This window comes from Micromonospora xinjiangensis, assembly GCF_056150165.1.
In genome coordinates, this window is sequence record NZ_JAXCFO010000005.1 from 148,594 (window position 1) to 205,046 (window position 56,453).

Consider the following 56,453-nt stretch of genomic DNA (forward strand, 5'->3'; position numbering starts at 1 on the left):
GCACTCCTCGCGCTCACCGAGCCCACCCTCCGTTCGCGACCGCGGGGCTCCGCTGCGCCGCACTCCTCGCGCTCACCGAGCCCACCCTCCGTTCGCGACCGCGGGGCTCCGCTGCGCCGCACTCCTCGCGCTCACCGAGCCCACCCTCCGTTCGCGACTGCGGGGCTCCGCTGCGCTGCACTCCTCGCGCTCACCGAGCCGCCCTCAGCGTCTCGGCGGCGGCGATCGCGGCGAGCACCGCCGCGGCCTTGTTCCGGGTCTCCTGGTCCTCCGCGGCCGGGTCGGAGTCGGCCACCACACCGGCACCGGCCTGCACGTACGCCCGACCGGCCCGGATCAGCGCGGTCCGGATCGCGATGGCCATGTCCAGGTCGCCGCCGAAGCCGAAGTAACCGACCGTGCCGCCGTAGACGCCCCGGCGGACCGGCTCCAGCTCCTCGATGATCTCCATGGCGCGCACCTTCGGCGCGCCGGAGAGCGTGCCGGCCGGGAAGGTCGCGGCCAGCGCGTCGAACGCCGTCCGGTCCTCCCGCAGCGTGCCGACCACGGTGGAGACGATGTGCATGACGTGGCTGTAGCGCTCGATGGTGGCGAACTCCGGCACCTCGACGGTGCCCGGCTCGCAGACCCGGCCCAGGTCGTTGCGGCCCAGGTCGACGAGCATGACGTGCTCCGCGCGCTCCTTCGGGTCGGCGAGCAGCTCCGCGGCGAGGCGGGCGTCGGCGGCGGGGCTTTCCCCGCGCGGGCGGGTGCCGGCGATGGGGTGCAGCAGCGCCCGTCGGCGGCCGCCGGCCTCGGTGCTCACCTTGAGGTGCGCCTCCGGCGACGAGCCGACGATGTCGAAGTCGTCGAAGCGCAGCAGGTACATGTACGGGCTCGGGTTGGTGGTGCGCAGCACCCGGTAGACGTCGAGCGGGTCGGCGTGCGTGGGGCGCTCGAAGCGCTGGGAGAGCACGATCTGGAAGCACTCCCCGGCCCGGATCGCCTCCTTGGCCACCTCCACCGCCTTCGGGTAGCCGCCGGCCGGCGTCCGGCTGACCACCTCACCGGCCGGCGGCCGGTCGACCGTCGAGATCATCGGCGGGATCGGCCGGGACAGCGCGGTGGTCATGGCGTCGAGCCGCCCGACCGCCTGGTGGTACGCCGCCGCGACGGACGCCTCCCGGTCGGGCTCCTCCAACGGGGGCAGGACGGCGTTGGCGACGAGGATCGCCGAGCCGTCGTAGTGGTCGAGCACCACGAGGTCGGTGGCGAGCATCATGCCCAGCTCGGGCACGCCGAGGTCGTCCTCGGTCAGCTCGGGCAGCCGCTCGAAGCGGCGGACGAGGTCGTAGCCGAGGTAGCCGACCATGCCCCCGGTCAGCGGCGGCATGCCGCTGGCCGGATCCCAGGCCGGCCCGGCGAGGGCCGCGACGGTCTCCCGCAGCACCCGCACCGGGTCGCCGCCGGTGGGCAGCCCGGCGGGAGGCCGCCCCAGCCAGGCGGCCACGCCGTCCCGCTCGACCAGCGTGGCGCCGCTGCGTACGCCGATGAACGAGTAGCGCGACCAGGCCATGCCGGCCGAACCGACGCCCTGCTCGGCGGACTCCAGCAGGAACGTGCCGGGGCCGCCGGCCAGCTTGCGGTAGACGCCGACCGGGGTCTCCGCGTCGGCGAGCAGCCGCCGGGTCACGGGCACCACCCGCCAGCGGCCGGCCAGCTCCGTGAAGGTCGCCTGGTCGGGGCTCACCACACCGTCGGTCATGCTCGCCCCCGCCCGTCGCCGCACGCCGCGCCGCCCGCGCTCACGGCGCGTCCACGCCGGTGACCGGCAGCTCCTCGAAGAAGCAGGTGCGGTGGCCGGTGTGGCAGGCGGCGCCCACCTGGTCGACGCTCACCAGCAGCGCGTCGCCGTCGCAGTCCAGGGCGACGGAGCGGACGTACTGGTGGTGCCCGGAGGTGGCGCCCTTGACCCAGTACTCCTGCCGGCTGCGCGACCAGTAGGTCGCCCGGCCGGTGGTGAGGGTGCGGTGCAGCGCCTCGTCGTCCATCCAGGCCACCATCAGCACCTCACCGGTGTCGTGTTGGCGGACCACGGCGGCCACCAGGCCGTCGGCGGTGCGTCGCAGCCGGGCCGCGATGGCCGGGTCGAGGCGGGACGGGCGGGCCGGACCGGGCACCGACGGCTCGCTCGCTCGGGTGGAGGCGCCGGTCACCGGCGCGTCAGGTACGGGCACAGTCACCCATTCTCCCGCACCCGGCGCGGAGACCGGCGACGGCTCCCGAGGCGGGTGGCACGAACCGTCCGGGCGCGGGGGCGGGCGGGCCACGTAGCGGCCGTCGCGCACCGCCTCGACGCACTCCCCCGGGCGGCCCGGCCGGATGCGCTACCGGCCGACGAACCGCATCGCCGCCTGGGGATACCTCTCGCCGGCCGCCGCGCCCGGCGGCAGCGCGGTGCCCAGCCGGGCCACCTGCGCCGCGTCGAGGTGGACGTCGAGCGACGCGACGTTCTCCTCCAGCCAGCGCACCCGTTTGGTGCCCGGGATCGGCAGCACGTCGTCGCCCTGGGCGAGCAGCCAGGCCAGCGCCGTCTGGGCCGGGGTGGCGCCGACCTCCTCGGCGACCGCCCGCACCTCGTCCACGAGCTTCAGGTTGGCCTCCAGGTTGCCCTCGGCGAACCGGGGCACGCCGGCCCGCCAGTCGCCGGCCGGGAGCTGGTCCCGGCTCGTGATCGCCCCGGTCAGCAGCCCCCGGCCCACCGGCGAGTACGCCACCAGCGCCACCCCCAGCTCCCGGCAGGTGGCCAGCATCTCGCCCTCCACCTCGCGGCTGAACAGCGAGTACTCCATCTGGACTGCGGCGATGGGGTGCACCGCGTGCGCGGCGCGCAGCGTCGCCGGGCTGACCTCGGAGAGCCCGAGAAGGCGCACCTTCCCGGCCGTCACGAGGTCGGCCATCGCGCCGACGGTCTCCTCGACGGGCGTCTCCGGGTTGCGGCGGTGCAGGTAGTAGAGGTCGATGGTGTCGACACCCAGCCGCTCCAGCGAGGCGTCGCACGCCTGACGGGCCCAGGCCGCGCTGCTGTCCACGTACGCCCCGGGGGTGCCGGTGCCGCCGAAGCCCTCGCCGCGGTTGCGGTTGCCGAACTTGGTGGCGAGGAAGACCTCGTCGCGGCGGGCCCGCACGACCGGGCCGAGGAGGCGTTCGTTGGCGCCGGCACCATAGACGTCGGCGGTGTCCAGGTGGTTGACGCCCAGGTCCAGGGCGCGGTGCAGGGTACGGGTCGACTCGGCGTCGTCGCGGCCGCCGTAGGCGAAGCTCATGCCCATGCAGCCGAGGCCGATCGCGGAGACCTCGGGCCCGTCCGTGCCGACTCGACGGCGGATCATCGGGTCTCCTCCTCCGCGCGGCGGTACGCGTCGATCTTGTGGTCGAGCACCTTCAGGTCCTCCTCGAGTTCCGCCATCCGGGCCAGCACCCGTGCGCGGTGCGCCTCGAAGAGCGCCCGCCGGGCGCCCAGGCTCCGGTCGCCCTGGCGGGCGAGTTCGGCGTAGCGGCGCATGTCCCGCACCGGCATCCCGGTGCGGCGCAGGCGGGTGAGCAGGAAGAGCCAGTTGACATCCCCGGCGGTGTACCGCCGTCGCCCGGCCGAGTCGCGACCGACGGGCGAGACGAGCCCTTCCTGCTCGTACCAGCGCAGCGTGTAGGTGGTGAGGCCGACCCGCTCGGCCGCCTCACCGACGGTCAGGGTGTGCTCTCGCGTGCTGATGTCCACGGGATCCAGGCTTCCAGTTCGAGCACACACGAAGTCAACCGTTGCGCGCGGACGGATAACTCACCTACCGTTGAGTTCATCGGGTGTTGAGTTTTGGGAGGGGCGAATGGACGAGGCGATCGTGCTCCGCGACCTGGTCGTCGACCGGGGGCGGCGGCGCGTGCTGCACGGCATCAGCTGCGTGGTGCCGCGCGGCGTGGTCGCCGGGCTGTTGGGCCCGAGCGGCAGTGGCAAGACCACCCTCATGCGGGCGGTGGTCGGGGTGCAGGTGGTCAGCGGTGGCACGGTCACCGTGTTGGGCCGCCTGGCGGGCGCGGCGGAGCTGCGCCGGCGGGTCGGCTACCTGACCCAGGCGCCGAGCGTCTACGCCGACCTCACCGTGCGGGAGAACGCCCGCTACTTCGCCGCCCTGCACGGGCGCAGCCGGGCCGACGCCGACCGGGCGGTGGCCGACGTCGGGCTGCGCGAGGCGGCGGGGCAACTGGTCGCCACCCTCTCCGGCGGGCAGCGCAGCCGGGCCTCGCTCGCCTGCGCGCTGGTCGGCGAGCCGGAGCTGATCGTCCTCGACGAGCCGACCGTCGGGCAGGACCCGGTGCTGCGGGCCGACCTCTGGGCCCGCTTCCACGAGCTGGCGGCGACGGGCGTGACCCTGCTCGTGTCGAGTCACGTGATGGACGAGGCGGCCCGCTGCGACCGGCTGCTGCTCATCCGCGAGGGGCGGTTGATCGCCGACGACACGCCCGACGCGGTCCGGGACGCGGCCGGGGTCGCCGATCTCGACGAGGCGTTCCTGCGGCTGATCCGGGCGAGCGAGGCCCGCGCCACGGCGGCGACCGGCGCGGCGGGCACCACCGGAGGGGAGGCGTCGTGAACCCGCGGATCCTGGCGGTCACCACCGGCCGCATCCTGCGCCAGCTGCGCCACGACCGGCGCACGGTGGCACTGCTGCTCGTGGTGCCGACCCTCCTGCTCACCCTCGTCTACTACATGTACGCCGACCGGTCCGGTCCCGGCGGCGGGTCCGCCACCTTCGACCGCGTGGCGCTCGTGATGCTCGGCTTCTTCCCGTTCATCGTCATGTTCCTCGTGACCAGCATCGCGATGCTGCGCGAGCGCACCACGGGCACGCTGGAGCGCCTGCTCACCACGCCGCTGGGCAAGGCCGACCTGCTCTTCGGTTACGGCATCGCGTTCGGGCTCGCCGGGGCGGTGCAGGCGGCCGTCGCCTCCGCCGTCGCGTACTGGGTCTTCGACCTGGACACCGCCGGCAGCTCCGGGCTCGTGATCATGATCGCCGCGCTGAACGCGGTGCTCGCGGTCGCGCTCGGGCTGTTCTGCAGCGCCTTCGCCCGCACCGAGTTCCAGGCCGTACAGTTCATGCCGGTCGTGGTCGCCCCCCAGCTGCTGCTCTGCGGGCTCTTCGTGCCCCGCGACGAGATGGCCGGCTGGCTCCAGGCGATCAGCGACGCGCTGCCGCTGTCGTACGCCGTCGAGGCGTTGCAGGAGGTCGGCGCGCACGCCGAGCCGACCGCGACGATGTGGCGGGACGTGACGGTGGTGGCCGGCGCGGCGGTGCTCGCGCTGGTGCTCGCGGCGGCGACGCTGCGGCGGCGCAGCGGCTGACGCGGCGACAGCCGGCGGCTGACACGGGCGTCACGCGGCCGCCGGCACGGCGGCGGAGCGGCGCGGGCCGCCGGCACGGCGGCGGAGCGGCGCGGGCCGCCGGCACGGCGGCGGAGCGGCGCGGGACGGCGGCACGACGGACACGGAGCGAAGGGCGGCGATGGCACGACGGACCGGCCGGCGACCCGGCAACCCGGGCACGCGGGAGGCGATCCTCGAGGCGGCACGGGCGGCGTTCGCCGAACGAGGGTTCGACGCGGCCTCCATCCGGACCATCGCCGCCGGCGCCGGGGTCGACCCCGCGCTGGTGCACCACTACTTCGGGAGCAAGGACCAGCTCTTCCTGGCCGCGATGCAGGCGCCGGTGGACCCCCGGGAGCTGCTGCCGGGGGTGGTCGCCGGCGACCGGGACGGCATCGGTGAGCGGCTGGTCCGCACCTTCCTCGGGGTCTGGGACTCCCCCGCCAGCACGGCGGGCGTGGCGCTGCTGCGCTCGGCGGTGAGCAACGAGTGGACCGCCCGACTGCTCCGGGAGTTCGTGGTGACCCAGGTGCTGCGCCGGGTGCTGGAGCACCTCGACGTCGACCCGGCCGAGCTGCCGCTGCGCGGGTCGCTGGTGGCCACCCAGTTGGTCGGGCTCGCGATGATGCGGTACGTGATCCGCCTGGAGCCGGTGGCCTCCGCCGCCCCGGAGACCCTGGTCGCCATGGTCGGTCCCACGATCCAGCGCTACCTCACCGGCGACCTGCCGGCCGCGCCGGAGGGTGCCGCCTCCCGCTGACCCGGTGTGGCCGGCCGGATCGACGTCGATGGCCGGGGCGGGGTGCGCCGGTCGTCGCCGGGGCGGCGCCGACGCACCCCCGGGCGCGCTAGTCGCCCAGCGAGTTGTACGCCCGCGCCGTCACCCGCACCCGGCCCCGCACGTCCCGGCGCGCCGGCCACGAGATCTCCACCCGCCGCGACTCCCCCGGCAGGAGCCAGAAGTAGTTGTCGTCGTACCGGGCCGGCAGGACCCGCTCGCCGTCGGCGTCGCGGACGCCCAGCCGAACCAGGGCGGCTACCGTGTCGCCTCCGTTGCGGACCGTCGTGGTGACCGTGGCACGCCCGTCGGCCGTACGGACGGCGCCGGTCGTCGTCGACAGTCGCGTGCGCGCCAGGTCGTTGAGCGCCCGCATCTCCTGCGCCTGCCCGTACCGCCAGTAGGTGTTCCGGGAGAGCAGCCGGCCTCGGCGGTCGCGCAGTTCCAGGCGGACGAGGTGCAGCCCCGCGCCGTCGGCCGCGGCCACCGTGAACGCCGGCGTGGTGGACGACGGCGCGACGTCCAGCCGCTGGCTCTGGGGCGTGCCGAGCAGCCGCCCGCGCAGGTCGTAACGCCGGGCGGTGACGGCGACGCCGGTGAGCGCCGTCGTGGTGTGGTTGACGGCCCGGACGCGCCACGTGCCGGGGTCGGCCTGGACGTGCAGCGGCTCGCAGCCCTTGCGGGCACCGAAGTAGGCGCCGTTCACGTCGAGGTCGTAGTCGTACGTCTGCCAGACCGTGCTGTGCCACGCCGGGTGCGACATCCACAGCAGCAGCCCCGTGGCGTCCTGCCACAGGTTGGCGTTCCACGCCTCGAACATCGCGCGGTGACTCTCGTAGTTGACGAACTGCGCCCGGGTCGCGAACTCGTCGAGGGACGCGGACTCGCCGAGCCGCGCGTCGATCGCCTCCTGGTACGTGCCGACCCGCTGGTTGCCGACGGTCGACCAGTCGTGGTGGTTCCAGACCACCCCCGGCGGCCACTCCGGCGCGTCGCCGACGAGGTTGCGCATGCTCTCGACGACCGACACCACCGGCATGCCGATCTCGGTGTGGAAGCCGAAGGAGTCGGCCTCGTAGATGGTCTTGTCGACGTACGTCGCGGGGTCGACCCAGTGGTAGGGCCCGCGTCCGCTCACGATCCCGCTCGCGGAGTTGGGGATGTAGAGGATCTCCGGGTGCTCGGTGGCCACGGCGTGCTTGAGGCCGGCGTCGACGAGCGGCGGCGGGTCCCCCTCGTTGGCGCCGCACCACACCACGATGCTCGGGTGGTGGCGGTAGCGCCGGATCGTGTCGGCGGCGATGTCGACGTAGCCGGGCGGGTCGGGCAGGAACTGACCGGCCTGCCAGAAGTCGTTCCACACGAGGATGCCCTGCTCGTCGCAGGCGCGGTAGAGCTCGTCGCGGTTGCTGCTGCCGAGCCAGTTGCGGATCATCGTGAAGTTCATGTCGCGGTGCATCTCGACCGTGTCGGCGATCCGGTCGGGCAGCACCCGGCGCAGCAACTCGTCCCAGCCCCAGTTGCCGCCGCGGGCGAAGACCGGCACGCCGTTCACACTGATCTTCAGCTCGGTGATCTTGTTGCTGACCGACTTCACGTCGGTCCACCGCTGGCCGTCGTCGGAGACCTGGATGACGAAGTCCCGGGCGTACGCCTGCTCCCAGACGATGGTGACCTGGTCGAAGGCGACGGCCCTGCCGAGGTCGACCTGGATCCACTGGCCGTCGGCGTACTTCGAGGCCCAGCGGGTGCGGGGGTTGCCGTCGACGGCCCGCTCGGGGCCGTTCGAGTCGCCGTCGGAGGACGACGCGGTCGCGGTGGCGTGCAGAGCGAGGTCGACGTCCGGCTCGGCCTGGCGCCCCACGGCGAGCGTCCACATCGACACGCCCCACGAGGTGGCCCGGGCGCCGGCCTGGATCCGCACGTGCCGGGCGGTGCGCTCGGGGAACGTCTCGACCTGGGTGGCCCGGCTGCCCAGCGGCGTCTCGTTGCTGACCGACCTGACGTCCGTCCAGGCGTCGCCGTCGTCGGAGACCTGGACGCGGTAGTCCAGCGCGTACGCCTGCTCCCACACGATGGTCACCCGGTCGAAGTCGACCGCCGCGCCCAGGTCGACCTGGATCCACTGCCCGTCGGCGTACTCCGAGGCCCATCGGGTCGCCGGGTCGCCGTCGACGGCCTTGGCGGGGACGTTGGTGTCGTTCTCCGAGCCGGAGGCGGTGGCGGTGCGCCCCCGGGCGAGGTTCGGGCCGTCGCCGTCGGAGACCGACAGGGACCACATCGAGACACCCCAGCCGGTCGCGCGCTGGCCGGCCTGGATGCGGACGTGCCGGGCGCGCCGTCGGTCGAAGGTGACGGTCTGGGTCGCGGCGCCGTCGACGAAGTCGAGCGGGGGCGTGCCGGGCGGGGAGATCTGGACGGGCTGGTGCCAGTCGTACCCGAACTCGCGGATGCCGAAGCGGACGGCGCGCCGGTCGCTGACCTGGCGGCCGGCGGTGGCGGTGAGGGTCAGGTCGTACAGGTGGGGGTCACCGTAGCCGTTGGGCCACCAGAGGCGGGGGTTGCGTACCCGCAGCGCGGGGAAGCGCTCGGGCGTGAACTCGACGGTCGTCTCCCCGCCCGCCGGAACGGTCACCGTCGAGGCGACCTCGACCTTGTCGAACGCCGCGCGCACGGTCACGGTGGTGGGGATGGCGGCCACGTTGCGCACCGGCACGGCGATGGTGACCTCGGCGGTGCCGACGTCCGGCAGGTCCGGCAGGGTGGTGCGGACGTACGGGTCACCGAGGACGGCCGCGCCGGTGCTGCGCAGCCGGACGTGGTCCCAGATCCCGGTGACCCGGTCGCGCACGGCGGGCATCCAGTCCCAGCCGGACACGGCGAGGTAGGTGGGCGCGTCCAGGTAGTGGTGGGCGGACTGGAGGAAGGTGCGCCCGTCCGGGCCCTTGTCGCCCGGGGTACCGGGGTGCGGCATCGGGGTGACCTGGACGGCGACGACATGTTCGTCGTGGCCCGCGAGGGCGCGGGTGATGTCGAGGGCCGCCCGGGCGAACGGGTGCTTGACGCCGCCGACCCGTGACCCGTTGACCCAGACGGCGGCCTCGTGGTTGATGCCGTCGAACTCGAGCCAGATGTGCCGGCCCGGCGAGGTGTCCAGGCCGCGCGGCAGGCGCAGCGCCCGCCGGTACCACCAGGAGTGCCGGGAGAGCGCCTCGGGGATCCGCATGTTGTTGAAGCCGGAGACCGGGTCCGGCAGGTGGCCCCGCTCGACGAGCGTGCCCAGCACCGTGCCGGGGACGGTGGCGGGCAGCCAGTCCCGTACGTCCACCCCGGCGCGCGACAGGGCCGCGCCGTCGCCGGTGCCCGCGAAGTCGTCCATGGTCAGCGACCAGCCGGACTCCAGCGGCACCGTGCCGTCGGCGGCCACGGCGAGTGCGGGGGCGGGCCGCGTGTTGCCCCCCTCCCAACTGGTCCAGCCGTGCGCGCGCGGCCTCTGGCCGAGCGCCGTGCCGTAGACCTGGAAGCCGTTGAGGCCCAGGGGGTTGCTGTTCGACCGCTCGGTGGCCGTCATCCGGATCCAGCGGGCGGTCACCGGCTCCGGTAGCCGGATCGCCTGGACGCCACCCCGGCCGTCGCTGGTCTCGTGGACCGTCCGCCAGGCCTGCCCGTCGGAGGAGACCTCGAGCCGGTACGCGAGCGCGGCGCTGGAGAGGATCTCGTCGCCGTCGGTGTCGGTGTAGTTGCCGTCGAACGGCCCGTCGGCGAGCGTGGCCTCGAAGACCAGGGTCACCGCCTCGATCCGGCACGGGCCCTGGAGGTCGACGGAGATCCACTGTGGGTCCCCGGCGGCCGCCCGCCAGCCGCTGCCGCGCACCCCGACCTGGGGCAGCCCGTCCACGGCGAACGATCCGGGCGTCGGCGCGTAGTCCGTGGAGGAGACGGTCACCGGCCGGTACCGGGCCAGGTCGGTGCCGTCCGGCGCGGGCGGGGGCGCGGCGGCCGCGGCGTGCGCGGTGCCCGGCAGGGCCGCGGTCACGCCGAACGAGGCGAGCAGGGTCGCGCTCGTGGACAGGAAGGTTCGCCGCGACATGGACGAGGACTGGGACATCGTGCCTCCCGGGCTGACAACGTTGTCAGATCCTCGCGATCTCCGATCATCCGTGTCAAGGCTCCGTTTCCGGCGTGATCTTCCGGTCACCGGCGAGCGGTAGGATTCCGCAGGTGAGCATCGTTCCCGGCCGCACGAGGCGACCCACCATGGTGGACGTCGCCGCCCTGGCCGGGGTGAGCGTCAAGACGGTCTCGCGGGTCGTCAACAACGCCCCGTACGTGCAGCCGGAGGTGGCGCGGCGAGTCCTCGCCGCCGTCGCCGAGCTGGGCTTCCGCCGTAACCACCTGGCCAGCTCGTTGCGTTCCGGCCAGGCCACGGCCACCATCGGTCTGCTCATCGAGGAGATAGCCAACCCGTTCTACGCGACCATCGCCGGCGCCGTGGCGGAGGTCGCCTCGGAGCACGACACGATGCTGCTCATCGCCAGCTCCGAGGAGAACCCGGCCCGCGAGCAGCAGCTGCTGCGCGACCTGTGCGCCCGGCGGGTGGACGGGCTGCTCGTCGTCCCGGCCGGCGACGACCACTCGTTCCTGCGCGGCGAGGTGGAGCTCGGCACCCCGGCGGTGTTCCTGGACCGGCCGGCCGGTGGCCTGCCGGCCGACACCGTCCTGCTGGACAACCGCGGGGGCGCCCGCGCCGGCGTCCGTCGGCTCGTCGAGTCCGGGCACGAGCGGGTCGCGATCCTCCTCGACGCGACCACCGTCTACACCATGCGCGAGCGACTGGCCGGCGCACGGGACGCGCTCACCGCGGCCGGGGTGGCCGACGACCGCCTGATCCGCTACGGCATCCGGGATCCCGCCTCCGCCGCCCGGGTCGTCGGTGAGTTGCTGGACCAGCCCGACCCGCCGACCGCCTTCTTCAGCCTCAACAACCGGATCTCGCTGGGGGCGGTGGAGGAGCTGCACCGCCGCGGCAGCGACGCCGCGCTGCTCGGATTCGACGACTTCGATCTGGCCCGGCTGCTGCCGTACCCGTTCACCGTGGTCGCGTACGACACCCGCGCGCTCGCCCGTACCGCCGCCGAGCTGCTGTTCCGCCGGATCGAGGGCGACACCTCCGCGCCGCGCAGCCTGCTGGTCCCCACGGAGCTGGTCGAGCGCGGCCTCCCCCGCCGCTGACGCGTCGCCGCCCGGGGCGGCTATCCGGCGGCGGCGCGGGGGCAGATCATCGGGTGCAGCAGGCGGACCAACTCGGCGTGGTCGGCCACCGGCGCCGGGAAGGACAGCCGGACCTGCCGCCCCGCGCCCGGTCGCCCGAGCGCGACGACCAGGCCGTACCGGTCGATCCGGACCACCCGGGGCGCGTCGCCGTCCTCGCCGAGGCCGAGTCGCCGGCGCAGGTACCGCGCCACCTCGGGGCCGTGATGGTCGGCCAGGTCGGCCAGCAGCTCCGCCTCGACGTGGTGCAGCGGATCGGGCTCGGCCTCGGCGTACACCTCCGGGTCGATCCGGCGGGTCGACGTGCCGCGCTCCCAGCGGGCCTCGGCCACCTCGAAACGGAAGAGCCGGAACCGGCGGCCCAGGTCGAGCAGGTCGCCGGTCGGGTCCACGGCCGCGAAGTCCAGCGCCGCCCGTCGGGCCTCGTCGCCGCGCAGCTCCGCCGCCCACCCGGACACCCAGGCCCGACCGAGCGTGGGCGCGCCGGCCCGGGGCGGCAAATCGAGCACGTCCAGGACGATCGCCACGTCCTCCTCGTCCTGCGCGGGCAGCAGCGCCGCGGCCAGGTCGCTGACCACCGGCACGAGCAGCAGCACCCGCCCGTCCGGGTCGGTGACGTGGCGGACGTGGTGCGGGCCGGGTCGGTGCGCCAGGTGGACGAGGCCGGGAAGCCGGCCCGCGACGAGGGTACGGACGGTCTCCGCGGGGCTGGGCCGCATGGCACGACCTCCTTAGTAGGTTAGGCTTACCTAAGTAGCACCCTAGAGCACCCGATCGGAGACGTCCACGTGAACCACCCGCGGCCCAAGGCCCGACTCTCCCGCGCCCTCGGCGTTCCCCTCACCGCCAAGTGCGTCCGGTACGTCGAACGCCGTCCCTTCCCGCCCGGCGTGCACGGGCGGCAGCGCCGCAAGACCTCGGACTACCAGGTGCGCCTGCTGGAGAAGCAGCGCCTGCGCCACCAGTACAACGTCAGCGAGACCCAGCTGCGCCGCACGTTCGACGAGGCGGCCCGGGGCACCGGCAAGACCGGCGAGCGCCTCGTCACGCTCCTGGAGCGCCGCCTCGACGCCGTGGTGCACCGCGCCGGCCTGGCACGCAGCATCTACCAGGCCCGGCAGCTGGTCGGCCACGGCCACATCACCGTCGACGGCCGGAAGGTCGACCGCCCGTCCTACCGGCTGCGCCCGGGCCAGGTGGTCGGGGTCCGCGAGCGTAGCCGGGAGCGGCTGCCGTTCCAGCTCGCCGCCGCCGGCGCGAACCGGGGCGAGGGCCCGGGCCGGCCGTACCTGTCGGTGGACCTCACCGGGCTGCGGGCGACCCTGCTGCGCGAGCCGGCCCGGCACGAGGTGCCGGTGATCTGCGACGAGCAGCTCGTCGTGGAGTACTACTCCCGCTGACCCCTCAGGGAGCGGTCAGCGGGTCTGCTCCAGCCAGGAGGCGTAGAGCAGGCCGTACGTGGACTCGGGGTCGCGCACCAGCTCGTCGTGCGGGCCGCGCTGCACGATCCGCCCCCGGTCCACCACGATCACCTCGTCGGCGGCCTGGGCGGTGGAGAGCCGGTGCGCGATGGCGAGCGTGGTCCGGCCCCCGGTGACCGCGTCCAGGGTGCGTTGCAGGCGCACCTCGGTGGCCGGGTCGACGGCGCTGGTCGCCTCGTCGAGCACCAGCAGGTCCGGGTCGGCCACGTACGCGCGGGCCAGCGCCACCAGCTGCCGCTCCCCGACGCTCAGCGCCTCGCCGCGCTCCCCCACCGGGGTGTCCAGCCCGGCGGGCAGCCCCTCCAGCCAGTCGGCGAGCCCCAGCTCCGTGAACGCCGCGAGCAGCTGCTCGTCGGTCAGCTCCGGGCGGCCGAACCGGACGTTCTCCCCCACGGTGGCGTCGAAGAGGAAGCCGTCCTGCGGCACCATGACCACCCGCGAGCGCAGCGAGGCGAACCGGACCTCGTCCAGCGGCACACCGGAGAGCAGCACCGCGCCGGAGGTCGGGTCCATCAGGCGGGTGAGCAGCTTCGCGAAGGTCGTCTTGCCGCTGCCGGTCTCACCGACCACCGCCACCCGGCTCTTCGCCGGGATCTCCACCTCGATGTCGTGCAGCACCGGCGGGCCGCCCGGGTAGGCGAAGCCCACCCCGGCGAAACGGATGTCGAGCGGGCCGGGCGGCAGCTCCCGCCCCTGCTCGCCGGGGTCGGCCACGTCCGGCGCCACGTCCAGCACGTCCAACACCCGCCGCCACCCGGCGATGGCGTTCTGCGCCTCGTTCAGCACCTCGGTGGCGATCTGCACCGGCTGGATGAAGAGGGTGACCAGGAAGAGGAACGCGGTCAGCTGCCCGATCGACAGGGTGCCGTCGACACCGAGGGTCACGCCCAGCACCACCACGCCGGCCAGCGCCAGCCCGGCCGCCAACTCGCCGACCGAGCTGCCCATGATGCTGATCCGGATCGCCCGCTGCTGCGCCTGACGCTGCCCGTCGATCGCCTCGTCCAGCCGGCGGGCCGTACGGCCCGCGATGCCGTAGGCCCGGATCACCGGGGCGCCGACCACGCTCTCCGCCACCGCGCCGAGCAGCGCGCCGGTGCGCTGGCGCACCCTGCCGTACGCCGCGCCGAGGCGGCGCTGGAGCAACCGGATCACGAAGACCGCGGGCAGGAAGGCCACGAACACCATGAGGGTCAGCTGCCAGGAGTACGCCAGCATCACGATCGTGGTGACCACGAGCTGACCCAGGTTGACCAGCAGGATCACGCCGCCCCACTGGAGGAACTGGGTGATCTGGTCCACGTCGCTGGTCACCCGGGAGACCAGCGAGCCACGGCGCTCGGACTGCTGGTGCAGCATCGACAGGTCGTGCACGTGGCGGAAGGCCCGGGTCCGTACGCCCGCGAGGGCCGTCTCGCTCACCGTGAACAGCCGGCGCATCATGAGGTAGCCGCAGAGGGTGGTCACCACGAGGATGGCCGCGGCGGCGGCCACCACCGTCCAGACCACGTCCAGGTCCAGCCCGCCCACAATGCCGTTGTCGATGCCCTGCTGCACCGCCACCGGCACGGCCACCCGGCCCACCATGTAGACCAGGGCCAGGGCCAGCGTGCCGATCAGCCCGGTGCGCAGCTCCGGGGAGAGCGCCAGGCCGCGCCGCAGCGTCCGCCAGGTGCTCTCGGTCTGCTCGGCCTCCGGCCGCGTCGTCGCACCACTCGCGCTCACCGGTCCACCTCGATCTCCAGGCCCGACAGCAGCGGGTCGGTGCCCTCGTCGTACGGCTGCTCCTGGGCGCGCTCCACCTCGGCCTGCTCGTACGCGGTGACCAGGTCGGCGTAGCCGGGCACGGTGGCGAGCAGCTCGGTGTGGGTGCCCCGGGCCACCACCCGCCCGCGCTCGACGTAGATCACCTCGTCGGCCAGCGCGATGGTGGCGCGGCGGTAGGCCACCACCAGGATCGACGCCGGGGGCGTGCCGGGTCGGTCGGCGGCACGCAGCCCGGCCAGGATGGCCGCCTCCACCCGGGGGTCGACGGCGCTGGTGGCGTCGTCGAGCACCAGCAGCCGTGGCCGCCCGGCGAGGGCCCGGGCCAGGGTCAGCCGCTGCCGCTGGCCGCCGGAGAGCGAGGTGCCCCGCTCGCCGACCATCGTGTCGAGCCCGTCGGACAGCGCCGCGACGAAGCCGTCCGCCTCGGCGAGCCGCAACGCCGCCCAGACGTCGTCGTCACCGATGCCCGGCCGGTCCAGGGTGATGTTGGCCCGCACCGTGTCGTCGAAGATGAACGGCACCTGGGCGACCAGCGCCGCGGTGCGGGACAGGGACCCGGCGGTGAGGTCGCGGACGTCCACCCCGTCCAGCGTGACGGTGCCCGAGCGCGGGTCGACCAGCCGGACGGCGAGGGACGCGATGGTCGACTTGCCGGAACCGGTCGGGCCGACCAGCGCGACCGTCTTCCCGGCGGGCACCGTGAAGGTGACCTCACCGAGCACCTCGGTGCCCGGCAGGTGCGCCTCGGCCGGCTCGTACGCGAACGAGACGTCGGAGAAGGCGAGCGTGGCCGGCGCCGGGTCGGCCGGGTCGAGCTCGCGGTCGCCGTAGGGCATCTCGCCGGTGGCGTCGAGCACCCGACGGACCCGGTCCCAGCCGGCGACGCTGCGCGGCAGCTCGGCGAGCACCCAGCCGATCGCGCGCACCGGGAAGGCCAGCACGGTGAAGAGGAAGGCCACGCTGACCAGCTCGGCGACGCCGATCGCACCCTGCCGGAGCCGGAGCGCGCCGACCACCAGCACGGCGAGGGTGCCGAGGCTGGGCAGGGTCTCCAGCATCGGGTCGAAGACGCCGCGCAGGCGACCGACGGAGATCAGCGCGTCCCGCAACTCACCGGCCCGCCCGGCGAACCGGGCGGTCTCCTGCGCCTCGCGGCCCATGGTCTTGACCACCAGCGCGCCGTCGAAGCTCTCGTGGGCGATGCCGCTGACCTCGGCCCGCAGCCGCTGGGCGCGGGCCTGCCGCGGCGCCATCCGGCGGGAGTAGACCACGTTCAGCGCGAACAGGGCCGGGAAGACCGCGAGCCCGACCAGGGCCAGCGCCCAGTCGGTGGCGAAGAGCGACCCGACCGCGCCGACCAGCATGACCAGGGTGCCCACCGCGAACGGCAGCGGCGCGATCGGGTACCAGGCGGCCTCCACGTCGGAGTTCGCGTTGGACAGCAGGGTGCCGGTGGCGTTGCGGTGGTGCCAGGCCAGCGGCAGCTCCAGGTAGCGCCGGGTGACCCGGCGGCGGTACGCCGCCTGGAGCCGGTACTGCATGTAGCCCGCGCCGAGCCGGCGGCCGAAGATGCCGACCACCCGCAGCACGCTGATCCCGAACAGCGCCGCCGCGGCCAGGGCGAGCGTGCCCGCCGCGACCGAGCCGCGTTCGATGGCCGGGACGACCACGTCGCCGACCACCGTGCCCACCACGTACGCGCTGGCGATCACCATGGACCCGAACAGCACGCTCCCGGCCACGGCGACCGTGAAGATGCGCGGCTGCTCGCGGATCGCCCGCCCGAGGACCGCCAACCCCCGACCGAGCACGTCCCGACTTGTTCCGCTCGCCACGCTCTCCCCCGCCGTAAGTTGCAATTATCTCCCCTATCCTTACCGGTCGCGGGGCGCCCCCGCCGTCCGCCCGGATATGTCGGCGGTCACGTGACCCGCGCGGGCGAACCGGCCCGGCCGGAAGGGTCTCCGACACCCCGACCCGGCACGCCGCCGGCACTCCGGCGGACGTTCACGGGCCTACCATCGTGGCCATGCCCCGGTACGCCCGAGCCGAGCGCGAGGCGCTGGCCGATCTCCTGCTGACCGTCGGCCCGGACGCGCCCACCGTGGCCGAGGGCTGGTCGACCCGTGACCTCGCCGCCCACCTGGTGGTGCGCGAGCGCCGCCCGGACGCCGCCGGCGGCATCCTGCTCGCGCCGTTGCGCGGGTACGCCGAGCGGGTCCGCCTGCGGATCGCCGCGCAGCCCTTCGCCGACCTGGTGGCCCAGGTGCGCCGCCCGCCGCCGTGGAGCCCCGTGAGCAACCCGCTCACCGACGAGGTGGCCAACGTGATGGAGTTCTTCATCCACCACGAGGACGTGCGCCGGGGTGGCCCGGGCTGGTCGCCCCGGGAGCTGCCGGCCGGGCTGCGGTCGGCGCTCTGGCGGCGGGCCGGCACGCTGGCCCGGCTGGCGCTGCGCCGCTTTCCCGCCGACGTCTACGTGCAGGCGCCGGGCCACGGCGAGGTCTCCGTCGGCCGGGGCGGCGATCCGGTGCGGCTGGTCGCGTCGCCCGGCGAGCTGGTGCTGTTCCTCACCGGCCGGCAGCGGGTGGCGCGGGTGCAGTTGGACGGGCCCGCGGCGACGGTGCAGCGGCTCCGCGTCGCCAACCTGGGGTTATAACTGCGTGTACATAAACGGTCACTCACCGACAGTTCCGCAATGTGCACCCAGCGAACGGCACCGATCCCTTCTCCCGTAGGCTTTCCCGGTCGTCCCGCACGGGAACGGCGCGACTGGGGGCACCATGCGGACCTTCGCGGTCTCGGCGCTGCGGGAACCCCCCTTCCCCGCACGGCGCCACGACAGCACCGATCTGCTCGCGGGGGAGAGCACAGCCTGGGCGCAGAGCTTCGGCCTGATCGGTTCCGGTCACCGGCTGACCCGGCTGCGCCGGGCCGACGCCGCCGGGCTGGCCGGGCGCGCGGTGCCGGACGGCCCGGTCGACCGGTTGCGCCTGCTGACCGACCTGATCTCCTGGCTCTTCGTGATGGACGACGCCTGCGACGAGGACGGCCTCGGCGGCGCGCCCACCCGGTTGGCGCCGGTCGTCGCGGGCCTGCTCGACGTCCTGGACGGTCACGGTGACGGCGCCGCACCGGAGGTCGCGGGGCCGCTCGGCGCCGCGCTGCACGACCTCTGCCACCGGGTCCGCGCGCACGGTCGGCCCGCCCTGCTGCTGCGCTTCGTCAGCCGGGTGCGGGACTACCTCCTCGCGCTGCTGTGGGAGGCGAGCAACCGGGAGCACGGGCGGGCGCCCGGTGTCGCCGAGTACGTCCAGATGCGCCGGCACACCGGTGGCGTGCACCCGAGCTTCGCGCTGACCGACCTCGCCCTGGACGGGCTGCCCGGAGCCGCGGTGCGGACCCATCCGGCCCTGGTCACGGTGGACACGCTCGCCGCGGATCTGGTCTGCTGGTGCAACGACGTCTTCTCCTACGCCAAGGAGCGCTCCGCGCCGGACGGACACAATCTGGTCACGGTGATCGCCCGCGAGTCCGGCCAGGACGAGGCCGGCGCGCTGCGGGCCGCGGCGGAGCGGTTCAACGACACGATGTCGGCGTACCTGGAGGCGGAGGCGCAGGTGCTGGCGGTGGCCGGGCCCGAGGCCGAGGCCGTACTCACCGCCCGGCGCAACTGGATCCGGGCCACCTATGACTGGTCACTGGTCGCCGCGCGGTACGCCTGAGCGACCGTTCCGGCAGGTGAGACCCGGACTCTCGGACGATCACCGGGGCTAGCCGAGGCGCGGCGGCAGGCAATACCCTTCGGTAACCACCGACGTGACGACCGTCACGCCACACCCCCGAAGGCGGCACAGCGATGTCTCTCGATGTACCGTACCGTTCCATCCCGGACATGTTCCTCAAGCGCGTGGCGGCCACCCCCGACCGCCAGGCTTTCGCCCACCCCGCCGCCGACGACTCCGGCCCCGTCTGGCTGACCTGGGCCCAGATGGGGCAGCGGGCCAGGGCGATCGCCGCCGGGCTGCACGGCCTCGGCGTGGGCCTGGAGGACCCGGTGGCCATCCTGGCGAACACCCGGATCGAGTGGGTGCTCGCGGACCTGGGCATCATGTGCGCCGGCGGTGCGACGACGACCGTCTACCCGACCACCGAGCCGGACGACGCGACGTACATCATCGCCGACTCGGGCTCGCGGGTGCTCTTCGCGGAGAACCCGACCCAGGCCGCCAAGACCGCCGGTGCCACCCTTCCCGCGCTGACCCATGTGGTGCTCTTCGACGGTGCGCCCGACCCGGCCGCCGCCGTCCCCCAGCTCACCCTCGCCGAGCTGGAGGAGCGCGGCGCGCGGGCGCTCGCCGCCGAGCCCGACCTGATCGACATGATCGTCGCCGGGATCGGCCCGGACCACCTCGCCACGCTGATCTACACGTCGGGCACCACCGGCCGGCCGAAGGGCGTCGAGCTGCTGCACGGCGGCTGGTGTTGGGAGGGCGTCGCGCAGGCCAACCTGGGGCTGCTGCGCGAGGACGACCTGCAGTACCTCTGGCTGCCGCTGTCGCACTCGTTCGGCAAGACCCTGCTCTGCGGCGCCACCCACGTCGGCCTGCCCACGTACGTCGACGGCCGGGTGGACAAGCTCGTCGACCTGCTCGGCGTGATCCGCCCGACGCTGATGTGCGGCGCGCCGCGCATCTTCGAGAAGGTCTACAACAAGGCGGTGACCAACGCGCAGGCCGGCGGCGGCGCGAAGGCGAAGATCTTCGCCTGGGCCGTCGGGGTCGGCAAGGAGAAGGTCGCCCTCGAACAGGCCGGCAAGCCGCTCCCGGCCGGGCTGAAGCTGCGCTACCGGGTGGCCGAGAAGCTGGTGTTCAGCAAGCTCCAGGCCCGCCTCGGCGGACGGATCCGGGTGCTGGTCTCGGGCGCCGCGCCGCTCAGCCCGGAGATCGCGACGTTCTTCGCCGCCGCCAACCTGCCGATCTCGGAGGGCTACGGGCTGACCGAGACCAGCGCCGGCAACTTCGTCAACCCGCCCGACGGGCTGCGGATCGGCACCGTGGGCAAGGCCATGGGCGACCTGGAGTGCCGCATCGACGCCGACGGCGAGATCCTGGTGCGCGGACGCCCGGTGATGCGCGGCTACCACAACCTGCCGGAGGAGACCGCGGCGGCGTTCACCGAGGACGGCTTCTTCCGCACCGGCGACATCGGCACCCTGGACGACCAGGGCTACCTGAAGATCACCGACCGGAAGAAGGACCTGGTCAAGACGTCCGGCGGCAAGTACATCGCCCCGTCGCACATCGAGGGCATGTTCAAGGCCATCTGCCCCTACACCTCGCAGGCCGTGGTGATCGGTCAGGCCCGCAACTACTGCACGATGCTCGTGACCCTCGACCCGGACGCGATCAACGGCTGGGCCGCCGGCACCGAGCTGGCCGGCCGGAGCTACCCGGAGATCGTGTCGTCGCCGCAGGCGCAGGCCATGGTCGAGGAGTACGTCGCCGAGCTCAACAGCAAGCTCAACCGGTGGGAGACCATCAAGAAGGTCACCATCCTGCCGCGTGACCTCACCATCGAGCACGGCGAGATCACCCCGTCGCTGAAGATCAAGCGGCGCGGGGTGGAGACCAACTTCGCCGCCGAGATCGACAAGATGTACGAGGGCACGCTCGCCGAGCTCTGAGACGCCGCTGCCCGGCCCCGTACCGCTCCCAGGCGGGGCCGGCGGCGGACCTCGTGGGCACTGCGCTCGGCGAGCCGGTGCACCGCCGTGGGTCCGCCGCTCTCCCGGCCCGCGACCGGGTCAGGCGATGACCGCCGGCTCCCGCCACTGCGGGCGGGCGGCCCGGTCCAGGTCGTACCGCACCGCCGCGATCCGGCCGACCGCCTCCACCAGGTCCGCCACCGGCAGGGTGAAGGGCAGGCGCAGGAACCGCTCGAGCGTGCCGTCCAGCCCGAACCGGGGGCCCGGCGCCAGTCGCACGCCGACCTCCTCCGTGGCCCGGGCGAGCGCGCTGGAGATCGGCCCGTCCAGCTCCACCCAGAGGGTCACCCCGCCGCGCGGCACGGTCACCCGCCAGTCCGGCAGCCGCTCGGCGAGCGCGTCGAGCAGGGCGTCGCGCTGGGCGGTGAGCTGCACCCGGCGGGCCGCGGCGATGGCCGGTCCGTCGGCCAACAGGTGCACCGCGACCAGTTGGTCGAGCACCGGGCTCGCCATGTCGACCCCCACGCGCGCCGCGGCCAGGCGCTGCACCTGGGGCGCGGACGCGCGGATCCAGCCGATCCGCAGGCCGCCCCAGTAGGGCTTGCTCATCCCGCCGATGGAGACCACCCGGGAGTGCCGGTCGAAGGCCGCGACCGGCGGCGGCAGCGGTGTGCCGTCCAGCGGCAGGTCCACGAAGGACTCGTCGATCACCAGGTCCGTGCCCGCGGCGTGGGCCGAGGCCACCATCCGCTCGCGCAGCTCGGCCGGCATCAGGTGACCGGTGGGGTTCTGGAACTCGGGAATCAGGTACGCCAGCTTCGGCCGCCCCTGCCGGATGCTCCCGAGCAGCAGGTCCCCGTCCCAACCCGCGCCGTCGGTCGCCAGCCCGTGGGTGGTGATGCGGGCCCGGCGGGCGGCGAGCGCGGCGAGCGCGTTCGGATAGGTCGGCGACTCGACCAGGACGCTGGCCCCCGGTGCCAGGCCGAGCCGGAGCACCAGGTCCAGCGCGTGCTGGGTACCGCTGGTGACCATGATCTGGTCCGGCGAGGTGGGCAGGCCCCGTTCGGTGTACCCCTGGGCCACCGCCTCGCGCAGCTCGACGATCCCGGTCGGGTGGTAGCCGGCGCCGCCCAGGTAGCGGGGCAGGTCCTCGGCCGCTGCCCGGGCGGCCGGCACCAGCTCCGGCGGCGCGGCCAGCGCGGCGACCCCCAGATCGATCATGTTGACGTCGTCCAGCGGGGTCCACAGCCCGGAGCTGGCGACCCGGTGGGTGCCGGGCAGCCGCGTCCAGCTGCCCGCGCCCCGCCGGCTCGCCAGGTGTCCGGTCTCGCGCAGCTCCCGGTACGCCGCCGTGACCGTCGTCCGGCTGATCTTCAACGCCTCGGCCAGTTCCCGCTCCGCCGGCAGCCGCACGCCCAGCGGCAGCCGGCCGTCGGCGAGCAGCCCGCGGACCGCGCCGGCGAGCGCCGCGTAGTCCGGGCTGCGCCGCCGGCCCGGAAGCGCGTGCCACTGCCCGAGCAGTCGGGCCAATTGCGCCCCACGTACCTGACTCGTCATGGCCACTCCCCGGAGATTGGCTCTATTTATTGGCCAATTGGACCCTAGGGTGGCATGCATGGCAGCGATTGGCAATTTCCGGCACCGTCCGGTCCGCCGGCTGACCCAGCTCTACGTGGGGTTGGCGCTCTACGGCATCAGCATGGCGCTGATGATCCGCTCCGAGCTCGGCCTCAATCCCTGGGACGTGTTCCACCAGGGGCTCTCCGAGCTCACCGGGCTCTCCTTCGGCACCGTGACGATCGCCGTCGGCGCCGTCGTTCTCCTGCTCTGGATCCCGCTGCGGCAGCGGCCCGGCCTCGGCACGGTCAGCAACGTGGTGGTCATCGGGCTCGTCGTGGACGCCACACTGGCCCTGCTGCCGACCGGTGGACCGCTCTGGGCCCGAATCGGCCTGCTCGTCACCGGCATCGTCGCCAACGGCGCGGCCACCGGCCTCTACCTCGGCGCCAGCTTCGGCCCCGGCCCGCGCGACGGGCTGATGACCGGCTTCGTCGCCCGCCGGCCGCAGCGCTCCATCCGGCTCGTCCGGACGGCCATCGAGGTCACCGTGCTCGCGCTGGGCTGGCTGCTCGGCGGCACGGTCGGTATCGGCACCGTGGCGTACGCCCTCGCCATCGGCCCGTTGGCCCAGGTCTTCGTCCCGATGTTCGCCGTGGCGCCGCCGGAGGACGCCGCCACCGGGCGGGCGGCCCCGCAACCGGCGGCCTGAGTCGCCACCAGGGGCCGTCCGGGTCACCGAGCGTCCGGCCGCCGCCACGACGTGACGATGCCGACGGGAGCCGCGGCGGCCGGGTGTTCCCTTCCGCGATCGGCGACGGCATCATCTCTGCATGGGGGAGAACGGATGGCGCTGGAGCGACGCCTGGATCTTCGTGTCGTTGGTCATCGCGAGCGGCGCCGGCCGGCACCGGCGCGCCCCGTCCAGCCGACGCCCCGAGGGCGTACGCCTGGCTGACGTGCTCTCCACGGCCGACCACCTCAACCGCGCCATCCCGCAGCGCGACGAGGTCGAGGCGGCGGTCCGCCGACTGGTCGGGGCCGGGCTGGTCAGCGTCAGCGACGGCTGGTTCCGGATCACCGCCGAGGGCGAGCGGCTCTGGCGCAGCCGACCCAGCGCGGGATTGGCGACCACGGTGGACACGGTGCAGGGGGTGCTGAGCCGGCGGCACACACCCGGGAGCGCCGACTGGACGTTGGACGAGGCCGACCACGCGGCAGCCGTACAGGAGTACCTGGTGCGCTCGATCCCCACGCCCCGTCGCTCACCCGAGGGGCACCCCGGCCGCGACTGACCCACCCGGCCCGGCGGGCGTCAGCCCCGTCGTGGCCCAGTCCCGTCCCCGCGCGGCGCCGTGACGGAGGCCACCGCCGGGCCGCCGGCCGGCGGCCACCGCGCGGGCGGGCGTCAGCGGACCGGGTGCCCCTCCCGGCGCAGCGCGTCCTTGACGTCGGCCACGGTCAGCTCGCCGAAGTGGAAGACGCTGGCGGCGAGCACCGCGTCCGCGCCCGCGTCGATCGCCGGCGGGAAGTGCGCGACCCTCCCCGCGCCGCCACTGGCCACCACGGGCACGTCCACCACCTCGCGGACGGCCCGGATCAGCTCCAGGTCGAAACCGGCCTTCGTGCCGTCGGCGTCCATCGAGTTGACCAGCAGTTCGCCGGCGCCCAGCTCGGCGGCGCGCCGCGCCCACCGCACCGCGTCGAGCCCGGTGCCCCGCCGCCCGCCGTGGGTGGTCACCTCGAAGCCACTGGGAGTCACCCCGGCGGGCGCGCGGCGCACGTCGAGCGAGAGCACCAGCACCTGCCGGCCGAACCGGTCGGCGATCTCGGCGATCAGCTCCGGCCGGGCGATCGCGGCCGTGTTCACCCCGACCTTGTCGGCTCCGGCGCGCAGCAGGGTGTCCACGTCGCCGACGCTGCGGACGCCGCCGCCGACGGTGAGGGGGATGAAGACCGACTCGGCGGTGCGCCGCACGACGTCGAGCATGGTGCCGCGGTCGCTGCTCGAGGCGGTGACGTCGAGGAAGGTGAGCTCGTCCGCGCCCGCCCGGTCGTACGCCGCGGCCAGCTCCACCGGGTCGCCGGCATCACGCAGGTCGAGGAAGTTGACGCCCTTGACCACCCGCCCGGCGTCCACGTCCAGGCAGGGAATCACCCGTACCGCCACCGTCATCCTCCGAGCCTATCCGGCCCCACCCCCGCCACCGCCGGGGTGGGGTCAGAGGCGGACGAGCATCTTGCCGAGGTTCTCGCCGCGGAGCAGGCCGAGGAGGGCGGCCGGGGCGTTCTCGAGCCCGTCGACCACCGTCTCGTCGTACGAGACGCGGCCGTCGCGCAGCCAGCCCGCCATCTCCCGCACGAACTCCTCGCGCAGGCCCCCGTGGTCACCGACCAGGAAGCCACGGAGGGTGAGCCGCTTGCCGATCACCAGCGCCAGGTTGCGCGGCGCGGCCGGTGGCACCTCGTCGTTGTACTGGGCGATCATGCCGCAGATCGCCACCCGGCCGTGCGGTCGCAGCGCCGAGATCGCGGCCTCCAGGTGGTCGCCGCCCACGTTGTCGAAGTAGACGTCGATCCCGTCCGGCGCGGCCGCCCTCAGCGACTCCCGGACCGGGCCGTCGTGGTAGTCGAACGCCGCGTCGAAGCCGAGCGCCGTCAGCCGCTCCACCTTCGCCGGCGAGCCGGCGCTGCCGACCACCCGGGCCGCGCCGCGCAGCTTCGCGATCTGCCCCACCAGGCTGCCGACCGCGCCGGCGGCGGCGGAGACGAAGACCGTCTCCCCCGGCCGCATCCCGGCCACCTCCAGCAGCCCGGCGTACGCGGTGAGCCCGGTCATCCCGAGCACGCTCAGGTACGCGGTCACCGGTGCCAGGCCGGGGTCGACGGCCCGCGCGGAGGCGGCGTCGACCAGGGCGTACTCCCGCCAGCCGAGCCCGTGCAGCACCGTGTCACCGACCGCGAAGCCCCCGGCCTCGCTGGCCACCACCTCACCGACCGCGCCGCCGTCGAGCGGGGCGTCGAGCGCGAACGGCGGCACGTAGGACTTCACGTCGTTCATCCGGCCGCGCATGTAGGGGTCGACCGACATGTACCGGTTGCGGACCAGGAGCTGCCCCGGCCCCGGCTTCGGCAGCTCCGTCTCGACCAGCCGGAAGTTCTCGGCCGCCGGCCAGCCCCGGGGGCGGGACGCCAGGTGGATTTCCCGGTTCACCGCCCCCGTCACGCCGCCGCCCGCACGCTCAGCGCCACGTCGATGTTGCCGCGCGTGGCGTTGGAGTACGGGCACACCTGGTGCGCCTCGGCCACCAGCTGCTCGGCCGCGGCCCGCTCCACGGCGGGCAGGTCGACGACGAGGGTGACGGTCAGGGCGTAACCACCGGCGCCGTTCGGGCCGATGCCCACCTCCCCCTCGACGACGGAGCCGGTGACGTCCGCCTTGCTGCGGCGGGCGACGGCGCGCAGCGCGGAGTGGAAGCAGGCCGCGTAGCCGGCGGCGAAGAGCTGCTCGGGGTTGGCGCCACCGCCCGCGCCGCCCATCTCCTTCGGGATCGCGAGGTCGAGGTCGAGGGTGCCGTCGGAGGTCTGGACGCGGCCGTCGCGGCCGTCACCGGTGGACCGGGCGGACGCGGTGTAGAGCACCTGCATGAGGGGTCACTGCTCCTTCTGTCGGTGGATGGTCTCGGTGACCCGGGTGAGGGTGTCGCGGAGGGCGACGAGTTCCGCCCCGGTGAGCCCGGTGGCCCGGGCGAGCCGGAGCGGCACGTCCTCCACCCGCTGCCGCAGTGCGCGGCCGGCGTCGGTCAGCGCCACCTCGACCCGCCGCTCGTCCCGGGCGGAGCGGCGCCGCAGCACCAGGCCCGCCTCGTCGAGCCGCTTCAGCAGCGGGGAGAGGGTGCCGGAGTCCAGCCGCAGCTCGGCGCCGAGATCGGAGACGGTGACGGGGTCACCGTCGCGCTCCCAGAGGACCAGCAGCACCAGGTACTGCGGATAGGTCAGCCCGACGGCGTCGAGGAGGGGCCGGTAGACGTCGGTCATGGCACGTGACGCCGCGTAGAGCGCGAAGCACACCTGCCGACGCAACGCCAGGTCATCGATCACCCGAGAAAGGTAGCGCACAATTCAATTGCGCGCTACCTTTCTCCGGCGCCGCAGGTCAGCCGACGCAGAGCGGCGCGTCCGGCGGCACGGTCTCGCTGCGTTTCAGCACCACGTGCTCGTCACCGAGTTCACCCCGGTGCGTGATCGGCCTGGTCCCGAACGTGGTGAGGAAGAAATTGATCACGTCGGCCACGACCTTCGGGATCGAGTAGTCCAGGCCGTACCGCAGGATCACCCCGAGCCCGGCGCCCCGGCAGGCGACCAGCGGCGCTCCCGCACCCGAGCCGAGGCTCGCCCCGACGGAGACGCGCAGCGCGGTGTACAACCCGGCGTGGAACCCCACCACCCCGATCCCGACGCTGAACTTGACGTCGTAGGTGACGACCAGGCCGCTCACGCCGATCGAGACACCGGTGATCGAGTTGGTCAGGCTCTTCCGCACGGCGAACCCGCTCGGCGCGATCGGACCCCAGTAGGGACGGTGGTAGCCGTAGCCGATGGTCCCCTTCAGGTCGTACTCGCCGTGCGCCTCCAGACGGCCGTCCCTGGCGCTGAACGCCGTCTTGATCTCCAGCGACTGGCTGACCCGAACCTCGAAGGGCACCCCGAGGATGGTCGCGATCGGGAAGCTGAAGTCCACCGGCAGCACGAGCGACTTGGACAGGTTGCGGGTGTTACCGACCCGGGTCGCCGCCACCACCGACAGGCGCAGGCCCGCGCCGCCGGTGATGCCGAACTCCGCCCGGGTCACGGTGGCGCCCTTGATGGCGAGGTCGAACGTGCCGGTCGGCCGGTTCATCACGAGGCTCACCGAGCCGTTCATCGCGATCTCCCGGTCGTTGTAGTCGAACCGCGCGGTGACGCCGTTGCCACAGCACTCCGTCGACAGGTGCGCGTCGCCGCTGCGCGCCGTCTCCTTGCCGCTCAACCGCGCCGGTGGCGCGGGCGGGCGGGGCCCCGGGGCCGGCGCGCCGACCCGCACGAGCCGCGAGCGGCCGACCGGGGCGCCGCCCACCGCCCCGCCACCGGTGCCGCCGCTCGCGGCCGGCTCGGGCGGCAGGTCCGACACCATCCAGGGCGGAGTGCCGGCCGAGTAGGCGATCGGCCGGTCCAGTGGCACCGGCGCGGCGGTGCGGAAGGTCCCGTCCCGGATCACCTCCGTCAGCTCGACCGGCGCGATGGTGACCGCGAGGTCGCCGCCGTCGCGGCGCACGTCCACCACCCGCCCGACGGCCCGGGAGGTCAGGAACATGACCCTGCCCGGTGCGAGGTCGCCGGCGCGCTGCGCGTCCGGGTCGATCCGCCAGGTGAGGCCGTCGCCGGTGACCCCGCGCACCGCGCCTCCACCGCCGCCGACCAGCACCACGTCCGGCTGGAACGTCACGTCGGGGTGGGGCTGCGGGGCCAGCCCGTACGCGACGGCCGCGGGACCGTACGGGTCGACCGGCCCGCCGTCGGGCCCGCGCCCGCCCTGGCACGCCGCCGTGCCGGCGAGCAGCACGGCCAGCGCGGTCAGGGACGCCAGCGCCCGTACGCGGACCGACCGGCCCACGGCACGCCGGGCCGCGTCGGGACGCGACAGGTCATCGCTCATGACGCACCCGCTCCGCTCAGATCCGGCCGGCCACCGTACGGGCGATCTGCTCCAGCGGCTTCCGGTTCTCCGCCGGGTCGTTCAGCCGGACCAGACGCACCGCCACCCACTGCCCCGACCGGCTGACGAAGGCCGCCTCGAGGCTCACGTACGTCTCGTCGCCGACCCCGGCGAGCGGTCGCAGCTCGTGGCCGAGGTCCCGCTCGATGTCGAGGTACTTCTTCGCGCCGTCACCGACGAAGACCTCCACCTGCGCCGTCGGCCCGGTGACCGGACCCGTGTAGGTGCACGTCTCGCGCACCGGCACGGCGTCGTCCAGCGTGGTGCCGGCGAGCTCCTCGGCCTCCTCCTTGGTGACCAGCGCGCACGCGTCCAGGGCGGCCGGGGCCTGCGTGGTGGGCGAGGGCGCGGCGCTGGTGGCCGGCAGGTCGGGCAGCGGCTCCCCGACCGCGGCCGGCGGTGGATCGTCCTTTCCGGACCCGCACCCGGCGACCGACCCGGCCAGCAGCGGGAGCAGGCCGGCCAGCAGCAGGGCGGCCGGCCGTGGGTGGAGCTGTCTCATCGGGACCTCCGTGGCGGTTCGGTCGGGACAGGGGTCGGACCAGCCGAAACGGATCACGGGGGATCACCCGGCGTCGCCGGGCCCTCCGGCGCCACGATCCACTCGGCCGTGCCCAGCCGGTCCACCCGCCAACCGGCGGCGGCGGCCACCGCGGCCACCGTCTCGGCGTCGGGCCCCTCGACCAGCGCGAGCACCACGTCGTCCGCCGAAATCCGCACGGCACCCCGCAGCCGCGTCGCGCCGGTGGTCAGCGCCCCGACGGTCCCGTCGGCGGACTCTCCCGGAACCCGGTCGTAGCGCTCGAGGACGAAGAGTCGACTGGACATGCGTCGACGCTAGGTCCGCGCGCCGGCAGGGTAATCGGGTGTTTCCCTATCCTTCGACGCGCCCGCCCGGCCCGCCGCCGGTCACCCCGCCACGCCCCACCGGCCACCGGTCACCCCACGACGACCGGCCCGCCGCCGGTCACCCCACGACCGCCCGCCGCCGGTCACCCCGCCACGCCCGGCCGGCCCCCGTTACCCCTGGACGCCCGCGCCACGGGCCATCGCGGCCCCCAGCTCGGCCCGGCTGGTCACCCCGAGCTTGCGGTAGATCCGCGCCAGGTTGGCCTCGACCGTCTTGGGACTGATGAAGAGCGTGTCGGCGATGACGCGATTGGTCCGGCCGGCCGCCGCCAGGCGGGCCACCTCCAGCTCGGTGCCGGTCAGCTGGCGCGGCGCGGTGCGGCCGCCGGTGCGCTCCGCCTCGGCCCGGGCCCGGGCGGCCAGCGCCGCCGCGCCGAGCACGTCGAACTCGGCGGCCGCGGCGGTCAGGGCGTCCCGCGCCTCGCGCCTGCGGCGCATCCGCCGGTACGCGACGCCCGCCACCAGCAGGCAGCGGGCCCGGTCGAGCGGTAGCACGTCGACGGGCACCGCCGCGCGCGCGGCGTCCAGCTCGGCGAGGGCGTCGGACGGGTCCCGGCCGAGCGCGCCGGCGAGCAGCACCCGGCTGCGGGCCAGCCCCAGGGTGGTCCACGGCCGGGGCAGCCGCTGGTGCCGCACCGCCAGCCGGTCGAGCACCGCCTCGGCGGTGGCGAGGTCACCGGCGCCGACGCACGCCTCCAGCCAGTCCGGTTCGAAACGCTGGGCGAGCGGCTCGACCAACCCCACCTCGTCCACCGTGGACGCCAGCACGCCGTAGTGGCGGGCCGCCTCGGGCAGCCGCCCGCCGGTCAGCGCGGCGTAGCCGGCGAGCTGGGCGTGGATCCGCCGTCGCCACCGGTCGTCCAGCTCGGCGGCGCGGCGCAGGCCCTCCTCGGCGATCCGGGTCGCCTCGTCCAGCCGCCCCCGGTACGCCAGCAGCAGCCCCTCCAGCCACTCCACACCGGCCGAGTCGGCCCCGTACTGCTCGCCCAGCTCACGAGCGGCGGCGACGTGCGCCGCGGCGTCCGCCCAGCGCCCCGCGAGCAGCTCCGTCTCGCCGAGGTGGCACAGCAGCTCGTGTTGGGACGGCTCGTCACCGCGGGCGACCGCCCGGTCCAGCAGCCGGTGCAGTCGCTCGCGGGACCGGTCGTGCTCGTCGAGCGACCGCCACCAGATCGCCGGCACCGTCCCGGCCAGCCAGGACGGCTCGTCGCCCTCCGCCGCGAGCGCCCGCTCCAGCAGCTCCGTGCGGGCCGGCAGGCCCGCCCGCACCTCGTTGAAGAACAGCAGCAGCAGCGCCGCGGCGTACACCGGGCGGTCCTCGGGGCTGCCCGCCAGCAGTGCGGCGGCGTGTTCCGCGTTCCGGCGGGCCGGGTCCGGCGCGTCCTCGAACACGCCGAGGTGGGCGTATACGCGCCCGGCCAGCGCCGAGCCCGGCGGGGCGGCGGCCAACGCGCGTTCGGCGACCGCCATGATCGTCTCGGGTGACTCGTCGGCGCTCCACCCGACGACGGCCCGCAGCAGCAGCGCCTCACCCCGCGCCGGGCCGGTCAGCTCCTCGGCCGCCTGCTCGGCGGCGGCGCGGGCGGCCGCGTAGTCGCCGCTGTCGTAGCGGCACCGCACGGCGGCCAGCCGCCAGAGGTCGTGCTCCGCGCTCACCTCCGGCGGGGCGACCCGCGCCGCGACGTCGTACAGCCCGGCGGCGGTCTCCGGCGCGCCCCGGGCGTGCTGGCGTGCGGCGGCGGCCGCGATCTCGCCCGCCGCGGCCGGGTCGGGCGCGCTGACGCATCCGGCCAACTGGCGGGCCCGTTCGTCCCGGTCCCGCGCGGTGTCGGCGAGCAGCCGGTGCAGCCGGCGGCGCACCCCGGGCGGCACGTCGGCGCGGACGGCCGCGGCGTAGACCGGATGGGCGAAGCTCACCTCGTCGCCCACGACGGCCACCAGCCCGGCCTCCTCCGCGGCGTCGAGATCGGCCGCGGGAACCCCGGCGCGGGCGAGACCGGTCAGGGTCGGCACGCCGGAGAGCGCGGCGAGCCGGATCGCGTGCCGGGTCGGTGGCGGCAGGGCGGCCAGCCGGTCGGCGATCAGGTGCCGCAGCGACGGCGCGGCCGGCAGGTCCGCGCCCGGTGCGGGCTGCTGCGGCAACCGCAGCACGGCCCGGGCCAGCTCGATGGCGAGCAGCGGATTCCCGCCGGACTCCTCGGCGATGCGCACCAGCAGCGGCCGGGGCAGTACCGCGCCGGTCGCGGCCCGCAGCACGTGGTGCAGCGCCCCCACCCCGAGCGGGTCGAGGGCCACCCGGTCGAGCAGCGCGCCGGTAGCCCCCTGGTCGAGGCCGAGTGGCGCGGGCGCCGCCTGCGGCCGGTCGGCCCGGGCGGTCACCAGCACGGCGACGCGCGGGACCAGGCGGCGCAGCGCGAACCGCAGCGCCCGTTCGCTCGGCGGGTCCAGCCACGGCGCGTCGTCGACGGCGACCAGCACCCGCGGCTGGTCGGGGTCGGCGACCGCCGCCTCGATCAGCGCCCGGGTGGCCGCGCCGACGGCCCGCTCGTCGACCGGCTCGCTCGGCTCGCCGGAGAGCAGCACCCCGGCGAGCGCCGCGCGCTGCGGCGAGGGCAGCTCCGTCACCCGCTCCGCGAGCGGCGCGAGGACGTCGGCCAGCGCGGCGAACGGCAGCGCCCGCTCGACCTCGGTCGGCGCGCAGCGCAGCAGCAGCCAGCCGTTGCGGGCGGCGGCGTCCAGCAGGCACCGGTGCACCGCCGTCTTGCCGATACCGGCCGGCCCCTCAAGGAGCACCGGCCGGCCCTCGTCGAGGGACCGCCGGGCCTGGCCCACGACCGTGTCACGCCCGATGACCGCCGCACCCACCGGATCAGTCTCCCAGCGACGAACGGGTCGGTCGAGGACCGTACGGCGGGTCGGGCGGCACCGTCCGGGCAGCCGTGCCGGAGCCGACCGCGCCGTGATGGTCGTGACGGCCCCTCGGCGGGCTCAGCGCTCGCCGAGGTACGCCTCCAGCTCCACCTCGACCAGGTGTTCCGGGTCCAGCAGACCGGCCACCACCACGAGGGTCGCCGCCGGGCGGACAGCGCCGAAGACGGCGTTGTGCGCCCGGCCCACCTCGTCGGCGTGGCCGCGGTCCACGACGTACATCCGGCTGCGGACCACGTCGGTCGCCGTCGCGCCCACCTCGGCGAGCGCGTCCAGCGCGATCCGCAACGCCTGCGCGGTCTGCGCGGCGGCGTCTCCCACGTGGGTCACCACCCCGTCCACCGTGGAGGTGCAGCCGGCGGTCCAGGCGCGGTCACCGGCCCGGACCACCCGCGAGTAGCCGTACGTGGCCTCCCACGGGCCACCGGAGCCGAGGCGGGTGACGGTCACGCCGAGGCCAGCGTCTCGAGCGCCTGCGCCACGGTGAAGGCACCCGCGTAGAGCGCCTTGCCGGCGATCACGCCCTCCACGCCGACCGGTTCGAGCGTGGCCAGCGCGCACAGGTCGTCCAGGGTGGAGACGCCACCGGAGGCGATCACCGGCGCGTCCGTGCGGGAGCAGACCTCGCGCAGCAGCTCCAGGTTCGGCCCGCGCATGGTGCCGTCCTTGGTGATGTCGGTGACCACGTACCGCGCGGCGCCCGCCTTGTCGAGCCGCTCCAGCACCTCGTAGAGGTCGCCGCCGTCGCGGGTCCAGCCCCGGGCGGAGAGCGTACGCCCGCGCACGTCCAGCCCGATCGCCACGCGGTCGCCGTACTCGCCGACGACCCGGTCGCACCAGACCGGGTCCTCCAGGGCGGCCGTGCCGATGTTGACCCGGGCCGCCCCGGTGCCGAGCGCGGCGAGCAGGGACTCGTCGTCCCGGATGCCGCCGGAGAGTTCGACCTTCACGTCGAGCTGGCGTACCACCTCGGCGAGCAGGTGCGCGTTGGTGCCGCGGCCGAACGCGGCGTCGAGGTCGACCAGGTGGATCCACTCGGCACCGTCGCGCTGCCAGGCCAGCGCCGCCTCCAGCGGGTCGCCGTAGCTCGTCTCGCTTCCGGCGGCGCCCTGGACGAGCCGGACGGCCTGACCGTCGGCGACGTCCACGGCGGGCAACAGGGTGAGGCTCAACGTCTTCTCCTCGGTCAGGTACGACGGTCCAGGGCGATCACCACGATCGCCGGCAGTACGAGCAGCAGGAGCACGACCAGCGCGATGCGCAGCGCCAGATCGGGCACCAGCGACCAGATCAGGATCAGCGCCGCCAGGGTGAGCAGGACGATGGCGGCCCGTTCGGTGCGGCTGTGCCGGGCGAGCCGCCCGGCGTTGCGGCGACGCCAGCGCGGGGTGAACCGCCGGACCAGCATGCGCCGGCGGTCCCGGCGGGCCACCCGGCGGCGGCGCACGGCCCGCTCCCGGGCCAGCTCGGCCTCGCGCGCCGCGCGGCGCCGCGCGCGCTCCTTGCTCACGCCGCACCCCGACCGGTCGCGGCGACGGGCGTCGCGGCCATCGGGGTCACAGCGTGGCCAGCCAGTTGCGCAGCAGCGCGGCGCCGGTGTCGGCCGACTTCTCCGGGTGGAACTGGGCGGCGGAGAGGGGGCCGCGCTCGACCGCCGCCACGAAGTCGGTGCCGTGGTGGGCGGTGGTGACCGTGGCACCGGCGGCGGAGAGTGCCTCCGGAGCCGTCACGGCGTAGGAGTGGACGAAGTAGAACCGGCTCGCGGCGGCCAGGCCGGCGAAGAGCGCCGACGACCCGGGGGCCCGGACGGTGTTCCAGCCCATGTGCGGCAGGCGCGGCGCCGGGAGCTTCGTGACGCCGCCGGGCAGCAGCCCGAGGCCCTTGGTGACCACGCCGTGTTCCTCGCCGTGCTCGAAGAGCACCTGCATGCCGACGCAGATGCCGAGCACCGGCCGGCCGGCCGCCACCCGGTCGGCGATCACCGGGCCGGCGCCCAGCGCCTCGATCCCGGCCATGCACGCGGCGAACGCGCCGACGCCGGGCACCACCAGCCCCTCGGCGGCGGCCGCGGCGGACAGGTCGTCGGTCACGCGTACCGTCGCGCCGGCCGCGGCCAGCGCGCGCTCGGCGGACCGCAGGTTGCCCGACCCGTAGTCGAGCACCACCACGTCCGGCCCGGCGGTCGGCCCGCTCATGACCCCTCCCCCGGCAGCAGCCAGAGCACGCCGCCGGCGGTGGCGAGCACCGCGAGGACGGCGGTCAGCAGCACGGCGCCCCGCGGCGCCCCCTGGCGGTACAGCGACCAGACGCCGCCCACCAGCACGCCGGCGAGCACCAGCAGCAGGATCGGCAGGACGGCGCTCATCGGAGCCCTCCCGGCGTGACCGGCCGCGTCGCGTTCCCCGTGCTCCTCACAGCAGCCCCTTCGTGCTGGGCACCGCACCGGCGGCACGGGGGTCGATCGCGGTGGCCTCCCGCAGCGCCCGGGCGACCGCCTTGAACTGCGCCTCCACCACGTGGTGGGCGTCCGGGTTGCCGCCGGGGCGGGCCGCCCGCAGCACGTCCACGTGCAGGGTCATCCGGGCCGACTGGCCGAACGACTCCCAGATGTGCCGGGTCATGCTGGTCGGGTAGACGGGCCCGATGTACGGGGCCAGTGGCGGCTCGTCGTGCACCACGTACGGCCGGCCGGAGAGGTCGACCGCGGCCCGGACCAGCACCTCGTCCATCGGGACGGTGGCCGAGCCGTAGCGCCGGATGCCGGCCTTGCCGCCCAGCGCCTGGTCGAACGCCGCGCCCAGGGCGAGCGCCGTGTCCTCCATGGTGTGGTGCGCGTCGATCTCCAGGTCGCCCACGGTGTGCACGGTCAGGTCGAAGCCACCGTGCCGGGCGATCTGGTGCAGCATGTGGTCGTAGAAGCCGACCCCCGTCTCGATGTCGGCCTTGCCCGTGCCGTCGAGCTCGATCTCGACGAGGACCTTGGTCTCCTTGGTGATCCGCTCGACCCGTGCGGTGCGGCTCATCGCTGCCTCTCGATCCCGGGGGCTGGGGCGCCCATCAGCTTCTCCACCGCGGCGAGGAACGCGTCGGTCTCGGCGGGAGTGCCGGCGGTGACCCGCAGCCACCCCGGCAGGCCGACGTCCCGGACCAGCACGCCCTGCTCCAGCAACGCGCGCCAGGCGACGGTCTGGTCACCGCCGACGGAGAAGAGTACGAAGTTGGCGTCGCTGTCCGCGACCCGCAGCCCGCGGGCGCGCAGCGCGGCGACGATCCGGTCGCGCTGCTCCTTGATGGCCGCGACCGTGCCGAGCAGGACGTCACGGTGGGCCAGGGCCGCGCGGGCGGCGGCCTGGGTGAGCGCCGACAGGTGGTACGGCAGCCGGACCAGCTGCACCGCCCGCACGACCGCCGGGTCGGCGGCGAGGTAGCCGAGCCGCCCGCCGGCGAACCCGAAGGCCTTGCTCATCGTGCGCGTCACCACGAGCCGGGGGTGGCCGGGGAGCACCGCGAGGGCGCTCACCGTGCCGGGGCGGGCGAACTCCGCGTACGCCTCGTCGACGACGACCATCCCGGGGGCGGCGTCGAGCACCGCCGTGACCACCGCCGGGTCCAACGCGGTGCCCGTGGGGTTGTTCGGCGAGCAGAGGAAGACCACGTCCGGGGCGTGCTCGCGGACCTGCGCCACCGCCTCCGCGGCGGTCAGCCCGAAGTCGACGCCCCGCTGGGCGGGCACCCACCGGGTGCCGGTGCCGAGCGCCAGCAGCGGGTGCATCGAGTACGCCGGCACGAAGCCGAGCGCCGTGCGCCCCGGCCCGGCGAACGCCTGGAGCAGCTGCTGCTGGATCTCGTTGGAGCCGTTGGCCGCCCAGACCTGGTCGACGGTGAGGCCGTGCCCGAGGTAGCCGGCGAGGTCGGCGCGGAGGGCCACCGCGTCCCGGTCGGGGTAGCGGTTGAGGTCCCGCAGCTCGGCGGAGAGCGCCTTGGCGATCGCGTCGGCCACCGGCTCCGGCACCGGGTAGGAGTTCTCGTTGGTGTTCAGCCGCACCGGCACGTCCAGCTGCGGCGCGCCGTAGGGCGTCCGCCCGCGCAGGTCGTCGCGGATCGGCAGGTCGTCGATCGTGGTCACGACAGCGCTCCGGGGAAGCGCGCCCGGACGGCCTGGCCGTGCGCCGGCAGGTCCTCCACCGTCGACAGCGTGACCACGTGCGGCGCCACCTCGCGCAGCGCCTCCCGCGTGTACTCGACGAGGTGGATGCCGCGCAGGAACGACTGCACCGACAGGCCGGAGGAGTGGCGGGCGCAGCCCCCGGTGGGGAGGACGTGGTTGGAGCCGGCGCAGTAGTCGCCGAGCGACACCGGCGACCAGGCGCCCACGAAGACCGCCCCGGCGTTGCGGACCCGCAGCGCCCACTCGCGGGCGTCCCGGGTCTGGATCTCCAGGTGCTCGGCCGCGTACGCGTCGACCACCCGCAGCCCCGCGTCGAGGTCGTCGACGAGCACCACGCCGCTCTGCTCGCCGGTCAGCGCGGTGGTGACCCGCTCGGCGTGCTTGGTCGCCGGCACCTGCCGGGCCAGTTCCCGTTCGACCGCCTCGACCAGCTCCTCCGACGGGGTCACCAGCACGCTGGCCGCGAGGGGGTCGTGCTCGGCCTGGCTGATCAGGTCGGCCGCCACGTGCGCCGGGTCGGCCGTGTCGTCGGCCAGGATGGCGATCTCGGTCGGCCCGGCCTCGGCGTCGATGCCGACGACGCCGCGCAGCAGCCGCTTCGCGGCGGTGACCCAGATGTTGCCCGGGCCGGTGACCAGGTCGACCGGGGCGCAGTACGAGCTGCCCTCGGCGTCCACGGCCGCGCCGTGGGCGAGCATCGCCACCGCCTGGGCGCCGCCGACGGCGTAGACCTCGTCGACGCCCAGCAGCGCGCAGGCGGCGAGCACCCGCGGGTCGGGCAGCCCCCCGTTGTCCTTCTGCGGTGGGCTGACCACCACGAGGGAGCGGACACCGGCCTCCTGGGCGGGCACGACGTTCATCACCACGGTCGACGGGTACATCGCGAGGCCGCCGGGGACGTAGAGGCCGACCCGGTCGACCGGGACCCACCGCTCGGTCACCGTGCCGCCGGGCACCACCTGGGTGGTGTGGTCGGTGCGGCGCTGGTCGGCGTGCACGCGCCGGGCCCGGCTGATCGACTCCAGCAGGGCGGCGCGTACCTCCGGGTCGAGGACGCCCTCCGCGGCGGCGATCGTCTCGGTGGGCACCCGCAGCACCTCGGGGCAGACCCCGTCGAACCGCTCGCTCGCCTCCCGGATCGCCGCGTAGCCATGCTCCCGTACCGCCTCCACGACGGGGCGGATCCGCTCGACGGCCACGGAGACGTCGAGCTGGGCACGGGGCAGGAGGCGGCGCGGATCGCGGACGCCGCCGCGCAGGTCGATCCGGTTCAACACCCTTGCGAGTCTAGGCGGCCGGCCCGCGCGCCGGCCCGCGCCGCCCGTACGACGGGACGGTGAGCCGGGCCACGCCCCCGGCCACGGGTGGGGCTAGGCTCGACGGCGTGACTGCGCGGTTGCCGGTTTTTCCCCTCGGAACGGTGCTCTTCCCCGGTCTGGTGCTGCCGCTGCACATCTTCGAGGAGCGCTACCGGGCCCTGGTCCGGCACCTGGTCGCACTCCCCGAGGGCGTCCCCCGCGAGTTCGGCGTGGTGGCGATCCGCTCCGGCTGGGAGGTCACCCCGACCGCGCCCGACGGCCGGCCGATCCCCGGCGGCGGGGACGTGACCCTGCACGAGGTGGGTTGCACGGCGGAGCTGCGGCAGGTCACCGAGCTGCCCGACGGGGGTTTCGACATCGTCACCGTGGGGCGCCGCCGTTTCCGGGTCGGTGCGGTGGACCGCGAGTCCGAGCCGTACCTGACGGCCGAGGTCGAGTGGCTCGCCGAGGCCGACGGCACGGACGAGGCGGCCGAGGTGCTCGCCGCGCGGGTGATCTCGGTGTTCCGGCAGTACCTCGGGCTGATCCGGCCGGGTCCGCAGGAGATCTCCGAGCAGCTCCCGGAGGACCCGACGGTCCTCTCCCACCTGGTCGCCGCGACGGCGGCGCTCACCGTCGACGACCGGCAGCGGCTGCTCGCCATCGACGACACGGCCGGCCGGCTCCGCGCCGAGCTGCGGCTGCTCAGCCGCGAGGCGGCTCTGCTGCGCCAGGTGCCGGCGGTTCCGGTGCCGCTGGCGGAGCTGGCGTCGCCGCCGACGCCCAACTGAGCACGGCCGCCTCGGGCTCGCGCTCCGGCCGCAGCGACGGCCAGCGGGACCAGCCGGCCAGCAGGGTGTACGTCACGGCGGCGCCGAACGCGGGCAGCAGCAGGTTGCCGTGCGGCACCGGCACCACGCCGAGGAGCCAGTCGATCCCGCCGGCCCGCAGGTCGGCAGGCTTGCTGAACGGCTGCCCCTGCGGGGCGGTGGCCAGCAGCCGCTCGAACGTGCCCAGCCCGATCCGCCGCCCCACCTGCCAGGCCACCACCGACGCCGCGAAGGCGCCGAGGACGGCGCTGACCAGCCCGACCGGGCCGCGCCGGTGACGCAGCACGAACCACAGCGCGAGCGCGACCAGCACGCCGAACCCGAGCCCGAGCAGGCTGAACCAGCCGTCCGCCGCGATGGGCTGCTCCGGCTGCGGGTCGGCGTAGACAGCGCCCTCGGCGGCCTTGATCACCGGCGTGCCCGGGGCGAGCGCCGCCCAGAGCAGGCCGAGCGGCGCCCCGAGCACGGCCACGACCAGCCCCGCGCCGACGGCCCCGGCCCAGGCCCGCCGCCGCGCGCCCGCCGTCGCGGTCGCCCCCGGATCACCCGGCACGACGGCCGGTTGCCCCGCGGCGCCGACCGGCCCGGAGGGCCCGCCGCCCGGGGCGGGCGGCATCGCGTGCGGGCCCGCCGCCTCGTCCCGGCCCCTCTCCCCGTGGCCCGAACCGGCGTCCGGGCCGGGGCGCGGGGGCGCGCCGGGGTCCCGGTCGGGGCGGGGGTTCGCCCCGGAGGGGGACGCGGCGGGGTGGTCGGGCTCGCCGGGCTGGGCGGGTCGGTCGAGGTCGGGGGTGTCCGGGCTCACCCGATGATCCTCTCAGGCGGACGGACGGGTGGGGGCGCCGGTGGCGGCACGCCCCCTCACCGGGCGAACGGCTCCAGCATGACGGCGGCGGCGCGCAGCCAGGCCTGCCGGGTCTCCGGCTGGAGCTGCTGGTACTCGATCGAGGACCCGGTCTCCAGCGCCGGGTCGTACGGCACCACGGCGACGGCCCGCGTGCGGCTCGCGAAGTGCCGCTCCAGGTCGCTCTGCAGGGTGGAGCGGCCCGGCGTCGGGCAGGAGATGAGCGTGACCGCGTTGTCGGCCAGCTCGCCCATGCCCACCTCGTGCAGCAGGTCGAGCATCCAGTCCGCGCTGAACGCCGCGTCCTCCCGGGGCACGGTGGTCACCACCAACTGGTCGGCGGCCTGCATCACCGTGCGCCAGTTGGGGCTCTCCACGTTGTTGCCGGTGTCCACACAGACCACGTCGTGGGTGCGCCGCAGCAGCTCCAGCACGCGCCGCACGGTGAACTGGTCCAGCCGCTGCGCGAAGCGGGGGCTCTCCTCGCCGGCGAGGACGTCGTACGAGCCGTCGGAGGCGTGCCGCAGGTAGTCGTCGAGGCGGTCGAGCAGGGTGTCGCCCTCGAGGATCTCGATCTGGGCCAGCTCGCTGACGAGGTGCCGGATGGTCCGGGCGTGCCGGGCGCTGCCCGCGCGCAGACCCAGGGTGCCGCGCAGCTCGTTGTCGTCCCAGGCGAGCACGCCACGGCCGCGCACGCTGCCCACGGTCGCGGCGGCGAGCACGGTCGCGGTGGTCTTGTGCACCCCGCCCTTCGGGTTCGCGAACGCGAGCACCCGCGGGCCGCCGAACTCTCGGCGCAGCACCGCCTTCGCCCGCTCCACCTCCGGGTCGGGCGTCGGGGGGCGCCACTCGGCGCGCGCCGGGTGGCCCCGGTCGGCGTACGACGCCGGCGCGAGCGCGGGCCGGGCGGGCGGCGGGGGCGCGGCGGGCACGGCCGGCGGGGCCGTGGGTGGCGGGATCGGGGCGGGCGGGGCCGGCGGCGGGGCGGCGTAGGCCGCCTCCGGCCGGTAGCCGTTCTCCAGCAGCGCGTAGCGGGACTCCGCCGGTGGTGGTTCGGGCCGGTAACCGTTGTCCAGCAGCGAGTAGCGCGACTCGGGCGGCTCGGGCCGCCGCTGCTCGGGCACCCGGTACGCGGGCTCGGCCGGGTAGCCGGGCTCGGGCCGGTACGCCGGGTCGGCCCGGTGGGACGGGTCCACCCGGTAGGTCGCCTCCGCCCGGTAACCCGGGTCCGGGCCGTACGACGGCTCGCCGGGGTGGCTGGCGGCCGGCGCCCGCCCCGCGTAGCCGTTCGGCGCGGCGCGCCGGGGCAGCGGCTCGGAGGCGAACGCCTCCGGCGGTGCGAGCGGTCGGGGCGGCGGCAGCGGATCCTCGATCCGCCGGTCGGGCTCGGGCTGTTCGGCGCCCCGGCCGGCGAGGCGGGCACGGTCGAGCAGCGCCCGCCACCGTGGCGCTGGTTCGGCCGGCCGGCCCCAGCCGGTCTCGCTGCCCTCCACGGCTTGCCCTCCCCAGCGCTTGGTTACTCGCCTGACAGGCTACGAAGGAAAACCCATTCGGACCACACCGCCCCGCGCACGAACCTCGAGACGGTCAGGAACCGGTCGGTTCGACGAGACTTTCCCCGGTCGAATCGGGCGAGGTCGTGACGGTCGGCGGTGGGGCCGCCGACGTCGACACCGGCGGCGGCGGTGAGGTCTCGGTCACAGTCGGTGCGGTCGCCGCCGGTCTCGTCGACGACGGGGTCGGTGACGCGGGGGCGGTCGGCGCGGGACTCGGCCGCTGCGAGGTCGGTTCCGGCAGCGCCGTGTCGGCCGGCGGCCGGACCACGTCGCGCTGCTCGGGAAGCGGCGGGGTGAAGACCGTCCGGTCCAGCCGGCGCACCTCGGGCGCCGGGTCGACGGCCCGGACGCTGCCCCGGGCGGCCACCGCGCGCAGCGCCTGCGGTCGGGCGCGTACCACCGCCGCGTAGACGCAGGCGCACCCGGCCCGGTAGGCCGCCGCCTCCGCGTCGGCCACCTCGGCGCCGCTGGCGTACACCTGGCGCAGCTCGGCGTCGTCGGTGGTCGCGGCCGCCCGCGCCCGGTAGTCGGCGGCCTCCCGCTCCTTGCGTTCCGCCAGGTCGGCCATTCCGGCGACCACGTCGTCGGGGACGCGCAGGGCCGGGATCCGCACGATCTCCGTCTGCCGGCCGGGCAGCGGCACCCGCCCGAACACCTCCGAGACCGACACGTCGCCGAGCACGGCCGCCAGCCCCGGGGGTGCGACGTAGCTGTCCAGCGAGACGAGGGCGTAGGTGCCGTCCACGGGCGCCGCGGTGGCCTCCGGCAGCGCGGCGAGGTCGGCGGCCGCCGCCCGCAGGTAGCCCGGCACGGAGTCGCCGTCGACCACTCCGACCCGGGTCACCTCGCCGACGGTCGGATCCCCCGTCGGCCGGTCGTCGGCGGCCCAGACGGCGGTCAGCAGCACCGCCGTCACCGACAGCAGCGCCGCGCCGCCGAGCACCCGCGACCGCGCCGACGTCTCGCCGAGCCGCGCCCACGCTCCGGCCAGGAGCGGCAGCAGCCGCTGGTCGAGCTGGCGCAGCAGGTCGCCGGCGCGCACGGGCGGGCTCCCCTCGTCGGTCGGTGTGGGACGGCCGGCGCTCAGTCGCGGAGGATCGTGAGCGCGCGCGCCAGGTCGTCAGGGTAGTCGCTGACGAAGCGCACCTCCTCCCCCGTACGGGGGTGCAGGAAGCTCAGCTCACGGGCGTGCAGCCACTGGCGGTCCAGCCCGAGCCGGGCGGCGAGCGTGGGGTCGGCGCCGTAGGTGAGGTCGCCCACGCAGGGGTGGCGCAGGGTCGAGAAGTGGACACGGATCTGGTGGGTCCGGCCGGTCTCCAGCCGGACGTCGACCAGGCTGGCGGCGGGGAAGGCCTCCAGGGTGTCGTAGTGGGTGATGCTCGGCTTGCCGCCGGAGACGACCGCCCACCGGTAGTCGTGGGTGGGATGCCGGTCGATCGGGGCGTCGACGGTGCCGCGCAGCGGGTCGAGGTGCCCCTGCACGACGGCGTGGTAGCGCTTCTCGACCTCGCGGTACTTGAACGCCCGCTTCAGCGCGGTGTACGCCTGCTCGCTCTTGGCCACCACCATGATCCCGGTGGTGCCCACGTCGAGGCGGTGGACCACGCCCTGCCGCTCGGCGGCGCCGCTGGTGGAGATGCGGTGGCCGATGGCGGCCAGCGCACCGATCACGGTGGGGCCGGCCCACCCGGGACTGGGGTGGGCCGCGACGCCGACCGGCTTGTCCACCACCACAATGTCGTCGTCGGCGTAGACCACCCGCAGGCCGGGCACCGCCTGCGGCACCACGGTCGGCGGCGCGGCCGGGGCGGGCAGCGTCACCTCCAGCCACGAGCCGGCCTTGACCTTGTGCGAGTTGGGGCGGACGGCGCCGTCGACGAGGGCGTCGCCGGCGTCCACGAGGGCCGCCGCGGCGGTGCGGGAGAGGCCGAAGAGCCGGGACACCGCCTGGTCGAGCCGCATGCCGTCGAGCCCGTCCGGCACCGGCAGTGAGCGGTGGTCGCCTCCGGTGGCGAACGCCGAGGTCATGCGCGCTCCCGCTGCTCGGTCACGGTGGTGGTCTCCTCGGTCGGGCGGCCGTCGCGGCCGACCCGGCCGCCGTCGCGTTGGCGGCCGGTGAGCTCCAGCAGCACGGCGAGCACGACGCCGCAGACCAGCGAGCTGTCGGCCAGGTTGAACACCGGGAAGTACTCGCCGAACGGGCCGAACACGCTGATCATGTCGACCACGTGGCCGACGAAGTGGCCGGGGGCCCGGAAGATCCGGTCCATGAGGTTGCCGAGCGCCCCGCCGAGCACGAGCCCGAGCGAGACCGCCCAGGGGACCGAGCGCAGCCGCAGCGCCATCCAGGCGATCCAGCCGATCACCGCGAAGGTGATCAGCGGGAAGACCCAGGTGTGGTCGGAGCCGATGCTCCAGGCGGCGCCGCTGTTGCGGATGAGGTTGAGGTAGATGAGGCCGCCCAGCAGCCGCACCGGCTCGCGGTCGGTGAGGTGGGCGAGGGCCAGGTGCTTGGTGAGCAGGTCGATCAGCAGGGCTGTCAGCGCGGTGCCGGCGAGGATCGCGACGGCCTTGGGCCGGGCCCGGCGGCCACCCGGGACGGCACTGCCGGATCCGGCGGACGGTGCTGCGCTCATCTGCTCCCCATCGACACTCGGCGGTGATCGCTCACCGTCAGGTTGGCCGCCGGGGAGCGGACCTCAGCGCCGCTCCTCCAGCTGCTTGCAGGTCACGCAGAGCGTCGCCGACGGGAAGGCGGCGAGCCGCTCCACCGGGATCGGGTTGCCGCACCGCTCGCACCAGCCGTAGCTGCCCTCGTCGAGCCGCTCCAGCGCCCGTTCGACCTGCGTGATCCGTTCCAGGATGCTGTTGGCGAGAGAGATCTCCTGCTCCCGCTCGAACGTCTTGGTGCCGGTGTCGGCCTGGTCGTCCCCGGCCGAGTCGGTCAGCCGATCGCGCTGAAGCTCGGTGATCTCGCTCAGCGTCTGATCGTACTCGGCACGGAGCTCGTCCCGCCGGGCCGCCAGCGCCGCCCTGATCTTCTCGGTCTCCGCGGCACTGCGGGTGGGCTTCGCCACCGCCTTGCGGCCGGCGGTCCTGGTGTCGGCTGGCTTCGCCATCGTCGCTCCCTCGGGCCGCGGAACCGCGGCGGTCCGCGGAACCTGGACAGGGGGCGCCGATCCGGGCGACCCCCAGGTACGAAAAGGGGCGCGCGGCGACGACGGCCGCGCACTCCAGAGGTTGGCAAGAATACGGAACGTACAGGCTTCCGACAACGTGGCGCACCGACGGACCGCTATTCAGCCCCAAGCCCCACCTAACGGGGGCAAAAGGAACGCTAGCAGATCAACCAGCCTTACCATCGCCGTACTCGCCAAACCACCGGGCCAGCCGACCGCGCCGGCTCACCGCCCGCAGCCGCCGCTCCGCCTCGTCCCGCGCCGCCGCCGTGGCCACGATCAACAGGCTGTCCCCGGTCTTCAACCGGGTGTCCGGCCCCGGCACGAAGCCCGCCCCGTCGCGCAGCACCAGGGTGACCGAGGCGCCCTGCGGCAACCGCAGCTCGTCGACGTGCACCCCGGCCAGCCGCGAGCCCTCGGGCACCTCCAGCTGGAGCAGGTCGGCCCGCATCCGCTCCAGGGGCGCCGTCTCGACGTGCACCTCCGCCGGCTCCGCCGGCGCGGTCACGCCGAGACGACGGGCCACCGGCGCCAGCGTCGTGGTCTGCAGCAGCGTGAAGATCACCACCAGGACGAAGACGGCGTCGAAGAGCCGGTCCGCGCCGGGCACGCGCTCGGAGAGCGGAATGGTGGCCAGGACGATCGGCACCGCGCCGCGCAGCCCCGCCCAGGACAGGAACGCCTGCTCGCGCAGCCCGACCCGGAACGGCAGCGCCGACACCGCCACCGACAGCGGCCGCGCGACAAGCACCAGCGCGAGACCGGTGACGACCGCCGGCAGCACCGCGGCGTCCAGCCGCGCCGGGGACGCCAGCAGCCCGAGCAGCACGAACAGGCCGATCTGGGCCAGCCACGCGAGCCCGTCGGCGAAGCCGAGAATGGCCTGCCGGTGGGGCAGGCGGGCATTGCCGAGGAGCACCCCGGCGACGTACACGGCGAGGAAGCCGGAAGCGTGCAGCACCGCCCCCGCGGCGTACGCCAGCACGGTGAGGCCGACCACCGCGATCGGATACAGCCCCGACGACGGCAGCGCCGCCCGGCGCAGCCCCCAGCGGCCGGCGAGACCGGCGGCGGCACCGACCGCGGCGCCGACCACCAGCTCGTACGTGACCAGCCCGACCTCGTACCACCAGGCGTGGCCCGCGCCCTCCCGGGACAGCAGCACCACGAGCAGCACCACCGGGGCGTCGTTCATGCCCGACTCGGCCTCCAGGGTGGCCACCAGCCGCGGCGGCAGGCGAAGCCGGCGCAGGGTGGCGAAGACCGCCGCCGCGTCGGTGGAGGAGAGCACCGCGCCGTAGAGCAGCGCCAGCCGCCAGTCCAGCCCGAGCAGGACGTGGACGGCGCCCCCCACCGCCACGATGCTGACCAACACGCCGACGGTGGACAACGCCGCGGCCAGACCGAGCACCGGGCGCAGCGAACTCCACCGGGCGGTGAGGCCACCCTCGGCGATGATCACGATGAGAGCGCAGAAGCCGAGAGCGCGGGTGAGCTCGGCGTCGTCGAACTGGATGCCCAGCCCCGCCTCGCCGATCCCCATACCGAGCGCCAGGTAGACCAGGAGGCTGGGCACGCCGAGCCCGGTGGAGAGCCGAACGGCGCCGACCGCGACCAGCAGCACGGCCGCGCCCACCAGCAGCGCGAGATCCAGCCCGGGCGTCACGTCAGCCTGGCCCGGGCGTGCCTCACTCGCCGGATCCGTCGCGCAGCCGGCGCAGCACGCCGGCCAGCTCCGGGCCGGGACGTTCGATGAGGAAGAGCTTGTCCCGGCTGGCCGCGCCGGTGCGCAGCGAGACCGCGGCCGGTCGGACGCCGAGGGCGCCCGCGAGCGCGCGCCGGGCGGCCTCGGTGGCCCGACCGTCGACGGCCGGGGCGTTCACGGCGATGACCAGGGCGGGACCGTGCGGGCCGTCGAACCGCCCGCCGACCCGGGCCCGGGCGGCGCCGGGCTTCACCCGGACCGCCACGGTGAGCGTGTCTTCCTCGGGCACGGACCCCTCGCTCAGCTGGGTCGGGCGCCGGCGAGCAGGGCAGCGGCCGGCGCGCACCGCGCGCACGGGGTGAAGCCCAACTCGACCGCCTCCGCCACCGGGAGCGGCTCGTGCGACCGCCCGACCAGGTGCCCACAGCCGGGCAGGTGGTATCGGGGCCGCCCGTCCACCACCCGCACCTCGTCGAGGAGCAGCGCCACCCGCGACGCCTGCGCGGGCGTCACCGGCTGCGCGTCGGGCTCGTCGTCGTGCGCCAGGGAGGAACCGGCGGCGGGCGGGAGCGTCCCATCGGCGGGAGGGACGGGCGGTTGCCGCCGCCCGTCGCCGTCACCGACCGTCGGAGGAACGTGCTGCACCGGGATCTCCGGCTCGACCAGCGGCGGGCCGTACGCGGTGTCCGGGGCGGCCTCCTCGGCCACCCGGAACCGGTCCGGCTCCCACTGCCCGGGCCCGCCCGCGCCCACCGTCGCACGGCCGGCGGCCGCCTGGCGGGCGCCCACCACCAATGCGACGGCGGCCAGCAGGCTGGCCGCGATGGAGATGATCAGCAAGAGGCTGGAGCCGCCGGCCAGACCGAGCACCAGCAGCGCCACCGCGACGAGGATGAGCAGGAGACTTGCGACTATCACGGCTCACCCCCGCCGCGTCGTACCGCCCGGGTGGTCGGCGACCGTCGACGTGACGGCCGCCGACCGCAGATCAGCGACCGGCCTCGAGAGCGCCGGAGCGACCGCCACCGTAGGAGCCGGCGAGACCGGCGGTGGCGAGACCGTTGCCGCCCGTGACGCGACCGCCCTCGGAGCGGCTCATCTCGGCCTCCAGGCCCTGGCCACGGCCGTCGAGGTCACGCAGCTGGCTCTCCAGGTACGCCTTGAGCCGCGTACGGTACTCGCGCTCGAACTGCTTGAGCTCCTCGATGTGCTTCTGGAGCGCGGTGCGCTTGGCGTCCAGGCCGCCCATGGCCTCCTGGTGCCGCTGGCGGGCGTCCCGCTCGAGCGCGTCGGCCTTCGCCCGCGCCTCCCGGGTCACCTCCTCGGCCTTGGAGCGGGCCTCGGCGAGCAGCTGGTCGGCCTCGCGCCGGGCGTCGGAGACGTGGTCGTCGGCCGTCCGCTGGGCCATCATCAGCACCCGCAGCGCCTGCTGCTCACCGTCACCGACCACGGCGGCGGCGCCACCGGCGGCGCGGACCTGCTCCAGCTCGGCCTGCATCGCGCGGGCGGCCTGCTCGGCCGCGGCCTTGTCGCGCTGCACCCGGTCGAGCTGGGCCTTGACGTCGTTGAGCTCCGCAGCGAGGCGGGCGTCACCGCCGGGGCCGGCGGGGGCACCGCCACGGCCGCCGCGCTCCACCTGGGCGCGCAGCTCGTTGTTCTCCTCGATGAGACGGGCGAGCTCGCGCTCGACCTCGTCCAGGAAGGCGTCGACCTCCTCCTCGTCATACCCCCGCTTGCCGATCGGCGGCTTTTTGAAGGCGACGTTGTGGACGTCGGCCGGGGTCAGCGGCATCGAAACTCCTCGGGTCAGTTGCGGCCGCGATAGCGCGTCGGTCATCAGGCGGTCCTGATGATCGACGGCTCTAACACGAACTCCATCAGCACGAACAGGATAACCAGGAGCACAAGGGAGGCCAGGTCGATGCTCACGGTACCAATTCGCAGCGGAGGGATCACACGCCTCAACGCGCTGAGAGGGGGATCAGTGACGCTCCACACGGATTCCAGTCCTGCCGATGCGCCGCGTCCCGGTTGCCAGCGCCGGCCGTACTGCAGGACGGCGCTCAGGACGAACCGGGACAGGAGAAGCAACAGGAAGACATAGAGGATCAGGTACAGGATCTGGAGCACGATCGACAACACGACAGGCGACGTCCCTCGGGTCGGGCGGGGTCAACTCAGACTGAAAAAGCCGCCCTCAGCGATCTTGGCCTTGTCCTCCGCGGTGACCTGGACGTTGGCCGGTGAGAGCAGGAACACCCGATTGGTCACGCGCTCGATCGTACCGCGCAGCCCGAACGCCAGCCCGGCGGCGAAGTCAACCAGACGGCGGGCGTCCGCCTCGTCCATCTCGGTGAGGTTGATGATCACCGGGACGCCGTCACGGAAGTGCTCGCCGATGGTCCGCGCCTCGCGGTAGGTGGTCGGGTGCAGCGTGGTGATCTGGTACCGCTGCTCCTCGTCGGCGGCGACCGTCCGCTCCCGCGGCGGCGTCTGCGGTGCCAGCGCCAGGTTGTCACGGGTGTGGTAGGTCAGCGCACCCGAGGTCTCCCCCGTCGACCGCGTGATGGACCGGACGCTGGAGCGCTCCGGGCGCTCCGGGCGCTCCGGCTCAGCCCGCTCGGTATCCGCGCCACGGCCGCCGGCACGCTCGCCGAGCCGACCGCGCTCGCCCAGGCGGGGACGCGGCGCCGGCGGCTCCTCGGTCTCGTCCTCCTCGTCGGCGAACTCCTCGTACCGGCTCTGCCGGTAGCGCGAGTCGCGGTAGCCACCCTTGTCGTAGCCGCCGTCCTCATAGGCCCGCTCGTCGTCCTCTTCGACCAGACCGAGCCAGACCCCCGCCTTGCGCAGTGCACCCATCCCGCGCCCTTCCATCCGCCGTGCGGCACGCGCCCCCGTGCCGTGTCGCTGTCGCGAGTGGACCACTCCTGCCCACCGGACCGGAACGGCAATCCACTGGCACGGGATTCGCGTCCCGCGCCACGACCCCCGACGACGGGACGCCGTTCCTTAAACAACACCGATGTAATTTGCTTCTTTCGCGGTCAGGCTACCGCAGCGTGGGGCGCATTCCGAGCAACGCGCTGCCGACGCGGACATGTGTCGCGCCGTATCGGATCGCGATTTCCAGGTCGCCGCTCATGCCGGCCGACAACGCCGTCGCCTCGGGATGCGCCGCCCGCAGCCGGTCGGCCACCTCGGCCAACCGGGCGAAGGCCCGCTCCGGCTCCCACCCCAACGGCGCGACGGCCATCAGCCCCGCCAGCCGCAGCGCGCGGGACGCGGCGACCGCCTCGGCCACCGGAGCCAGCCCGACGTCGGGATCGGCCGAGTCGGGCAGGGTGCCGCCGCGCGCCGGGTCACCGTCCACGCTCACCTGCACCAGGGCGGCGAGCGGTCGATCCCGGCCGGCCGCGGCGGCGTCCAGTGCCCGGGCGAGCCGGACGCTGTCCACCGAGTGCACCGCGTCGGCGTAGCGGACCACCGAGCGGGCCTTGTTGCGCTGGAGCCGCCCGATGAAGTGCCAGCGCGGGCGCACGCCGGCCGCCGCCACCTCGGCGGCCTTGCCGGCCGCCTCCTGGTCGCGGTTCTCGCCCACGTCGGTCACCCCGAGGTCGGCCAGCGCCAGCACGTCGACCGCCGGGTAGGTCTTCGTCACGGCAATCATGGTGACGTCGGCGCGGTCCCGGCCGGCGGCGGCACAGGCGTCGGCGATCCGAGTCCGTACGCCGGCCAGGGCGGCCGCCAGTTCGGCGCGGCGCTCCGGCCGTACCGTGGTCGAGCTGTCGGTCATCGGCGGCGCTCAGGACCCGTTCTTGAGGAAGTCGGGCACGTCGACGTCGTCGAAGAGCACGCGCCGGGGCGACTGCTGCGGCGGCGGCATGCTGGGCGGAGGCGCCACCGGTGGATTCTGCGGCGCCGGCTGGTTCTGGTTGGTCTTCCGCCCCGGCTCGGCCGCCTTGTACGCGGGCGCGCCCCCGTCGAAGCCCGCGGCGATCACGGTCACCCGCACCTCGTCGCCGAGCGCGTCGTCGATGACCGCGCCGAAGATGATGTTCGCGTCCGGGTGGGCCGCGTCGGTGACCAGCTGCGCCGCGTCGTTGATCTCGAACAGGCCGAGGTCGGAGCCGCCGGCGATGGAGAGCAGCACGCCGCGCGCGCCGTCCATGCTCTGCTCGAGCAGCGGGCTGGAGATGGCCGCCTCGGCCGCCTCCACCGCGCGGTTCTCACCGCGGGCGCTGCCGATGCCCATCAGCGCGCTGCCGGCACCGCTCATGACGCTCTTGACGTCGGCGAAGTCCAGGTTGATCAGACCCGGCGTCGTGATCAGGTCGGTAATGCCCTGGACACCGGAGAGGAGCACCTGGTCGGCGGTGCGGAACGCGTCCATCATGCTGATGTTGCGGTCGCCCAGCGCCAGCAGCCGGTCGTTCGGAATGACGATCAGCGTGTCGCACTGGTTGCGCAACTCGTCGATCCCGGCCTCGGCCTGCACCTGCCGGCGCTTGCCCTCGAACGAGAACGGCCGCGTCACCACACCGATGGTGAGCGCGCCGAGCTTGCGGGCGATGTTCGCGACGACGGGCGCGCCACCGGTGCCGGTGCCACCGCCCTCGCCGCAGGTCACGAAGACCATGTCGGCGCCCTTGAGCACCTCCTCGATCTCGTCGCGGTGGTCCTCGGCGGCGTTCTTGCCGACGTCCGGGTTGGCGCCGGCGCCGAGCCCCCGGGTCAGCTCCCGGCCGACGTCGAGCTTGACGTCGGCGTCGCTCATCAGCAGCGCCTGCGCGTCGGTGTTGATCGCGATGAACTCGACGCCCTTGAGCCCAACCTCGATCATCCGGTTGACGGCGTTCACGCCGCCGCCACCGATGCCGACGACCTTGATGACCGCCAGGTAGTTGTGCGGAGGTGTCATCTGAAGGTCCTTTCCCCCTCGAGATTGGCATGGGCCGGCCCCACACGGCTTGGCCAGGTCAGCGGTCGACGTCGGCAGTTCCTCGCGAGGATCAGGGATGAACCCTCACCCTCTACTAGAGGCTTACAGTTATGTCAACCACTGATCCTCTTCGGGGCAACGTATGCGTCGCCGCCCCAGGAGCCAAGGACCCACCCGGCGTGTCGCCGCCCGGAGCGGGACGGCTCACGTCGGGCCCGGCGACCACGGCCCCGGAATCAGCGGAAGGTGACCACGTCCGGAGCGCTGACGTCGATCGTCTTCGCCCGTTGCCCGAGCAGCGCGGTGGCCACCCGCGACTTGTCGCCGGCCCGGGACTGGTCACCCCAGACGACGGTCCGGTCGTCACGCAGGCGGAGCTTGATCAGGGCGAGACTCTCGACGGTCACATCCACCAGTTCCGCGCGCAGCTGCGGGGTGAGCGCGCCGAGCACCTCCACCGCCGCCCGGGTGCCCGGGTCGTCCGCACCCGGTCGGGCGACCCGTACCAGCGGCAGGTCGGCGGGGCGCTCGTCCAGGGTGCGGAAGACCGTGCCACTCCGGTCGATCGCGACGAACCGCTCGCCCTGCGGCACGACCGCCACCGGGGTGCGCTCCACCACCCGGACGACCAGCGTGTCCGGCCAGTCCCGGGTCACGGTCGCCTTCTCCACCGCGGCCAGCTGCCCGACCTGTCGGGCGGTCGCCGCGAGGTCCACCCGGGCCAGCGGGATCCCGTCCGGCACGCGCGCGGCGTCGCGCACCTGCACCGGCGTGACGAGACCGGCGCCCTCCACCCGCACCTCCCGCACCCCGAACAAGCCGGTGCCGAGGACCACCCAGGCCACCAGGCCGGCCAGCGCCAGCACCCCCGCCGCGACCGCCCAGGGCAGCGCGGCGCGCATCCGGCGCTGGCGGGCCCGGCGCATGAAGCGCCGGGTCGAGGCCGGCACGGCGTCGCTGCCGGCGCGAACCAGCTGCCAGCGCCGGGTGACCGGCCCGCGCCGGCCGCCCGACTCCGCGCCGGAGGTCCGCCCGCGCGCCGGCCCGGGGCTCATCCGGCAGCGGGTGCCGTGCCGCCCGGGGTCACGGCGCCCGGAGCGCCACCGGCGGCCGGTCCACCGGGGACCGTGCCCTCGATGGTCACCCCGCCGCCGCCCGCGGAGCCGTCACCCGTACGCGCCAGCAGGGCGTCCAGTAGCTGGTCCCCCATCAGGGAGATCGGCGGGGCACCCATGGTCACCACCACGTCGCCGGGGCGGGCCCGGCGGGACACCTCCGGCGGCGCCGCCTCCCAGGAGTCGACGAAGACCTTCCGCTCGGCCGGCAGCGGCACCGCCTCGACGAGCGCGGCCGAGCCCTCCCCGGGCTGGCGCAGCTCGCCCGGGCCGAAGACCTCCAGCAGCACCAGCTCGTCGGCGATGGCCAGCGCCTGCGCGATCTCCGACTGGAGGTCGCGCGTGCGGTAGAGCCGGTAGGGCTGGAAGACCACGATCAGCCGACCGTCGCCGGCCACCTCGCGCAGCGTCTGCAGCGCCAGCGTCATCGAGGTCGGGTGGTACGCGTACTCGTCGTAGACCAGCACGTCGTCGGCGACACCCTTGCGTTCGAAGCGCCGCCGGACGCCGGGGAAGGCGGCCAGCGCGGCCTCCGCCGCCGGCAGCGGCAGGTCCAGCAGGTACGCGGCGAGCACCGCCGAGGCGCTGTTGAGCCCCATGTGCCGCCCCGGCACGGGCAGCCGGAACTCGCCCAGCGACCGGCCGTCGATCGCGGCGAGGTAGCGCACCCCCTGCGCCGAGGAGGCCATCTCGGTCAGCCGCAGGTCGGCGTCCGGCGACTCGCCGTAGGTGTGCACGCGGCGCCCCTCGGCCCGCAACGTCTCCGCCAGCCGCCGCCCGCCCGGGTCGTCCGCGCAGGTGATGATGAACCCGTCCGGGTCGGTGAGCCGCGCGAACTCGGCGAAGGTGGCCTCCAGGTTCGCCAGGTCGCCGTAGGTGTTCAGGTGGTCCGCCTCGATGTTCGTGATGATCGAGACGTACGGGCGGTAGATGAGGAAGGAGCGGTCGCTCTCGTCGGCCTCCACCACGAAGTACTCGCCGGTGCCGTGGTGCGCGCCCGAGCCGACCTCGGAGATCTCACCGCCGATCACGAACGACGGATCGGTGCCGGCCTGCTGGAGCACCATGGTCACCATCGAGGTGGTGGTGGTCTTGCCGTGGGTGCCGGCGACCGCCACCGTCCGGCGGCCGGTCATCGCCGCGGCGAGGGCCTCGGAGCGGTGCAGCACCCGCAGGCCACGCCGGCGTGCCTCCACCATCTCCAGGTGGTCCTGCGGGATGGCCGACGAGTAGACGACGGTGTCCACGCCGTCGAGGTTGGCCGCCTCGTGGCTCATGTGGATCGTGCCGCCCAGCGCGCGCAGCCCGGCCAGCGACGGCCACTCGCGCAGCTCGCTCCCGGAGACCGGCAGGCCCCGGGTGAGGAAGAGCCGGGCGAGCCCGCTCATGCCGACGCCGCCCACCCCGATGAGGTGGATGGCGCCGAGGTCCTCGGCGGTGAGCGTGCCGGCCGGGGTGAACTGCGCGGTCATCGGGCCACCGCCTCGTAGACGAAGTTCAGCAGGGCGACGTCGCCGTCGCGCCGCCCGTACGCCGCCGCGGCCGCGCCCATCGCGGCGAGCCGGTGCGGGTCCCGGATCAGCGGGATGACGTTGCGCTCCAGCCAGGCCGGGGTCATCTCGGTGTCGTCGACCAGCAGTCCGCCGCCGGCCTCCACCACGGGCAGCGCGTTGCGCTTCTGCTCCTGGTTGCTGTGCGGGTACGGCACGTAGATGGTGGGCAGCCCGATCGCGGCCACCTCGGCGCAGGTCATCGCGCCGCCCCGGGCGAGCATGAGGTCGGCGGCGGCGTAGCCCAGCTCCATCTCCGACAGGTAGGGCAGGGTCACGTACGGCACCGGCAGGTCGCTGGGGATCGGCACCGGCTCGTTGCGGGCGCCCATCACGTGCAGCACCTGCACGCCGTTGCGGGCCAGCTCCTTCGCGGCGCCGGCGACGGCGAGGTTGATCGACCGGGCGCCCGACGAGCCGCCGGCGACGAAGAGCACCGGCAGGTCCGGGCGGAGCCCGAAGTGGGCGCGGGCGCGCTCGCGCAGCGCCGCCCGGTCGAGCCCGGCGATGCTGCGGCGCAGCGGCACACCGACCACCCGGGCGTCGCGCAGCGACTCGGCCTGCACCGGCTGGTGCGGGAAGCCGACCGCGACGTTCTTGGTGAACTTCATGCCCAGCCGGTTCGCCACACCCGGCGGCACGTTCACCTCGTGGATCACCATGGGCAGCTCGCGGCGCCAGGCGGCGAGGTAGGCCGGCACGGAGACGTACCCGCCGAAACCGATCACCACGTCGGCCTGCACCTCGTCGATCACCTTGCCCGCGGCGCGCGCCGCGGTCCACATCCGGCCCGGCGTCCGGACCAGGTTCATGTTGATCGAGCGGGGCAGCTGGTAGGCCGGGATCGTCCGCAGGTCGTAGCCCTGCGGCGGGATGAGCTCGTTCTCCATGCCCTTGGGTGTGCCCAGGCAGGTGATCCGGACGCCGGGGTCGTGTCGGCGCAGGCAGTCGGCGAAGGCGAGCAGCGGGTAGATGTGCCCCCCGGTGCCACCTCCCGCGAGCACCACCGAACGCAGCGGACCCATCAGCGTCTCCTCTCGCTCGCCGTCCCGCCGCGCGCCCGGGCCTGCCGGGCGCCGCGGGGTGCGGCCTGGTCGTCCTCCCGCCGCTGCCGTGCCCGGGGCACGGGCCCTCGGGCAGCCGGGGGCGGCGCCGTCCGGCGCCGTCCGGGAAGCGGCGGCAACGGGGCCCAGAGTAGTCGGACCCACCGGGCCGGCGGACGGGCATGCAGGGCTCTGGCCGCATCGGGTTCGGCCCGGGCGAAGGACGCCAGCATGCCGACCGCGGCGAGCGTGACGACCAGGGCGCTTCCGCCGTCGGAGATGAACGGCAGCGGCAACCCAGTGATCGGCAGGAGCCCGACCACCCCGCCGATGTTGATCACGGCCTGGCTGACCAGCCAGGTGGTGACCGCGGCGGCGGCGAGCCGGCGGAACGGGTCCTCGACGCGCCGGGCGATCCGCAGCCCGGTGTACGCGAGCACCGCGAACAGGGTGAGCACCACCGCGCACCCGACCACGCCCAACTCCTCGGCGATGATCGCGAAGATGAAGTCGTTGTGCGCCTCGGGCAGCCAGTTCCACTTGAGGCTGCTCTTGCCCAGACCGACGCCGAACCAGCCGCCGTGCTCGATGGCGAGCCGCCCCTGGAAGATCTGGTAGCAGGCCTCCAGCTTGCACGTCTCCGGGTCGGGCGGGTTGAAGAAGGAGACCAGCCGGGCGAGGCGGTAGTTCTCGGCGTCGCTCTCGCCGGACCCCGCGCCGAGCGAGGCGGCGGCGATGAGCAGACCGACCCCGACCAGTCCGGCCACCGAGAGCGCCCCGAACACCCGCAGCCGCACGCCGGCCGCCCAGAGCAGCCCGACGACCAGCGCCAGCAGGCAGATCATGGTGCCCAGGTCGTTGTAGCCGACCAGCACGAAGAGCAGGCCGACCACCGGGAAGAGCGGCGTGGCCAGCTCCCGCCACCAGCCCAGTGCGGCGCCCTTGCGGGCGATCACGTGCGCGCCCCAGAGCACCAGCGCGAACTTCGCCAGCTCGGAGGGCTGCACCTGGATGCCGCCGATGAACAGCCAGAGCAGGCGCGCCTCGATGGGACCGATCCGGGCCGACTCCTGGTTGGTGAGCCGCGCCCAGGCGAGCAACAGGTTGAGCACGAGCAGCAACGCGACGGCGGTGAGCAGCAGCGGCCGGCCCAGCGCCCGGTAGGTGCGCGCCGGCAGCCGCTGGCAGGCCCAGAAGGCGAACACGCCGATCACCGCGAAGATCGCCTGCTTGACGACGGAGGCGGTGGCGTTGCCGCCCTCGGCGTAGTCGCGCACGCTGGTGGCCGAGAAGACCATCGTCAGGCCGATCACGAGCAGCAGGCCGGCGCTGGAGATCAGCAGATAGTAGGAGGCCAGCGGGCGGTCCAGCAGGCCGCGCAGCGCGGCCAGCCCGCCCGCCGGGTCCAGCCCCCGCACGGGCGCCGGCGGGGCCGCGCCCGTGTCGTCCGGCCCGCGCGCTGCCGCGCCCGCCTCTGGCGTACGCCCACCGCCCGGCTCCCGCCGGGGCCGGGCCTCGATGGTTCCGTCGGTTCCTCGTCCCTCCCCCACCCCGACATCATCGCGGCTGGGCCGGCCGGCCACCCCCGCAACCGCCCGCTCGGCGTGTCGCCCCTCCCCCGCGACCGCGCGGTCGCCCGGCGGAGGCCGCCGCGGGGCCGGCTCAGGGCCGGCGGCGCACGATCGCGGGGGCGGGAGGTCAGGTGACGTTGGCGAGGAACTCGCTGTAGAAGAGGCCCAGGGCGATGGCCACGCCGATGCCCGCGATGATCCAGAACCGGACCACGATGTTGACCTCGCTCCAGCCGGCGAGTTCGAAGTGGTGCTGCAACGGCGACATCCGGAAGACCCGCTTGCCGGTGGTCCGGAACGAGATGATCTGGATCACCACGGACATCGTGATGATCACGAAGAGGCCGCCGATGATGAAGAGCAGCAGGATGGTGCGGGTGGACATCGCCATGCCGGCGATGAGACCGCCCAGGCCCAGCGCGCCGGTGTCACCCATGAAGATCCGCGCCGGCGAGGTGTTCCACCACAGGAAGCCGACACAGGCGCCGGCCGCCGCGCCCGCGATCAGCGCGATCTCCAGCGGGTCCCGGACGGTGTAGCAGTACGCCTGCGTGTAGTCCGGGTCGGCGCACCAGTGCCGGTACTGCCAGAACGCGATGAGCGCGTACGCCGCCAGGACCATCACCGACGCGCCGGTGGCGAGGCCGTCGAGGCCGTCGGTGAGGTTCACCCCGTTGGTCGTCGCCATCACCACGATGATGAAGAGGATGACCGCGCCGATCTTGGTGAGGTCGAGGGCCGGGATGTCCCGGATGAAGCTCAGCGTCGTGCTGCCGACGGTCTCGGTGTTGGTCACCGCGCCGGACGCGTCGGTCATGGTGCTCGGGAAGTAGAGCGCGATGATGCCGAAGACCGCGCCGACCAGGATCTGGCCGAGCAGCTTCCCGCGCTTGTTGAGGCCCGCGCTGTTGCGCTTGCGCACCTTCAGGAAGTCGTCGATGAAGCCGACGGCGCCGGAGAACACCATGAGCCCCAGCAGCACCAAGGCCGTGATGGTCGGCTCGACCTGCGCGATCTGCCGGTCCGGCAGGGTGGTCAGGGCCAGGTGGCCGGCGACGTACGCGATGACGGTCGCCAGGATGAAGACCACGCCGCCCATCGTCG

At 74.6% G+C, this 56,453-nt stretch carries 55 protein-coding genes (1 of these 55 running past the window's edge); 11 read left to right on the forward strand and 44 right to left on the reverse strand.

Annotated elements, in window-relative coordinates; all coding sequences use genetic code 11:
• Positions 1-190: 190 nt before the first annotated feature.
• The 4 genes from SM573_RS19565 to SM573_RS19580 all read right to left on the reverse strand — a co-directional run bounded on the left by SM573_RS19565 (position 191) and on the right by SM573_RS19580 (position 3,757).
• On the reverse strand, positions 191-1,744 hold the full coding sequence (locus tag SM573_RS19565) for an anthranilate synthase component I (RefSeq protein WP_474616762.1): 1,554 nt from the start codon (positions 1,742-1,744) through the stop codon (positions 191-193).
• 40 nt (positions 1,745-1,784) lie between these two features.
• Entirely contained in the window at positions 1,785-2,216 is a 432-nt protein-coding gene (gene hisI / locus SM573_RS19570) for a phosphoribosyl-AMP cyclohydrolase (RefSeq protein ID WP_474616763.1), read from the reverse strand.
• Positions 2,217-2,366: 150 nt separating this feature from the next.
• A complete protein-coding gene (locus tag SM573_RS19575; protein ID WP_474616764.1) occupies positions 2,367-3,371 on the reverse strand; it encodes an aldo/keto reductase in 1,005 nt (334 codons plus the stop codon).
• On the reverse strand, positions 3,368-3,757 hold the full coding sequence (locus tag SM573_RS19580; protein ID WP_474613245.1) for a MerR family transcriptional regulator: 390 nt from the start codon (positions 3,755-3,757) through the stop codon (positions 3,368-3,370). The genes SM573_RS19575 and SM573_RS19580 overlap by 4 nt, the downstream gene beginning before the upstream one ends.
• A gap of 106 nt (positions 3,758-3,863) precedes the next feature.
• On the opposite strand from SM573_RS19580, the gene SM573_RS19585 reads away from it, so the two are divergent.
• The 3 genes from SM573_RS19585 (at position 3,864) to SM573_RS19595 (ending at position 6,161) form a co-directional block, all read left to right on the forward strand.
• Positions 3,864-4,628, forward strand: a complete 765-nt coding sequence (locus SM573_RS19585) for an ABC transporter ATP-binding protein (protein ID WP_474616765.1) — start codon at positions 3,864-3,866, stop codon at positions 4,626-4,628.
• Complete coding sequence (locus tag SM573_RS19590; RefSeq protein WP_474616766.1) at positions 4,625-5,380, forward strand: ABC transporter permease; 756 nt, start codon at positions 4,625-4,627, stop codon at positions 5,378-5,380. The genes SM573_RS19585 and SM573_RS19590 overlap by 4 nt, the downstream gene beginning before the upstream one ends.
• Positions 5,381-5,540: 160 nt before the next feature.
• Positions 5,541-6,161 carry a TetR/AcrR family transcriptional regulator gene (locus SM573_RS19595; protein ID WP_474613242.1) on the forward strand — a complete coding sequence of 207 codons (621 nt, stop codon included), beginning with the start codon at positions 5,541-5,543 and terminating at the stop codon, positions 6,159-6,161.
• Between the two features lie 88 nt (positions 6,162-6,249).
• Here the strand turns inward: SM573_RS19595 and SM573_RS19600 are convergent, their stop codons facing one another.
• Positions 6,250-10,287: a discoidin domain-containing protein gene (locus SM573_RS19600; protein WP_474616767.1), complete on the reverse strand. Its 4,038-nt coding sequence runs from the start codon at positions 10,285-10,287 to the stop codon at positions 6,250-6,252.
• Positions 10,288-10,436: 149 nt separating this feature from the next.
• Between SM573_RS19600 and SM573_RS19605 the strand changes: the two genes are divergently transcribed.
• The gene (locus tag SM573_RS19605) at positions 10,437-11,411 is read left to right on the forward strand and encodes a LacI family DNA-binding transcriptional regulator (protein ID WP_474613286.1); all 975 of its coding nucleotides are present in this window, start codon (positions 10,437-10,439) and stop codon (positions 11,409-11,411) included.
• Positions 11,412-11,431: 20 nt separating this feature from the next.
• Here SM573_RS19605 and SM573_RS19610 read toward each other — a convergent pair whose 3' ends face one another.
• Positions 11,432-12,169, reverse strand: a complete 738-nt coding sequence (locus SM573_RS19610) for a DUF2470 domain-containing protein (RefSeq protein WP_474616768.1) — start codon at positions 12,167-12,169, stop codon at positions 11,432-11,434.
• 69 nt (positions 12,170-12,238) lie between these two features.
• On the opposite strand from SM573_RS19610, the gene rpsD reads away from it, so the two are divergent.
• The gene (gene rpsD, locus SM573_RS19615; protein WP_474613239.1) at positions 12,239-12,850 is read left to right on the forward strand and encodes a 30S ribosomal protein S4; all 612 of its coding nucleotides are present in this window, start codon (positions 12,239-12,241) and stop codon (positions 12,848-12,850) included.
• Positions 12,851-12,865: 15 nt separating this feature from the next.
• Here the strand turns inward: rpsD and SM573_RS19620 are convergent, their stop codons facing one another.
• Positions 12,866-14,656 (reverse strand): ABC transporter ATP-binding protein, encoded by a 1,791-nt coding sequence (locus SM573_RS19620; RefSeq protein WP_474616769.1) that lies wholly within the window; start codon positions 14,654-14,656, stop codon positions 12,866-12,868.
• Positions 14,653-16,533 (reverse strand): ABC transporter ATP-binding protein, encoded by a 1,881-nt coding sequence (locus SM573_RS19625; protein WP_474616770.1) that lies wholly within the window; start codon positions 16,531-16,533, stop codon positions 14,653-14,655. Before SM573_RS19625 ends, SM573_RS19620 begins: the two co-directional genes overlap by 4 nt.
• A gap of 194 nt (positions 16,534-16,727) precedes the next feature.
• Here SM573_RS19625 and SM573_RS19630 point away from each other — a divergent pair, with 194 nt between their 5' ends.
• From SM573_RS19630 to SM573_RS19640, 3 genes are all read left to right on the forward strand, one after another.
• The gene (locus tag SM573_RS19630; protein ID WP_474616771.1) at positions 16,728-17,357 is read left to right on the forward strand and encodes a TIGR03085 family metal-binding protein; all 630 of its coding nucleotides are present in this window, start codon (positions 16,728-16,730) and stop codon (positions 17,355-17,357) included.
• Positions 17,358-17,481: 124 nt separating this feature from the next.
• Complete coding sequence (locus tag SM573_RS19635) at positions 17,482-18,423, forward strand: terpene synthase family protein (RefSeq protein ID WP_474613235.1); 942 nt, start codon at positions 17,482-17,484, stop codon at positions 18,421-18,423.
• Positions 18,424-18,557: 134 nt separating this feature from the next.
• Positions 18,558-20,384, forward strand: a complete 1,827-nt coding sequence (locus tag SM573_RS19640; RefSeq protein WP_474613234.1) for an AMP-dependent synthetase/ligase — start codon at positions 18,558-18,560, stop codon at positions 20,382-20,384.
• Between the two features lie 120 nt (positions 20,385-20,504).
• On the opposite strand, the gene yczR is transcribed toward SM573_RS19640, so the two are convergent.
• Positions 20,505-21,962 (reverse strand): MocR-like transcription factor YczR, encoded by a 1,458-nt coding sequence (gene yczR / locus SM573_RS19645; protein WP_474613233.1) that lies wholly within the window; start codon positions 21,960-21,962, stop codon positions 20,505-20,507.
• A gap of 58 nt (positions 21,963-22,020) precedes the next feature.
• Here yczR and yczE point away from each other — a divergent pair, with 58 nt between their 5' ends.
• Both yczE and SM573_RS19655 read left to right on the forward strand, forming a co-directional pair.
• The gene (gene yczE, locus SM573_RS19650; RefSeq protein ID WP_474613232.1) at positions 22,021-22,674 is read left to right on the forward strand and encodes a membrane protein YczE; all 654 of its coding nucleotides are present in this window, start codon (positions 22,021-22,023) and stop codon (positions 22,672-22,674) included.
• A 121-nt stretch (positions 22,675-22,795) separates the two neighbouring features.
• Positions 22,796-23,257 carry a hypothetical protein gene (locus SM573_RS19655; protein ID WP_474613231.1) on the forward strand — a complete coding sequence of 154 codons (462 nt, stop codon included), beginning with the start codon at positions 22,796-22,798 and terminating at the stop codon, positions 23,255-23,257.
• Positions 23,258-23,370: 113 nt separating this feature from the next.
• On the opposite strand, the gene hisF is transcribed toward SM573_RS19655, so the two are convergent.
• The 16 genes from hisF to hisD all read right to left on the reverse strand — a co-directional run bounded on the left by hisF (position 23,371) and on the right by hisD (position 36,999).
• Positions 23,371-24,138 (reverse strand): imidazole glycerol phosphate synthase subunit HisF, encoded by a 768-nt coding sequence (gene hisF / locus SM573_RS19660; protein ID WP_474616772.1) that lies wholly within the window; start codon positions 24,136-24,138, stop codon positions 23,371-23,373.
• Positions 24,139-24,183: 45 nt separating this feature from the next.
• Positions 24,184-25,188 carry an NADP-dependent oxidoreductase gene (locus tag SM573_RS19665; protein WP_474613229.1) on the reverse strand — a complete coding sequence of 335 codons (1,005 nt, stop codon included), beginning with the start codon at positions 25,186-25,188 and terminating at the stop codon, positions 24,184-24,186.
• Complete coding sequence (locus tag SM573_RS19670) at positions 25,185-25,610, reverse strand: organic hydroperoxide resistance protein (RefSeq protein WP_474613228.1); 426 nt, start codon at positions 25,608-25,610, stop codon at positions 25,185-25,187. The genes SM573_RS19665 and SM573_RS19670 overlap by 4 nt, the downstream gene beginning before the upstream one ends.
• A gap of 6 nt (positions 25,611-25,616) precedes the next feature.
• Positions 25,617-26,063 (reverse strand): MarR family winged helix-turn-helix transcriptional regulator, encoded by a 447-nt coding sequence (locus SM573_RS19675; RefSeq protein WP_474613227.1) that lies wholly within the window; start codon positions 26,061-26,063, stop codon positions 25,617-25,619.
• 55 nt (positions 26,064-26,118) lie between these two features.
• Complete coding sequence (locus SM573_RS19680; protein ID WP_474613226.1) at positions 26,119-27,657, reverse strand: hypothetical protein; 1,539 nt, start codon at positions 27,655-27,657, stop codon at positions 26,119-26,121.
• A gap of 16 nt (positions 27,658-27,673) precedes the next feature.
• Positions 27,674-28,219: a DUF3558 domain-containing protein gene (locus SM573_RS19685; RefSeq protein ID WP_474616773.1), complete on the reverse strand. Its 546-nt coding sequence runs from the start codon at positions 28,217-28,219 to the stop codon at positions 27,674-27,676.
• Positions 28,220-28,272: 53 nt separating this feature from the next.
• Positions 28,273-28,545 (reverse strand): hypothetical protein, encoded by a 273-nt coding sequence (locus SM573_RS19690; protein ID WP_474613224.1) that lies wholly within the window; start codon positions 28,543-28,545, stop codon positions 28,273-28,275.
• A 192-nt stretch (positions 28,546-28,737) separates the two neighbouring features.
• The gene (locus tag SM573_RS19695) at positions 28,738-31,491 is read right to left on the reverse strand and encodes a helix-turn-helix transcriptional regulator (protein WP_474616774.1); all 2,754 of its coding nucleotides are present in this window, start codon (positions 31,489-31,491) and stop codon (positions 28,738-28,740) included.
• 123 nt (positions 31,492-31,614) lie between these two features.
• Positions 31,615-32,004, reverse strand: coding sequence for a RidA family protein (locus SM573_RS19700; RefSeq protein ID WP_474613222.1), 390 nt, complete (start codon positions 32,002-32,004; stop codon positions 31,615-31,617).
• Positions 32,001-32,726, reverse strand: coding sequence for a bifunctional 1-(5-phosphoribosyl)-5-((5-phosphoribosylamino)methylideneamino)imidazole-4-carboxamide isomerase/phosphoribosylanthranilate isomerase PriA (priA, locus tag SM573_RS19705; protein WP_474616775.1), 726 nt, complete (start codon positions 32,724-32,726; stop codon positions 32,001-32,003). The genes SM573_RS19700 and priA overlap by 4 nt, the downstream gene beginning before the upstream one ends.
• A 14-nt stretch (positions 32,727-32,740) precedes the next feature.
• Positions 32,741-33,064, reverse strand: coding sequence for a hypothetical protein (locus SM573_RS19710; protein ID WP_474613220.1), 324 nt, complete (start codon positions 33,062-33,064; stop codon positions 32,741-32,743).
• A 46-nt stretch (positions 33,065-33,110) separates the two neighbouring features.
• A complete protein-coding gene (gene hisH, locus SM573_RS19715; protein WP_474613219.1) occupies positions 33,111-33,749 on the reverse strand; it encodes an imidazole glycerol phosphate synthase subunit HisH in 639 nt (212 codons plus the stop codon).
• Complete coding sequence (locus tag SM573_RS19720; protein ID WP_474613218.1) at positions 33,746-33,919, reverse strand: hypothetical protein; 174 nt, start codon at positions 33,917-33,919, stop codon at positions 33,746-33,748. Before SM573_RS19720 ends, hisH begins: the two co-directional genes overlap by 4 nt.
• A gap of 46 nt (positions 33,920-33,965) precedes the next feature.
• Positions 33,966-34,577: an imidazoleglycerol-phosphate dehydratase HisB gene (hisB, locus tag SM573_RS19725; RefSeq protein ID WP_474613217.1), complete on the reverse strand. Its 612-nt coding sequence runs from the start codon at positions 34,575-34,577 to the stop codon at positions 33,966-33,968.
• Positions 34,574-35,680: a histidinol-phosphate transaminase gene (locus tag SM573_RS19730; RefSeq protein ID WP_474613216.1), complete on the reverse strand. Its 1,107-nt coding sequence runs from the start codon at positions 35,678-35,680 to the stop codon at positions 34,574-34,576. The genes hisB and SM573_RS19730 overlap by 4 nt, the downstream gene beginning before the upstream one ends.
• Entirely contained in the window at positions 35,677-36,999 is a 1,323-nt protein-coding gene (hisD, locus tag SM573_RS19735) for a histidinol dehydrogenase (protein ID WP_474616776.1), read from the reverse strand. The genes SM573_RS19730 and hisD overlap by 4 nt, the downstream gene beginning before the upstream one ends.
• Positions 37,000-37,106: 107 nt before the next feature.
• Here hisD and SM573_RS19740 point away from each other — a divergent pair, with 107 nt between their 5' ends.
• Positions 37,107-37,811, forward strand: a complete 705-nt coding sequence (locus SM573_RS19740) for an LON peptidase substrate-binding domain-containing protein (protein ID WP_474613214.1) — start codon at positions 37,107-37,109, stop codon at positions 37,809-37,811.
• Here the strand turns inward: SM573_RS19740 and SM573_RS19745 are convergent.
• The 19 genes from SM573_RS19745 to mraY form a co-directional block, all read right to left on the reverse strand.
• Complete coding sequence (locus tag SM573_RS19745) at positions 37,726-38,652, reverse strand: DUF2567 domain-containing protein (RefSeq protein ID WP_474613213.1); 927 nt, start codon at positions 38,650-38,652, stop codon at positions 37,726-37,728. The genes SM573_RS19740 and SM573_RS19745 overlap by 86 nt on opposite strands.
• Positions 38,653-38,708: 56 nt before the next feature.
• Positions 38,709-40,184, reverse strand: coding sequence for a MinD/ParA family ATP-binding protein (locus SM573_RS19750; protein ID WP_474613212.1), 1,476 nt, complete (start codon positions 40,182-40,184; stop codon positions 38,709-38,711).
• A gap of 94 nt (positions 40,185-40,278) precedes the next feature.
• Positions 40,279-41,289 (reverse strand): hypothetical protein, encoded by a 1,011-nt coding sequence (locus tag SM573_RS19755; protein ID WP_474613211.1) that lies wholly within the window; start codon positions 41,287-41,289, stop codon positions 40,279-40,281.
• Between the two features lie 41 nt (positions 41,290-41,330).
• A complete protein-coding gene (locus tag SM573_RS19760; RefSeq protein ID WP_474613210.1) occupies positions 41,331-42,275 on the reverse strand; it encodes an RluA family pseudouridine synthase in 945 nt (314 codons plus the stop codon).
• Positions 42,272-42,883 (reverse strand): signal peptidase II, encoded by a 612-nt coding sequence (gene lspA / locus SM573_RS19765; RefSeq protein WP_474613209.1) that lies wholly within the window; start codon positions 42,881-42,883, stop codon positions 42,272-42,274. The genes SM573_RS19760 and lspA overlap by 4 nt, the downstream gene beginning before the upstream one ends.
• 63 nt (positions 42,884-42,946) lie before the next feature.
• Positions 42,947-43,366: a TraR/DksA family transcriptional regulator gene (locus SM573_RS19770; protein WP_474613208.1), complete on the reverse strand. Its 420-nt coding sequence runs from the start codon at positions 43,364-43,366 to the stop codon at positions 42,947-42,949.
• 226 nt (positions 43,367-43,592) lie between these two features.
• On the reverse strand, positions 43,593-45,092 hold the full coding sequence (locus SM573_RS19775) for a potassium/proton antiporter (protein ID WP_474613207.1): 1,500 nt from the start codon (positions 45,090-45,092) through the stop codon (positions 43,593-43,595).
• Between the two features lie 22 nt (positions 45,093-45,114).
• On the reverse strand, positions 45,115-45,420 hold the full coding sequence (locus tag SM573_RS19780; protein ID WP_474613206.1) for a DUF167 domain-containing protein: 306 nt from the start codon (positions 45,418-45,420) through the stop codon (positions 45,115-45,117).
• A gap of 11 nt (positions 45,421-45,431) precedes the next feature.
• Positions 45,432-46,049 (reverse strand): hypothetical protein, encoded by a 618-nt coding sequence (locus SM573_RS19785; RefSeq protein ID WP_474613205.1) that lies wholly within the window; start codon positions 46,047-46,049, stop codon positions 45,432-45,434.
• A gap of 70 nt (positions 46,050-46,119) precedes the next feature.
• Positions 46,120-46,923: a DivIVA domain-containing protein gene (locus SM573_RS19790; protein WP_474613204.1), complete on the reverse strand. Its 804-nt coding sequence runs from the start codon at positions 46,921-46,923 to the stop codon at positions 46,120-46,122.
• A 44-nt stretch (positions 46,924-46,967) separates the two neighbouring features.
• A complete protein-coding gene (locus SM573_RS19795; RefSeq protein WP_474613203.1) occupies positions 46,968-47,273 on the reverse strand; it encodes a YggT family protein in 306 nt (101 codons plus the stop codon).
• Between the two features lie 30 nt (positions 47,274-47,303).
• Positions 47,304-47,990 (reverse strand): cell division protein SepF, encoded by a 687-nt coding sequence (locus tag SM573_RS19800; RefSeq protein WP_474613202.1) that lies wholly within the window; start codon positions 47,988-47,990, stop codon positions 47,304-47,306.
• Between the two features lie 190 nt (positions 47,991-48,180).
• Entirely contained in the window at positions 48,181-48,924 is a 744-nt protein-coding gene (locus SM573_RS19805; RefSeq protein ID WP_474613201.1) for a YggS family pyridoxal phosphate-dependent enzyme, read from the reverse strand.
• 9 nt (positions 48,925-48,933) lie between these two features.
• Complete coding sequence (gene ftsZ, locus SM573_RS19810) at positions 48,934-50,049, reverse strand: cell division protein FtsZ (protein WP_474613200.1); 1,116 nt, start codon at positions 50,047-50,049, stop codon at positions 48,934-48,936.
• A 257-nt stretch (positions 50,050-50,306) separates the two neighbouring features.
• The gene (locus SM573_RS19815; protein ID WP_474613199.1) at positions 50,307-51,125 is read right to left on the reverse strand and encodes a cell division protein FtsQ/DivIB; all 819 of its coding nucleotides are present in this window, start codon (positions 51,123-51,125) and stop codon (positions 50,307-50,309) included.
• Positions 51,122-52,657 (reverse strand): UDP-N-acetylmuramate--L-alanine ligase, encoded by a 1,536-nt coding sequence (murC, locus tag SM573_RS19820; RefSeq protein WP_474613198.1) that lies wholly within the window; start codon positions 52,655-52,657, stop codon positions 51,122-51,124. Before murC ends, SM573_RS19815 begins: the two co-directional genes overlap by 4 nt.
• A complete protein-coding gene (murG, locus tag SM573_RS19825; protein WP_474613197.1) occupies positions 52,654-53,760 on the reverse strand; it encodes an undecaprenyldiphospho-muramoylpentapeptide beta-N-acetylglucosaminyltransferase in 1,107 nt (368 codons plus the stop codon). Before murG ends, murC begins: the two co-directional genes overlap by 4 nt.
• The gene (locus SM573_RS19830) at positions 53,760-55,169 is read right to left on the reverse strand and encodes an FtsW/RodA/SpoVE family cell cycle protein (RefSeq protein WP_474613285.1); all 1,410 of its coding nucleotides are present in this window, start codon (positions 55,167-55,169) and stop codon (positions 53,760-53,762) included. Before SM573_RS19830 ends, murG begins: the two co-directional genes overlap by 1 nt.
• A 307-nt stretch (positions 55,170-55,476) precedes the next feature.
• On the reverse strand, positions 55,477-56,453 hold the 3' portion of the coding sequence (mraY, locus tag SM573_RS19835) for a phospho-N-acetylmuramoyl-pentapeptide-transferase (protein WP_474613196.1). It continues 148 nt past the right edge of the window; only the last 977 of its 1,125 coding nucleotides appear in the window; its start codon lies off the right edge, out of view; the stop codon is at positions 55,477-55,479.

What these genes read in the sequence shown, in the direction of transcription:
- SM573_RS19565 (WP_474616762.1), bottom strand. Translation starts at nt 1,744, where the DNA reads ATGACCGACGGTGTGGTGAGCCCCGACCAGGCGACCTTCACGGAGCTG.
- SM573_RS19575 (WP_474616764.1), bottom strand. Translation starts at nt 3,371, where the DNA reads ATGATCCGCCGTCGAGTCGGCACGGACGGGCCCGAGGTCTCCGCGATC.
- SM573_RS19585 (WP_474616765.1), top strand. Translation starts at nt 3,864, where the DNA reads ATGGACGAGGCGATCGTGCTCCGCGACCTGGTCGTCGACCGGGGGCGG.
- SM573_RS19595 (WP_474613242.1), top strand. Translation starts at nt 5,541, where the DNA reads ATGGCACGACGGACCGGCCGGCGACCCGGCAACCCGGGCACGCGGGAG.
- SM573_RS19600 (WP_474616767.1), bottom strand. Translation starts at nt 10,287, where the DNA reads ATGTCCCAGTCCTCGTCCATGTCGCGGCGAACCTTCCTGTCCACGAGC.
- SM573_RS19605 (WP_474613286.1), top strand. Translation starts at nt 10,437, where the DNA reads ATGGTGGACGTCGCCGCCCTGGCCGGGGTGAGCGTCAAGACGGTCTCG.
- SM573_RS19610 (WP_474616768.1), bottom strand. Translation starts at nt 12,169, where the DNA reads ATGCGGCCCAGCCCCGCGGAGACCGTCCGTACCCTCGTCGCGGGCCGG.
- SM573_RS19630 (WP_474616771.1), top strand. Translation starts at nt 16,728, where the DNA reads ATGCCCCGGTACGCCCGAGCCGAGCGCGAGGCGCTGGCCGATCTCCTG.
- SM573_RS19635 (WP_474613235.1), top strand. Translation starts at nt 17,482, where the DNA reads ATGCGGACCTTCGCGGTCTCGGCGCTGCGGGAACCCCCCTTCCCCGCA.
- SM573_RS19640 (WP_474613234.1), top strand. Translation starts at nt 18,558, where the DNA reads ATGTCTCTCGATGTACCGTACCGTTCCATCCCGGACATGTTCCTCAAG.
- yczR (WP_474613233.1), bottom strand. Translation starts at nt 21,962, where the DNA reads ATGACGAGTCAGGTACGTGGGGCGCAATTGGCCCGACTGCTCGGGCAG.
- yczE (WP_474613232.1), top strand. Translation starts at nt 22,021, where the DNA reads ATGGCAGCGATTGGCAATTTCCGGCACCGTCCGGTCCGCCGGCTGACC.
- SM573_RS19655 (WP_474613231.1), top strand. Translation starts at nt 22,796, where the DNA reads ATGGGGGAGAACGGATGGCGCTGGAGCGACGCCTGGATCTTCGTGTCG.
- hisF (WP_474616772.1), bottom strand. Translation starts at nt 24,138, where the DNA reads ATGACGGTGGCGGTACGGGTGATTCCCTGCCTGGACGTGGACGCCGGG.
- SM573_RS19670 (WP_474613228.1), bottom strand. Translation starts at nt 25,610, where the DNA reads ATGCAGGTGCTCTACACCGCGTCCGCCCGGTCCACCGGTGACGGCCGC.
- SM573_RS19680 (WP_474613226.1), bottom strand. Translation starts at nt 27,657, where the DNA reads ATGAGCGATGACCTGTCGCGTCCCGACGCGGCCCGGCGTGCCGTGGGC.
- SM573_RS19685 (WP_474616773.1), bottom strand. Translation starts at nt 28,219, where the DNA reads ATGAGACAGCTCCACCCACGGCCGGCCGCCCTGCTGCTGGCCGGCCTG.
- SM573_RS19690 (WP_474613224.1), bottom strand. Translation starts at nt 28,545, where the DNA reads ATGTCCAGTCGACTCTTCGTCCTCGAGCGCTACGACCGGGTTCCGGGA.
- hisH (WP_474613219.1), bottom strand. Translation starts at nt 33,749, where the DNA reads ATGAGCGGGCCGACCGCCGGGCCGGACGTGGTGGTGCTCGACTACGGG.
- SM573_RS19720 (WP_474613218.1), bottom strand. Translation starts at nt 33,919, where the DNA reads ATGAGCGCCGTCCTGCCGATCCTGCTGCTGGTGCTCGCCGGCGTGCTG.
- hisB (WP_474613217.1), bottom strand. Translation starts at nt 34,577, where the DNA reads ATGAGCCGCACCGCACGGGTCGAGCGGATCACCAAGGAGACCAAGGTC.
- SM573_RS19760 (WP_474613210.1), bottom strand. Translation starts at nt 42,275, where the DNA reads ATGACCTCGGCGTTCGCCACCGGAGGCGACCACCGCTCACTGCCGGTG.
- lspA (WP_474613209.1), bottom strand. Translation starts at nt 42,883, where the DNA reads ATGAGCGCAGCACCGTCCGCCGGATCCGGCAGTGCCGTCCCGGGTGGC.
- SM573_RS19770 (WP_474613208.1), bottom strand. Translation starts at nt 43,366, where the DNA reads ATGGCGAAGCCAGCCGACACCAGGACCGCCGGCCGCAAGGCGGTGGCG.
- SM573_RS19790 (WP_474613204.1), bottom strand. Translation starts at nt 46,923, where the DNA reads ATGCCGCTGACCCCGGCCGACGTCCACAACGTCGCCTTCAAAAAGCCG.
- SM573_RS19800 (WP_474613202.1), bottom strand. Translation starts at nt 47,990, where the DNA reads ATGGGTGCACTGCGCAAGGCGGGGGTCTGGCTCGGTCTGGTCGAAGAG.
- SM573_RS19805 (WP_474613201.1), bottom strand. Translation starts at nt 48,924, where the DNA reads ATGACCGACAGCTCGACCACGGTACGGCCGGAGCGCCGCGCCGAACTG.
- ftsZ (WP_474613200.1), bottom strand. Translation starts at nt 50,049, where the DNA reads ATGACACCTCCGCACAACTACCTGGCGGTCATCAAGGTCGTCGGCATC.
- SM573_RS19815 (WP_474613199.1), bottom strand. Translation starts at nt 51,125, where the DNA reads ATGAGCCCCGGGCCGGCGCGCGGGCGGACCTCCGGCGCGGAGTCGGGC.
- murC (WP_474613198.1), bottom strand. Translation starts at nt 52,657, where the DNA reads ATGACCGCGCAGTTCACCCCGGCCGGCACGCTCACCGCCGAGGACCTC.
- murG (WP_474613197.1), bottom strand. Translation starts at nt 53,760, where the DNA reads ATGGGTCCGCTGCGTTCGGTGGTGCTCGCGGGAGGTGGCACCGGGGGG.